We start from the raw sequence: 57671 nt of genomic DNA on the forward strand, positions 1-57671 counted from the left end.
ACTGGGAGCCCAGAAGTACAAATCGCTGTACTTACCGCTGAAATCAATGCGCTGAACGCCCATGCCCAAACTCATAAGAAAGACCATCATTCTTACCGTGGTTTGATGAAGAAGATTGGTCACCGTCGTAACTTATTAGCTTATTTACGTAACAAGGACGTTACTCGTTACCGTAACTTGATCCAAAGCTTAGGTTTACGTCGCTAATTCGATGTCAAAAAAGCGAGATTCGAGCAATTGGATCTCGCCTTTTTATTAAGGAAAATGAGCTTTTGTGGGGAATTGTGCTATGAGCATACGTTCCGTCTTGAAAGTGATCGTTAGATATTTAGAGGGTCGAGCACGGCTGGTGCCGTCTCGTACTTTATCCGTACGTCGCTTTGCTCCTACGGCTAAAGCAGCACCGGTTCGGGTCAAGGTCCCTCACCTAGCAAGTCTCAAACGGTGCGTACGGCTAGCGCCTACGCTCCGTAATTCGCTTTAGTTGGGTTCCAGCCTAGCAGAAATAGCTCCTCTTCACAAAGAGTCGTCGAAGACTTTCAGTCTTCTCTGCCTCTTTGTTCCAGAGGTCTATTTCTCCCGCTAGCCTTCACACCCTGAAGCTTGTTCATGGCTAAGGCCCAACTTCAACGCTGCACTCCTGCTCATGAGTGTATTCCAAGCTGATTTTGCTTTGGGGATTGGTTAGGGGTTGTGCAGGGAGCTGTGCTGTAAGTATACCTGCTGCTTTAATCCTGGGTAGTGTTAAAAGTTATTTTTTATGAAATGTTAAGTTAGTGAAAGGGGCGTCTGTAATTCCTACTAACCAAAGAAGTGGGGCCTGGTCTTGGATGGGGCTTTAGTTCTTTGTTTAGTAGTTTACGACGCCATGCAAAAAATAGAAAAAGGAGCATGACATGTCTGAAGAAAAGAAAGTCTACAAAATGAATTGGGCGGGCCGTCCTCTCCAAGTTGAGATTGGCCAGCTGGCTAAGCAAGCTTCGGCGGCAGTTCTCGTGCGTTACGGGGAGACCGTGGTTTTAACGGCTGTGGTTGGGGCTAAGGAGCCTAAGGAAGGGCAAGATTTCTTCCCCCTCCAAGTTCTTTATGAAGAGAAGATGTACGCTTCCGGGAAGATTCCTGGCGGCTATATCAAGCGTGAAGGTCGGCCAAGTGAGCACGCGACTTTGACGGCGCGTTTGATTGACCGGCCCATCCGTCCGCTCTTCCCAGAAGGTTATAAGAATGATGTCCAAGTGATCAATACCGTGATGTCTGTGGATCCGGATTGCAGCCCTGAGATGGCAGCCATGTTCGGCTCTTCCCTGGCGCTTGGTATCTCCAGCATTCCTTTTGAAGGACCGATTGCGGGCGTGAATGTGGGCCGGGTGAATGGCGACTTGATGATCAACCCAACCGCCGACCAAGCGGCCCAGTCAGACCTGGAATTGACCGTGGCAGGGACCTCCAAGGCCATCAACATGGTGGAATCTTCAGCCGCTGAACTGAGCGAAGACGAGATGTTGGTTGCCCTCATGTTCGGCCACGCCAATATCAAGGAAATGACTTATTTCCAACAACAAATCATTGATGAAATCGGCCAGGAAAAGGTTGACTATGTGCCGGAAGCCTTGGATCCTGAGCTGGAAGCGGAAATCGTGACCAACTACCACCAACGCATGGTCGAAGCTATCCAAACCTTCGACAAGCTGGAACGGGAAGAAAATATCCAAGCCGTTAAGGATGATATTCTGGCGGTCTACGATGCCCGCTTCATAGAGGACGAAGACTTTATCCAGATCCACCAACAAGTGGCGGACCTGGCGGATAAGTTGGAATACAATGAAGTCCGCCGCCTGATTACGGATGACAAGGTCCGTCCTGATGGCCGTCAAATCGACGAAATCCGGCCTTTATCTTCTGAAGTGGGCCTCCTGCCTCGGGCGCACGGGTCCGGTCTCTTTACCCGGGGCCAAACCCAGGTTCTATCGGCTTGTACCCTGGCGCCCCTGTCTGAAGCCCAACACATTGACGGCTTAGGGCCAGAGCATGACCAACGCTTTATCCACCATTACAACTTCCCGCAATTCTCTGTGGGCTCTAACGGCCGCTACGGCTCACCAGGTCGTCGGGAAATCGGCCACGGGGCGTTGGGCCATCGCGCTTTGAGCCAGGTGATTCCGGAAGAAGAAGACTTCCCTTACACCATCCGCTTGGTGGCTGAAGTCCTCGAATCTAACGGGTCTTCTTCCCAAGCTTCCATTTGTGCGTCAACCCTGGCCATGATGGACGCAGGGGTTCCGATTAAGGCACCAGTTGCTGGGATCGCCATGGGCCTTGTCATGAACGAAACGGATGAAAGCAAGTACACCATTTTGACTGACATCCAAGGCCTGGAAGACCACCTAGGCGACATGGACTTCAAGGTGGCAGGGACCGCTGAAGGGATTACTGCCCTCCAGATGGATATCAAGATCAAGGGGATTACCGAAGAGATCCTGCGTGAATCCCTGGCCCAAGCCAAGCAAGCGCGGATGCAGATCCTGGACCAAATCACTTCAACCATCGCTGAACCGCGCGCTGAATTGAGCAAGTATGCGCCTAAGATCGGCAAGATCCGTATCGATGAAGACCAAATCAAGGTGGTTATCGGTAAGGGCGGCGACACCATCAACGGCATCATCGACGAAACCGGCACCAAGATCGACATCGCGGATGACGGCCTGGTGACCATCTACTCCGACGACCAAGCCATGATCGACCGCGCCATCGAAATCATCGAGCAGCTGACCCTGAAGATTGAAGTCGGCCAAATCTACGAAGGCAAGGTCTTCCGTATCGAAAAATTCGGTGCCTTTGTCGATCTGGCTCCCGGCCAAAACGGCATGATCCATATCTCCGAACTCCAACACAAGCGCACCAACAAGGTCGAAGATGTGGTCAACATCGGCGACATTGTCCGCGTTAAGGTGATCGAAGTTGACGACCGCGGCCGGATCAACCTCTCTTTGAAGGCGCTGACCGATGAGGATGCGGAATAAGATCGGATGGGATGCTTGAGCATGCGGATTGCTTTTGAAACCATTGAATAAGAAAACAAGCAGCTAGTGACCTGGATCAGGAAACTAGCTGCTTTTTTGTATCTTTTGATGGGTTCGTGTTAGCCATGGGGGAGGGACAGGAGCAACCGACATAAGTGAGACGATCTGTCGCTAACAGGTGAAGAAAGGGGAGGGGGCACCGGCATATTCAAGTGAGAAGATGCCGAATCAGGGGTCGCACCGGCATATTCAGAGAGGAAGATGCTGGATCGGACATTGAAACTGCCAAATTGCGGTTGAAGAGACGAGAACGCCTGTCTTAGCACAGTGCTTTTCAACAAAAAATCCTCCAGCATCAGGCTGGAGGATGGATAGGTAGAGGACAAAAGCGTAAAGCTTTTGTCACAGCTTATAGTTGGGTTCAACTTGGCAAACTCGGAGTGATTTCACAAGTCTGAAACGAGCGACTACTTCGCTCTTATTCTGATTTGCTCCAATCATCCGAGTCTAAACGCCCAGTCTCACACCCTTTGTAGTCGGGTTCGGTCGCGCAGAAGTGGCTCCTCTTCACAAAATCCCTCCGAAGTCTTTCAGACTTCCTCGGTCTTTTGCTCCAGAGGTCCACTTCTACCCGCGCGCCCTCACACCCTAGTTGGGTTCGCAGTTGCAGGCTTGAAGTGACTTCACCCAATCGGAACGACCGGCTTTCAGCCGTTCTTTTCCGTTTGGGCTCCAGTCATTCTAGCCTGAACGCAACTGCTCACACCCTTTAGTAGTCGGATTCGCAAAGGCAGAAAGGGAGTGACTTCGGCAAAGTGGAACGATCGGCTTACAGCCGCTCTTTTCCTCTTTGCTTCCAGTCATCCCTTTCTAAGCGCCTTTTCTCACACCCTTAGTCGGGTTCAGACTAGCAGAAATAGCTCCTCTTCGCAAAAGATCCGCCGAAGACTTTCTGTCTTCTCTGGCTCTTTGCTCCAGAGGTCTATTTCTCCCGCTAGTCTTCACACCCTTACAGAATCGTAATGGCTTGACCGTTATATTCAAGGTTGAACTTGCTGATTGGTAGCCAGTGTCTTGCGCCGAGGTCGTAGGCGGGGTTCTTACCACCGGTCATGGCTCCCTTGTTGGCGTTGGAGTAGAGGGGGTCATAGACGCGGAAGGCGTTGTTCTTGTAACCGGTGATGACCTTGCAGTGGTTACGGACGTTGTCGCCTGGTTTTTGGTAAGAGGAGTAGCCGTAGTAGAGGACAGGGTTGCCGGCTAGGACGGTGTCGATAATCTTCTGGGTGCTGGCGCCTGTGATGTTGGTGACGCCAGAGTGGTAGGTCTTGAGGTAGTTGGTCAGACCTTTTGGATTGATGACCCAGCCGAAGCCTTGGCCGGTGAAGACGTCGCCTTTTTGGCCGTTGGGGTCGCTTGGGTACATTGGGGTGTTGCGGATGAGGGTATCGAGGTTGAAGTCGACATCCTTAGAGCCTAAAAGCATGGCAGATGCAGCGCCGGCACAGCCCCATGGTGCGAAGACGGGTTTGTATTGGCTGACATAAGGCACATGGTTGAGGACGCGTTCAGGGGCGATGGCCTTGGCGTCGATCCAACCGCGCGTTCCGTCGGCTAGGGTGATGTTAACCCAGTCGGCCCGGTTAGTGGAGGCTTCTTGGTTGACGGTCACGGTTTGTCCGGTGTATGCCTTCATTTGGCCCCGTGACTTGATGGTTTCAAAGCCTGGGATGCCCCAAGGTTTGGAGTCTAAGGTATGGTTGCCGTGGGTGAGGCGGGCGGAGTAGTTGACATTCTTAGGTTGAGCAGTGTAAACATCCACTTGGCCCTTGGTTAAGCCGGCCCGGTCGAACCAGCCGCTGGTCCCGTCAGCTAGGGTAATGTAGGCCCAGTCGGCACGGTTGGTGGAGACTTCGCTACTTACCTTGACTTGGTCGCCGGTATGGCGTTTCATGTCTGAGCGGCTAGCGATGGTTTTGTAGCCTGGAATTCCCCAAGGTAGGGTATCGAGGGTATGGTTGCCGTTCGAGATGGTAGCGGTGTAGTTGACTGATTTTTCAGGACTGGTGTAGCTATCGACCTTGCCCCGGGTCAAGCCCTTGATGTCGAACCAGCCGCTGGTCCCGTTAGCCAGGGTGATCAGTGCCCAGTTGGCCCGGTTGGTGGAGACTTCTTGTTTAACTTGGACACGTTCACCTTGGTGAGCTTTCATGTCTGAGCGGCTAGCAATGGTCGTGTAGCCAGGAATGCCCCATGGGAGGGTGTCTAAGGTGTGGTTACCGTCAACGATGGTCGCCACATATTTAACGTCCTTGTGGGCAGAGGTGTAGTCATCGATCCCGTTGCGGCGCTTAGGACCATGGCCTGCTTTGAGGCCGGCACGGTCGATCCAACCTTCTAGCCCATCCTGGAAGGTCACATAGGCCCAATTTGCCCGTGTGGTGGACACTTCTTTAGAGACTTGGACGTTTTGGCCGCGACGGGTCTTCATTTGGGCCCGGCTGCGGAGGGTTTGGTAACCTGGGATCCCCCAAGGCTTGCTGTCTAAAGTATTGTCGCCGTCAGTGAGGTGGGCGGTATAATTCACATCCTTAACCGCGCTGGTGTAAGCATCGCCTACGCGTTGGACGCCCTTGACATCGATCCAGCCGGTCACTTTGCCGTCGAGGCTATCGATGTAGACCCAGTTCGCGCGTTCGGTCGAGACCCCTTGGCTGACCTTGACAGAGGTCCCCACTAAGTTCTTGTAAGCGTTACGGCTGACCAGGTTTTGGTAGTCCTTGGTTCCCCATGGCTTGGAGTCGATGGTGTGGTTGCCCACCAAGCGGCCATAGTAGTTCAAGCTCTCCACATCGGAGGTATAGCGGTCGAAAGGCAATTTCTTGCTTAAGGCTTTGCGGTCTACCCAACCTGCCAGGCTATCTTGGAAGTTGATATAGGCCCAGTCGGCGCGCTCGGTTGAGATGTAGTAGGAGACCTTGACCAAGTCGCCTTGGCGGTCCTTCAAGTTGGCGCGGATGGTTTCATAGCCTGCGGTACCGTAAGGACGGGTATCCAGGGTATGGTTGCCGGATTGGAGGGTCATCCATTCATCGGTCGCTTGGAGCTGGCTGGTATATTTTTCACCACTTTGGTTCTGGGTATCTAGCTTGGGTTGGCTGACCTTGGTTTTTTCCTTGCCAACTACAATTTCGGGCTGCTTGTCGAGGTCGCCCGCATAGTAGCCTGCTTGGCCGCTTGCCTTTTCCGTCTTTTCAACAGGAGCAGGGGCTTCCACAGTTTCCCTTGCGCTAGCTTCGTCCACGGCTGGTGCTTGGTCTTGGCCAGTTAGGCTCGTGTCTTCAGCTTGGGGCTGGAGGCTTTCTTCGTTTTGGGCATCGGTCGCCAGTTCATCTGCCGCTACAGCTTCAGGGCTATAGAGGAAGGCGGCTAAGGCGAGGTTAGACGCCAAAAGTAGGTGTGTTTTCTTCATAGGTCTCTCCTTCGATTAATATCTGATTAAGTTTACACAATCGCATTTATTATAGGCAATCCCCGCCACAAAAACAAGGCCCAAAGCCCGGCCTGACGGAATTTTATAAGCTCCTAATAATGTCGTTTAGGAGTAAAAATGATAAAATGATGAGAATGCCACACATTTCTTAAACAAGGGCCCGGCTTTTTTCCAGGAGAAAGGAGAGGGACTGGGACAAGCCAGCGCTTAAAAATTCATAAAAAGCCCGTCTTTGTCTGACAAATATGATACAATAAGGCTATTAATAAAAAAATCATGAGAGGGCTATGAGACGGCCTTCGGATAGAAAAGTGAGGAAGAGCTATGACTAAAGAATATACTGTTGCGATCGTGGGTGCTACTGGGGCTGTTGGGGAACAATTGTGTGACTTACTGCCCCAAGCCCAAATCCCTGTGAAAGATGTGAAACTTCTCGCCTCTGCCCGGTCAGCTGGTAAGACTCTGGCTGTGGGCGACAAGACCTATGAAGTGGAAGAATTAACGGAAGACTCCTTCGATGGGGTAGACATCGCCATCTTCTCTGCTGGCGGGGCCCTCTCGGAAAAATTCGTCCCAGCGGCGATTAAGGCAGGTGCGGTGGCTATCGACAACACCTCAGCCTTCCGTATGGACCCTGATACGCCATTGGTAGTCCCAGAAGTCAACCCAGAAGCCTTGAAGGACCACAACGGCTTGATTGCCAACCCGAACTGCTCCACCATCCAAATGGTAGCGGCCCTCAAGCCAATCCACGATGCTTACGGGCTCAAACGCGTGATTGCATCGACCTACCAAGCGGTATCCGGTGCGGGTGCGGAAGCCATTGAAGAAACCTTGGCCCAATCCAAGGCAGTGGTGGAAGGGAAGGAAGTCCCTCAAGCTGAAGTCCTACCTTGTGCAGGGGATGAAAAGCACTATCAAATGGCCTTCAATGTCCTGCCACAGATCGACAAGTTCCAAGACAACCATTACACCTTCGAAGAGATGAAGATGACCAATGAAACCAAGAAGATTATGGGGCTCAAGGACCTGCCTGTTTCCACCACTTGCGTCCGCGTGCCTGTACTTCGTGCACATTCTGAGAGTGTTTATATTGAAATTGGCGAAAATAATGTTACAATTGAAGCGATACAAGATTTATTGCGCCAAGCCCCTGGCATTGTGGTCGAAGACGATATCCAAAACCAAGTCTACCCACAAGCCATCAATGCAGAAGGGAAGAAGGAAACATTTGTCGGCCGGATCCGTAAAGATTTGGATGTTCCCAATGGCTTCCACCTCTGGATTGTTTCCGATAACTTATGGAAGGGTGCGGCCTTGAACTCTGTGCAAATTGCTGAAGAGATGATCAAGCAAGACTTGATTTAGATCACTTGAATTAAAATCTTTTATCGCCTTAGTGCTAGTCAATTGATCAGTCAAGGACCAAGTTCAAAAGCGAAAGGAATGCTCATCAGCACCCTATAAAAAAGTAAAATAAGATTTTAAAATAAAGACTAGTTTCAGAAGCAAGCACTCATGCCGGATTAGAGGGTTGGAGTGCTCTGTTTCTGTCTAGGGATAATTCATTTAAGGAGGTTTCTATGAGCGAAATAAAATTTATTTCCTTGGGAGGCGTCCGTGAGAATGGGAAGGACATGTACATTGTTGAGATCGATGACATGATCTATATCCTGGACTGCGGACTTGTCTACCCACCCAATGAAATGTTAGGGATCGATGTGATGATTCCTGACTTTACATACCTAAAAGAGAATGAGGACCGGATTGCCGGGGTCTTCTTAACCCACGGCCATCCCGATGCCATCGGGGGTCTGCCTTATCTCTTAAAAGAAGTCCAAGTCCCTGTTTTTGGGACGGAGTTGACGATTGAACTCTTGAAGGTGATGAGCCGGTCCGTCGGCGTGAAGAATTTCAAGGACTTCCATACCATTGATGACGATAATGAGATTGATTTTGGCGATGTGGTAGTCAGCTTCTTCAAGACCACCCATTCCCTGCCAGACTCAGTCGCCATTGTCCTGAAAACATCCGAAGGCAACATTGTCTATACCGGCGACTTCAAGATGGACGCCTCAGTGTCCAAAGACTACGCCACAGACTTTGCCCGGATTACCCAGGTGGCTGAAGAAGGGGTCTTGGCCCTGCTCAGTGAATCCAGCAAGGCTGCTTCCTACTTCGAGAATGCCTCTGAAGTAGTGGTTAAGGAGTCTCTCCAGGATGAAGTCCTGAAGGCAGAAGGCCGGGTCATTGTGTCTGCCGTGGCCTCCAATCTGATGCGCCTCCAGCAGATCATTGACGTGGCCCAGTCAACCGGCCGCCATATCTTCCTCTCAGGCGAGGCCCTGGAACAAATTATCGATGTGGCCATCCGCCTGGACAAGCTCAAGCTGCCAAGCAAGGACCTGATCCAACGCACGGAACAATTGGGCAACTACAAGGATGAAGAGATTATTATCCTTGAGACCGGTAAGTCCGGCGAGCCCCTCTATGCCCTCCAACGCATGGCCAAGGCCCGGGGCAATAAGCAGCTCAAGATCAAGGAAGGCGACCTGGTTATCCTAGCCACCACCCCGAATACCGACATGGAAAAGGTGGTTCCAGAAACCAAGGACATGGTTTACCGGGCAGGAGGCCATACCCTGGAACTCTCTTCCAAGTACCATACCTCCGGCCACGCTTCGCCTAAGGACCTGCAGTTCATGCTGTCGATCCTGAAGCCCAAGTACCTGCTCCCTGTATCGGGGGAATACCAACTCATGCATGCCCACAAGCAATTGGCTGAGCAGATTGGTTTTACGGACGACCAAATCTTCCTCTTGGACAAGGGCGATGTCCTGACCTACAAGGACGGCAAGATGACCCTTGGCCAGCAGGTTCCCGCCAGCAATGTCCTCATCGATGGATCTGGTATTGGCGATGTCGGTAACATCGTGCTCCGCGACCGGACCATGCTGGGTGAAGACGGGATCTTCGTGGTTGTCCTGACCATTTCCCGCCGTGAAGGCAAGATTTTGGCTGGACCAGAGATCATTTCCCGGGGCTTTATCTTCATGAAGGAAAGTGAAGACCTGCTCCAAGAATCGAGCGAGCGTGTCCGCCGGGTCGTCCTTGAGAACCTGGAAGACAAGAACTTCCAATGGTCCAAGCTCAAATCCGGTATCCGGGACGAATTAGGTAAATTCCTCTTCAAGCAAACCAACCGCCGCCCCATGATCCTCCCTGTGATTATGGAAGCTTCCAATTACCGCAAGGGACGCAAGAAGAAGGGCGGAAAGAAAGGATAGATTATGCAAGCATCACAGCGATTCATGACAATCATTGAAGGCTTCTTACTGGCGTTACTGGCTGGGCTCTTGCAGCTGGTCTTCCCCGCTGAACTGGGGGAGACGGGACTGAGCCTGGAGATGGGACTCGTCTTGATTCTCTTCTACGCCTTCCGCCGGGGCCCCTTGCCAGCCTGCCTGGCAGGTGCTTTGGTGGGCTTAATCCAGCTCTACCAGGTGCCTGACGCACTGACCAACTGGCCCCATAGCCTAGCCTTGGTCCTTGCCTCAGCCGCTGTCGGTTTAGCCGGACTCTTCGCCCGCAACCTCCAGCGAACCTTGCATAATCGACGGATGTCTTCAGTCTATCTCAACCTAGTCACCGGTTCCTTCATTGGTGTCCTCTGCTACTTTATCTGTCGCTTCATCGACCAGGCCCTCGTCCAAGGCGCCGCCCTAGCCGAAGCCTTCCGCAGCAACGGACTCAGCTTCCTCCTCAACCTAGGCATCGCCCTCGCCATCCTGGTCGTCACCCTCAACGTCTCAGCCAAATACTTCATCCCCCGCTACACCAAATACATCTCCCGCAAAGAACGCTCAAGACTCTTGAATGACTAAAGGGTGTGAGACTTGGCGCTTAGGCTCGGATGATTGGAGCAAGTCAGAATAAGAGCGAAGCATTCGCTCGTTTCAGACTTGTGAAATCACTCCGAGCCTGCCAAGTCGAACCCGACTACAAAGGGTGTGAGCAAAGGCGTTTAGAAAGGGATGACTGGAGGCAAAGCGGATAAGAGCGGCTGCAAGCCGGTCGTTCCACTTTGCTGAAGTCACTCCCTTTCTGCCTTTGCGAACCCGACTAGGGTGAGAGGGCACGCGTTGCCTCTGAGAGCAGATAAGAGCTCGTCAATTGACATTCGCATAGCTTGAACGCCAATTGATCCTTAAGCCTTCACTTTTTCCAAGCGTATTCCAAAACAATCTGACCAATCCAACCAAAATACTTCATAATCCAAAAAGAGGCCGAAGCTTTGTGGTTCTTTATTTTTTAGTATTGGTGATCGACGGCTCCTTAAAAATGGACCAGAAAATTATTTTTGAGCAGTAATGAAGCGTTGAATTAGGCCCTTAGCCATGATTAGCAAGCGAAGCGAATTACGGTTCGTAGGCTTTAGCCGTACGAACCGTTTGAGTCTCGCTAGGTGAGGGACCTTGGCCCGAACCGATGCCATGGCTTTTTAAGGGCCAAATTCAAAAGCGGAATGGATGCTCACCAATACGATTTAAGTTTGAGCCATCTTTGTCTCGGCCTCTTTTTTAAGAGGTGACTGCATGTTAGAAACAACCCGAACGGTTTTAGCCAATTTATTTTCGCTCTTCATTATTGCCAATACCATCCTGGCCATCTTCACGGTCTTCCGGCAGCGTCGGCCCGTGACTTCCATCTGGGCCTGGCTCTTGGTTCTGATCCTCCTGCCAGGTTTTGGCTTTATCCTCTATTTCTTCGTGGGACGCCGCTTGTCCGACGATAAGATTTTTTCCCTGTCCCAGCAACAGGTCATGGGGATGAGCAGCCTGGTTGATAAATATATGGATGACGATGGGGTGCACCGGGACTTGAAGGCCTATCCCTCCAGCCAGCAGAGTCTGATCAAGCTCTTCTACCAGACGGATGATGCCCTCCTGACCAATAGTAATGACGTGGACCTCTATGTGGATGGTAAGGCTAAGATGGCCCAACTTCTGGAAGATATCCGCCAGGCTAAGGACCATATCCACATCCAGTACTATATCTTCAGCTCTGACGAGATGGGCTCGCAAGTGGTCGAAGCCTTGGCCGAACGAGCAGAAGCGGGGATCAAAGTCCGCCTGCTCTATGACCCCCTAGGCAGTCGGAAGCTCAGCCGCAAGGACCTGAACCGGCTCCAAGAGGCGGGGGCGGAAACCTCGGCCTTCTTTAGCCGGGGCTTTTGGCTGATTGACCTGCGCCTCAACTTCCGCAACCACCGCAAGTTGGTGATTATTGATGGGAAGCTCGGCTATATCGGTGGCTTCAATGTGGCCAAGGAATATATTGGCTTGGGGCCGCTAGGTTATTGGCGGGACACCCATCTCCGGGTCCGGGGCGAGGCAGTCCAAGCCCTGCAGACCCGCTTTATCCGCGACTGGTGTGCTTCCATGGATTATAGCTACGATGACTTCCTTGAAATCTCCGACGATGCCCGGCTCTATTTTCCTGTGGTGGACGAGGCAGACCATGGCCATGTGCCTATGCAGATTGTCTCTAGTGGGCCGGAAGACGATACGGACCAGATCAAACTCGGCTACATCCAGTTGATCAATTCAGCCGAACACTCCCTCTACATCCAGACCCCTTATTTTATTCCGGATGAGAGTGTCTATGAAGCCTTAGAAATTGCGGCACTCTCAGGGGTCGAGGTCCATCTGATGATCCCTTGCAAGCCCGACCACCCCTTCGTCTACCGGGCGACGGAGTACTACTGCCGGGAGATTATCGATAAGGGCGTCCATGTTCACCGCTATGACAAGGGCTTCCTCCATTCCAAGGTCGTGATTGCGGATGATGATGTGGCTAGTGTGGGGACCGCGAACTTCGATATCCGGTCTTTCAGCCTGAACTTTGAGGTCAACGCCTTCGTCTACGACAAGGACCTGGTCGCCAAATTAAAAGCGGCCTACCAGGATGACTTAAAGGTATCGACGGACTTGGATGCGGCCTACTTCGACCAGCAATCCTGGTTTAAGAAACTCCGCCAGAACCTCTCCCGCCTCCTATCGCCCATTCTATAGTACAAGAAAAAAGCTGCCCTCAAACGGAGAGGACAGCTTTTTTTTAATGATTTAGATGGTGCAGGTGAGCATACGTTGCGCTTTTGAATTTGCCCTTAAATGGTCAGAGCTTCAAGAATGGCTGGATAGGCCCGTGCTAACTTTCAACTAGCAGCTCGGTTTGTAAGTAGAGAGTGGTCAACTTGCGAATGGCGCTCTTGTTAGCAAGTAGGATCGCGGCAACTTTCGAATGTAGGCCTCGTTAGCAAGTAGGGTCGCACCAAGTCGCAAACGGAGCTCTGATTAGCAAGTAGGATCGCGCCAAGTCGCAAACGGAGCTCTGATTAGAAAGTAGGATCGCACCAAGTAGCAAACAGAGCTCTGATTAGCAAGTAGGATCGCACCAAGTAGCAAACAGGTTCTCGATTAGCAAGCAGCCTACTCCCTCACCATAATGAAAACAAGCTAGCAAGGGCCTTGCTAGCTTGTTAATCTTTACTTGATATGTTAATCATTGTGCTTGCCCCTGTATGGGACTCATTTATCAGATAGGGAGTGATTTCGTGAGTTGGGAACGTGCAAGCAGAGCTTGTCCTTATCCCGACTGACTCCAAGAATCAAAGCTGAACGCTTTTGCGGTCACCCTCCTTATGCCTTTTCAACTATTTCAATACCATTAACAGCCTGGATCCGGTCCAAGGCGATGAGATGGGTGACGGGGTTGAGGGCTTCAGCGAAGATGATGCGTTCTTTCTGGCTGTCGATTTCTTTGACGCTGCCAAAGAGGATGTCCTTGGTCAGAAGAGGGCCGTTTTGCCGGCTGACGGTCAGGTAGATGGGTTGCCCCTGCTTCAAGGCCTGGTCTAAGCCTTGGGCGATGGCCAGGGCAGGCATGGTCTGGGTCAGCTGGCTCGCTTGGGCGGCCGAACGGGGCTTGGCTACCTGGGGCGCTTGAACTTCAGCCAGCTGGTTCACAGGGGTGAAGAGGGCTTTTAGACGTTGGTAATGGGATACTTTTTGCATACTGAGGCTCCTTTTCTCTAAGATAATGGGTAAATGATGGCAATCACCGGAACAAACGTTCTGTAACCCTAGTATAGCGAACGCTTGTTCCCTTGTCAATAGCCAAACAAAAGATTTGATTCATGGTATAATAGAGCTATTAGGACGGTGAGCAGGCAATCGGATAAAAAAATTGTAATCTTACTGTCAAAGGCTGAGATTTATGTTACTATAGTTCTTATACAAATTCAGAGGGTGAAAGGTGTTCTATGAAATCAAAAGGATTATTAGTTGTTTTATCAGGCCCTTCTGGGGTGGGCAAAGGCACCGTGCGGAAGGCCTTGTTTGATACAGACCATGATCGTAACCAATTCTTCTATTCTGTCTCAGCGACGACACGTGAAGCGCGCCAGGGCGAAGTGAATGGCCAGGACTATTTCTTCGTCAGCCGCAGCAAGTTCGAACAAATGATTGAAGAAGAGCAATTATTGGAGTATGCCGAATATGTGGGCAACTATTATGGGACCCCCCTGGCTTATATTGAAGACATGACCATGCAGGGTAAGGACGTCTTCTTGGAGATTGAAGTCCAAGGGGCCCTCCAGGTGAAGCGCCGGATGCCAGACGGGGTCTTCATCTTCCTCGCGCCACCAAACCTCGGGGAACTAGAAACCCGGATCGTCAACCGCGGCACAGACGCCCCTGACGTTATTGCCAAGCGGATGGAACAAGCCCGGGCCGAACTACAATTAATGACCCAGTATGACTATGTCGTTGAGAATGACGACGTATCCAAAGCTGTTGAGAATATCCAAACCATCATCCAAGCGGAACACTTGAAGGTAGACCGCTTTATCGATGATGTCGTTGAAAATTACTTAGATGAAGGAGAGACTGACTAATGATTATTTACCCATCCATTGACCGTTTACTCGAAAAAGTGAACTCCAAATACTCACTCTGCAGCGTATCTGCCAAGCGGGCCCACGACCTACAAGTCAACCACAATCCTATGCTTAACGAATACCGCTCACCCAAATACGTCGGCCAAGCCTTAGAAGAAATCACTTCCAACGACCTCGTTATCGACCCCGAATCGCTAAGATAGGGTGTGAGACTTGGCGGTTAGAAAGGGTTGACTGGAGGCAAAAGGGATAAGAGCGGCTGTAAGCCGGTCGTTCCCTTTTGCTGAAGTCACACACCCTTTCTGCCAAGACGAACCCGACTATAGGGTGTGAGGGTGCGCGGTTAGCTTCCTTTCACTGGAGCAAGTCACCAGAGCAGTCTGGAGGACTGCGGCGGAGACTTGTGAAGTGACAAGGAAGCTGCGCAACCGAACCCGACTGGATAGGGTGTGAAGGCTAGCGGGAGAAATAGACCTCTGGAGCAAAGAGCCAGAGAAGACTGAAAGTCTTCGGCGGCTCTTTGCGAAGAGGAGCTATTTCTGCTAGCCTGAACCCGACTATAGGGTGTGAAGGCGCGCGTTTAGGCTCGTATGATTGCATTCAACAGTCCTGAGCGCAAATCGCCTGAACCCCCAAACAGAAGCGCCAAGTGTGGATAGACGAGCTTTAATCCACAAATAGCCCCTTCAAGTGTGGCTTCACAGGATTCAATCCACAAAGAAGCTCCGAGTGTGGCTTGCCAGCCGCCAATGACTAAAGAGGGGTGGCCAAGCTGATCTGCGCACGCTCATTCTGCTCTTTTGGCGGAAGCATACAAGTTTAGAAGCTGGAATTATTGTCCGGCTTTTTTCTTTTATCCAGGAAACATTTTTCCAGGGAAAAAATTTGTTTCTGGTCCTGAATCGTTTACAATGGAAGAGAAGAATTTTTTAGGGAGGGGGATTTTGTGACTCAGGCGATTGCACGTGTGATTGTGGATGTGCCGACCCGGCAGACAGACCAATCCTATGACTATGCCATACCTGACGACTTGCTGGGATTTGTCCAACCTGGCATGCGGGTGGAGGTGCCCTTTGGTGTGCGGGAGGTCCAGGCCTATGTCTTAGAGCTGGTGTCAGAAACGGCGTACGAGGGTGAGCTCCGCCCCCTGACGGCGCTCTTAGATGATGTTCCCGTCCTCAACCAGGAGCTCTTGGACTTGGGCCGTTATATGGCGGACCATTATTTTTCCTTCCTGGTGACGTGTTACCATGCTATGCTGCCGCGCTTGCTCAAGGTCAAGTATGAGAAATACTTCCGGCCCACGGAGCAGCTCTCCTATATGGACCACCAGTATTACTTCGCGGACAAGACGGCCTATGCTTGGAGCCGGGCCGACCAGGAGGGCCAGCTCAAAAATTTGCTCAAGCTCAAGGACCAGGGCAAGCTGACCCTGGAATACCGGGTGGAGGACCAGAAGCAGGTCAAGACGGAAAATTGGATCCAACCCTTGCTGGACCGAGAAGACCTGGAAGTTGAGCATGCCAAGCTGTCTAAGTCTGCCCATAAGCAGGTCCTCCTCTGTGAATTGCTGATGGAGCTCGAGGGCAAAGCCCTGCCTACCCGGACCCTGCGCGAAGACTATGATCTCACCATGCAGACGGTCCGGGCGGGGGAGCGCAAGGGCTGGCTCAAGGTCTATGAGCAGGAGGTCCGCCGCGATCCCCTAGCTGACAGCGACTTTGAGCCGACCCAGGCCCTGCCCCTCTTGCCCGAACAGGCGGCGGCCTATGACCAGGTGAGCCAGGCCATGGATGACCAGTCCGACCAGGTCTTCCTCCTCCAAGGGGTGACAGGGAGCGGGAAGACCGAGGTCTACCTGCAGCTTATCCAGAAGGCCCTCAGCGCTGGGCAAAAGGCCCTGCTCCTGGTGCCAGAGATTGCCCTGACCCCGCAGATGGTCCGCCATCTCAAGGGACGCTTTGCCGACCAGGTAGCTGTCCTCCACAGCCAACTCTCGGTGGGGGAACAGTTCGATGAATGGCGGCGGATCCGCCGCCAAGAAGCCCAGGTGGTGGTGGGGGCCCGGTCCTCGATCTTTGCCCCCTTGGATAACTTGGGCCTCATTATTATCGATGAGGAGCATGAGACCTCCTACAAGCAGGCTGACCAGCCCCACTACCATGCCCGGGACCTGGCCAAGTGGCGGGCGACTTACCACCACTGCCCCTTGGTCCTGGGCTCGGCGACCCCATCCCTGGAATCGCGCGCCCGGGCCCAGAACGGGGTCTACCAGCTCTTGACCATCCGCCAGCGGGCCAACAAGAAGCCCCTGCCCCAGGTAGAGATTGTGGATATGCGCGAGGAATTCCGCCATAAGAACTACTACCAATTCTCCCGCAAGCTCCGGGATGCCATCCAGGCCACCATCGACCAGGGCCAACAAGTAGCCTTGATGCTCAACCGCCGGGGCTTTGCGTCCTATATGATGTGCCGGGACTGCGGCTATGTCTTCAAGTGCGAGCACTGCGATGTGAGCCTGACCTACCACTATCACGCCAAGTCGCTGGACTGCCATTATTGTGGCTACTCCATCCCCTTGCCCCAGCGCTGTCCGCTCTGCCTCAACCGGCACTTGCGCGACTTTGGGACCGGGACGGAGCGGGTCCAGCAGGAGATTGAAGAGCTCTTCCCCCGGGCGAACTTGGTGCGGCTAGATAACGACACCACCCGGCGCAAGGGGAGTACGGCCCGGCTCCTCAAGCAGGTCGAGACGGGGGAGGCTGATATTTTGCTGGGTACTCAGATGATTGCTAAGGGTTTGGACTTCCCCAATATCACCCTGGTCGGCGTGATCAATGCGGATACGGCCCTCAACCTGCCGGACTTCCGCTCCAGCGAGAAGACCTTTCAGCTCCTGACCCAGGTCAGCGGTCGGGCGGGCCGGGGCGACTTGCCGGGCCGGGTCTTTATCCAGACCTATAACCCCGACCACTATGCCATCCAGCTGGCCCAGAGCCAGGACTATGACCGCTTTTATCAAAAAGAAATGAGCTTTCGCAAGCTCAACCACTATTCACCCTATTACTACACCATCCGCTTGACCGTCTCCCACTTTGACCAGAGGGAGGCCCAGTTGGCAATGACCCGGCTGGCCCGCTTGCTCAGGGACTATGACCAGGGGCAAGATACCCGGATTCTAGGGCCCAGCCAAGCGCCCATTGCTCGGATGAAGAACCGCTATTATTTCCAGCTCCTCTTCCAATACCGCAAGCGCCAAGGCCTCGACCAAGTCTTCAAGGAGATCCAGGCCATCGCCCAGGAGTGGAGCAAGAAGCAAGTCTATGTTGCTATTGATGTTGAACCCATGTCATTTATCTAGGAGGTACTATGAAAAAAATTGTCTTTATGGGCACGCCCGATTTTGCTGTGAAAAGTCTGCAAGCCCTCTTGGACCAAGCTGATTACCAGCTGGTTGCCGTGGTGACCCAGCCGGACCGTCCAGTGGGGCGGAAGCGGCGGCTGACGCCAAGCCCTGTTAAAGAACTGGCCCAAGCCCACGACTTAAAGATCTTCCAACCTGAAAACATTGGCCAGGACCAAGAAGTGGCCGACTTCTTTGCCCAAGAGGAAGTGGACCTCTTGGTAACGGCGGCTTACGGGCAATTCCTGCCCCAGTCCCTGCTCCAAGCGCCCAAGTATGGGGCGGTCAATGTCCATGCCAGCCTCTTGCCCAAGTACCGGGGTGGGGCGCCTATCCACTATGCCATCTGGAAGGGGGACAAGGAGACGGGGGTCAGCCTGATGCGGATGGTGCCTGCCATGGACGCTGGCCCTATCCTAGCCCAGGCCAAGGCCCCCATTGACGACCAGGTGACCGTCGCCGAAATGTTTGACCGTTTGGGAGATCTTGGTGCTGAGCTCTTAGTCGCTAAGCTGCCGGAACTTTTTGCGGGGACCCTCGAAGCAGTTGACCAAGACGAGAGCCAGGCCAGCTACGCCCCTAATATTAAGAAGGCGGAGGAGCGGATCGATTGGAAGGAGCCGGCTCAGGCCATCCACAATAAGATTCGGGCCTTCAATTCTTGGCCGGGTGCCTATGCCCTCTATGAGGACCAGCGCTGGAAGTTTTGGCGGACCGAGGTCTTGGCGGGCGAAACGACGGACAAGGCCCCGGGAACCGTGGTCCGCATCCAGAAGAAACCTGCCCAGTTCGTCATTGCGGCGGGTGACGGCCAGCTCCTCAATGTCTTAGAGATCCAACCTAACGGCAAGAAGGCGATGGCTATCGCAAGTTTCATTAATGGGGGGGCTGGGCAAATTGACGTCAACGACCGCTTCGAATAAGCCCAGCCTCAAGCAGACGGCTCGCTACCAGGCCATGGAGACCCTGACTGCCGTCTTCCAGGAGGGGGCCTATGTCAACCATGTGTTGAGCCAGACCATCCAGGACCAGGCGGTGGCTTCAAGGGACCAGGCCCTCTACACCCAGCTAGTCTACGGGACCATCCAGTATCAGATCCCCTTGGAGGCCCTCTTTGAGCACATGGTCAAGCGCCCTAAGCGCGTCAAAAAATGGCTCAAACAGCTCCTGCTTTTAAGCTATTATCAGTATTATTACCTGGATGCCATCCCTGAACACGCCATTGTTAATGAGGCGGTCCGGATCGCCAAGAAGCGGGGCAATGTCAGCCTGGGCCGCTTTGCCAATGGCGTCCTCCGCAATAGCTTCCGGACCTATCCGGACCTGGAAAGCTTCATTGAAGCCAAGGCGGCAAAGGAAGAAGAAGCGTCTAGCCTCCGTTACAGCCTGCCCCCATACTGGGTGGCCTACTTCAAGGACCGTTTCGGGGAGGAGGCCGAGGCACTCATGGCCTCCCTCAACCAGGCCCCGGCGACGGCTATCCGTATCTTGGACGCAGACCGGGCAGAAGCTATCGTCCAAGGTCTAAAAGAAGCGGGCTATCATTTGCAAGCTAGTCCCATTAATCCGGCGAGCTACCGGGTGACCAAGGGCAATCCGGCCAATAGCCAGGCCTTCCAGGAGGGTTTAATTACTATCCAGGATGAGTCGGCCAGTCTAGCGGCCCAGGCCCTCCAAGTCCAAGCGGGCGACCAGGTCCTCGATGCCTGTGCTGCGCCGGGAGGGAAGACGGTCCAGCTGGCCCAGGCAGTGGGGAGTGGAGGCCAGGTCTATGCCTATGATATCCAGGAGAAGAAGCTCCCGCTGATTGAGGAGAATCTCCAGCGGACGGGGCTCAGGGATCGGGTCCAAGTCGCCAGCCGGGATGCCAGGAACTTGGGCCAGGACTTTGCCCCTGAGAGCTTGGACCGGATCTTAGTGGACGCCCCTTGCTCTGGGGTGGGCCTCTTCCGCCGCAAGCCCGACACCCGCTACCACAAGCAGGCAGCTGATTTGACCGCCCTCCAGTCCATCCAGCTAGCCATCCTGGAAGAAGTGACCCCACTTTTGAAAAAGTCTGGCCTTTTGACCTATAGTACCTGTACAATAACAGAAGAAGAGAACCAAGCCGTGGTGACTGCCTACCTGGACCGCCACCCTGAGATGGTGGTTGAAGCTGTCCCACTTGCAAGGGAGGCTTTAGAGCGGGCTCAGACAGCGACCGGGTGTTTGGAAATTCTACCTCATTATTATTCCAGTGATGGCTTTTTTATTGCCAACTTTAGAAAGAAGACAGAGGGAAGTGATTAGATGGAAGTAGCGAAGCTAACAGATATCGGGATCCAGCGCAAGGAGAACCAGGACCAGCTGGGGGATTTCTATAACCAGTCCGGCCAGGCCCTCCTGATCCTGTGCGATGGTATGGGGGGACAGAATGCCGGCGATGTGGCCAGTGAGATGGCTCTCTACCAGGTGGGTAAGGCCTGGGAGGAGACGGTGGAGATGACCCACCAGCGGGCCAGAGACTGGTTCCAGCTGATCTTGCAGGATGCCAATGACCGCTTGATTGAGAAGTCCCAACAATTCCAAGACTTAGAGGGGATGGGGACGACGGTGGTGGCCATTGCGGTGATGGGCCGGGAAGCGACCATTGCCCATATTGGCGATAGCCGGGCCTATCAGATCCGGGATGGGGCCATTAAGCAGATTACCAAGGACCATTCCTATGTCCAAGAGCTCTTGGACCTCAATATGATTTCCGAAGAAGAGGCCCGGTCCCATCCACAGAAGAATATTATCACCCAGTCCCTGGGCGTTAGTCCGGACTTCTATGTGGATATCGACCGCCTCCATCTCTACCCGGACGATGTCTTTGTCCTCTGTTCGGATGGCTTGAGCGATATGTTGGCGGATGAGGATATCTTGGCCATTATTGGCCACTACCCCCACTTGGATGAATCCATCCAGCGTTTGATTGAGGCGGCCAACCAGGCGGGCGGCAAGGATAATATTTCAGTGATTTTGGCACGGATTGAGGGGAGCGACTAGTATGCGAATTGGGCAGCTCATTGATGAGCGCTATGAGCTCTTAAGTCATATCGGTTCTGGTGGGATGGCCAATGTTTACCTGGCCTTCGACCACATCCTCGAGCGACAAGTTGCCATTAAATTTTTACGTTTAGACTTAGATGATGAAACGGATTCTATCCGCCGCTTCCGGCGCGAGGCCATGTCCATCACGGAACTCGACCATCCCAATATTGTGGATGTCTATGATATCGGGGACAAGGAGCGGGAGAATTATATTGTCATGGAATATGTGGACGGCAAGGACCTGAAGACCTATATCCGAGACAACCACCCCCTCTCGCCCCAGACCTACCAGGCCATCATGTTGCAGATTCTCGACGGGGTCCAGTGTGCCCATGACCACGGCATTGTCCACCGCGACCTGAAACCACAAAACATTATGGTCAAGGCGGACGGGACAGTTAAGATCATGGACTTTGGGATTGCGATTATTTCAACGGAAACCTCCATTACCCAGACCTCGACCATTATCGGCTCGGTCCATTATTTGTCGCCGGAACAGGCCCGGGGAAGCTTGGCGACGGCCCAGTCGGACATCTATTCGCTTGGGATTGTTTCCTTCGAGATGCTGACGGGCCATGTGCCCTTCGATGGGGAGTCGGCGGTCTCTATCGCCCTCAAGCACTTCCAAGAAGACCTGCCCGCCCTGGATGCGGAGCGGTCCCATATCCCCAACAGCATCCAAAATATTATCTATAAAGCGACTGCTAAGGAGCCCAAGGACCGCTACCAGACCTGCCGTGACATGGCTCAGGACCTGGCGACGGCCTTAGATGCTGAGAATTTGGAAGTACCCCTGGTCAACAGCCCGGGACTGGCGGATGAGACCATTATCCTGGCCAAGCCAGACCTAGAGGCAGACCAAAGCGCCGACCAGCTGGACCAGACCCTGGTCTTAGCCCGTCCCGAAAGCGCCACAACGGCGGCCCAGACTGAAGCGTCTATGGAAGAGGAAGCAACCCCGATTCCAGTAGGCGACCGGCCCCATCGCGACCAGAACCAGGGAGTCTGGGCCAAGTTCCAGGACCTGCCCCGCTGGCTCCTGGCGGCTGGCCTGGTCGTCCTCTTACTCCTATCGGTAACGGTCTATTCGGCCATGACCCGGGTCAAAGTCCCGGATGTGGCTAAGATGAGCCCTGACCAAGCCGTCCAGCTCATCCAAGAAGCGGGCCTCCAGCTAGGCCAGCAAGAAGAGGAGTCTTCAGAAGAAATCCAGGATGGCCAGGTGACGCGGACAGATCCTGAAGCCAGCAGCCGGGTCAAGGAGGGGTCGGCGGTTGACCTCTATGTGTCCACTGGGCCCAAGAAGGTCACCTTGAAGGACTACCGCGACCAGCCTTTTGACGAGGCCAAGCGCGAGCTGGAAGAAGAAGGCTTCAAGGTCAAGAAAGAAGAGGTCTACGATAACCAGATCAAGGCCGGCCATGTGGTCAGCCAGAAGCCCGGCTCCGGCCAGGAAGTCCAGGTTAAAGACACCACGGTGACCTTGAAGGTAAGCAAGGGCAAGGAGACCTTTGAGCTCCAGGACCTATCCGGGAAGACCCAGTCTGAAGTCCAAGCCTATGCGGATTCAATCGGCCTCCAGCTGACGACGTCCAGTGAATATTCCAACCAAGTCACCGCTGGCCGGGTCATTCGCCAAAGCCCAGGCTCTGGGACCAAGGTCCAAGCCGGTGACAGCCTATCGGTCGTTCTCTCCCTCGGCCCTGAGAAACCAGCCACCGTCCAATTCTCCCATACCATCACCATTCCTTACAGCGACCCTGGTGAAAGTGAGGAAGAGGAAGAAGAAGAGAGCCGGTCCTCATCCAGTAATGCGTCCAGACACTCCCGGCAAGAGCGCCGGAACGAGACGACGCTCGGCCGTCGCAGCCTGACAGAACCGACCGCTGTGTTTAAGTCTTGGCGGTCCTGGCCAATCTGGACCCAGGTTCAAGCCAGCGAATGGCTGACTGACCGGCCCCTCCTAAGCCGTGGCGAGAACCAGATTGAGATTTATATCGATGACTACAACCATTCCTATGCCAGCCCCGTGGACAGCTTCACCATTACGCGAGACACCTCCTACACCCTAGACTTTGAGACGGTGGAAGGGGATGTGGCCTCCTTCAAGGTGGTCCGGGATGGCAAGACCATTATAGAAAACCGGGTGAAAGCCAGTGACTAAGACAGATTATGAGGGACAGATTGTCCACGCCCTGAGCGGCTTCTACTATGTGGAAGAAGCCCAGTCCCATAAACGCTATGAGACCAGGGCGCGCGGCCAATTCCGCAAGACCAAGACCAGTCCCTTGGTCGGCGACTATGTGCGTTTTATTGCCGACCAGGAAAGAGAAGGGCTGATTACGGACATCCTGCCCCGCAAGAACCAACTCCAGCGGCCGCCAGTGGCCAATATCGACCTGGCCTTCCTGGTGGTCTCGGTCAAAGACCCCAGCATTTCGCCCAAGCTCCTAGACCGTTTCTTGGCCTACTTGGCTTATGAAGGGATTGACGTCGTCCTCTACTTCAGCAAGATGGACCTCTTGGATGAAGCGGAAAGCGCAGAAGTCCAGAACTTCCTAGCCATCTATGAAGATATCGGCTATCAGGTCTTCGTCAGTGATGCCCTGGACCTAGCCGACCTGGAAGATCTTAGCCAGGGCCAGACCATGGTCGTCGTCGGCCAGTCTGGGGTAGGCAAGTCCACCCTGCTGAACCGTTTGCTGCCCGAGCTGAACTTGGAAACCGCAGAAGTTTCCAAGTCGCTCGGCCGCGGCCGGCACACCACCCGGGATGTCCAATTGCATGACCTCCTAGGCGGCAAGTTCCTGGACACCCCCGGCTTCTCCTCCATCGATTTGCCAAATATGGAAGCGATCGAATTAACGGCTTGTTTTCCCGAGATCCAGGCCTTCGCGGCAGGCTGCAAGTTCCGCGGCTGCCTCCACCGCCAAGAACCCAAGTGTGCGGTCAAGGAAGCGGTGGCGGCGGGTGAGATTGCAGACTCCCGCTATGCCTCCTATTGCCAGCTCCTCGATGAACTGGCCCAGCGTAAACCCAAGTATTAGAATCTATAGGAAAGAAGGAATCCCAATGAAAATTGCCCCATCCATTCTGAGTGCGGATATGTCCGCCTTTGCGAGTGAAGTGAAACGGATTGAAGACGCCGGTGCCGACTGGGTCCATATTGACATCATGGACGGCCACTATGTCCCGAATTTGACCTTTGGGGCCCCGATTGTTGCTGCCCTCCGCCCCAAGTCCAAGCTCTTCTTTGACTGCCATCTGATGGTGGCCCGGCCCGAAGACTTTGTGGATAGCCTGGCCGAAGCGGGGGCGGACCAAATGACTGTCCACGCCAATGCCAGCCAGCACCTCCATGCCCTGATCCAAAAGATCCACAAGCAGGACATGAAGGCTGCAGTGGCCCTGAACCCAGCGGACCCTGTCAGCTTGGTCGAACCTGTCTTAGGCCAAGTGGATATGGTCCTCGTGATGACCGTTAACCCTGGCTTCGGTGGCCAGGCCTTCCTGCCTGAAGTGACCGATAAGATCAGCCAGCTGGTCCGTTTGCGCCAAGAGCGGGAATTGGACTTCCTGATCCAAGTTGACGGGGGGATCACCGACCAGACCATCAAGACCTGCTATGACAAGGGAGCGGATGTCTTTGTCGCTGGGTCCTATGTCTATGGCCAGGATGACGTCGAACAAGCCATCCTCTCCCTGAGAGAAGCGGTGATTTAATGGGCGAAAAACAAGCCCTCTTGGTGGGGAGCGGGGACCTGGAGGACAAGTGGCTAGACCGCCTGGATCTGGGCCCCGACGACTTCTGCCTGGGCGTGGACAAGGGGGCGCTCCGTCTCCTGCAAGCGGGCCTGCCCTTGGACCTGGCCCTGGGTGACTTCGACTCGGTGTCTGCCCAAGAGAAGGCCTGGATCCAGTCTGAGGCCAAGCAAGTCGTGGAATTACCTGCTATGAAGGATGCGACCGACTTGGAGGAAGCCTTGGACTATCTCTTAGCTATCAACTGGCAGGGGCAGGTCCGCTGCCTGGGCTTTCTCGGGGGGCGCTTGGACCACACCTTGAGCGTGGTTTGGCTGGGTTATGAGGACCGCTACCAGGACTTACTGGAGCGGCTGACCTTTGAAGACCCTTATAACAGCCTAGGCTTCCTCTTGCCCGGTGACCACCAAGTCGACCGCCAGCCCGATAAGGTCTACCTGTCCTTTATTGGCTTGGGCCCGGTTGCGGATCTGAGCCTGGACCAGGTGCTTTATCCTCTGGACCACTACCAGATGACGGTGCCGCGCGCCTTTATCTCCAATGAATTTCTGCCGGATGCGGACCAGATGAACTTGTGCTTTACTTCTGGCCGGCTCTTGGTTATCCAGAGTCGGGACGCCTGGCGCTAAAAAAATTCCTTGCGGGGTGAAGGACTTTATGCTATCATTATTTGGTACATGATTTTTGAACGAAGGGAGTATGATGACATAATGGCTAAAGAATGCTACTTCACAGGTCGTAAAGCAAAAACAGGAAATAACCGTTCTCACGCTTTAAACGCTTCAAAACGTTCATTTAAAGCAAACTTACAAAAAGTTCGTATTATTGAAGACGGTAAACCTAAACGTGTATGGGCGTCAGCTCGTGCTATTAAATCAGGCCTGGTTAAACGTGCTTAAGGCAATTAAATAAGAAAAACGAAGCGGAGATGTGGATCTCGGCTTCTTTTTTTGTGCTAGGGGGACGGTGCTAATGAGCATGCGTTGCGCTTTTGAATTTGGGCCTTGAAGAGCCATGGCACCGGCTCGAGCAGCTTCAGCTCTTGGAGCGAAGCGACTTAGAGATGAAGTTCAAGGCTGCGACAGCAGCGTTGCTACATCCTTCTCGCCTAGCAAGTCTCAAACGGTGCGTACGGCTAACGCCTACGCACCGTAATTCGCTTTAGTCGGGTTCAGGCTAGCAGAAATAGCTCCTCTTCACAAAGAGTCGTCGAAGACTTTCAGTCTTCTTTGCCTCTTTGTTCCAGAGGTCTATTTCTCCCGCTAGCCCTCGCACCCTGAAGCTTGCTTGTTCATGGCTAAGGCCCAACTTCAACGCTCCACTCCTGCTCACAACACGAATAGCAAAAAAGTATTTTAATTCGAGTTTTATCAAAAAAGCTTGAAATCAGGTCTGCTTTGATTTTATGTGTGGTGGGGGATGAGATGGTGCTGGTGAGCATATGTTGCGCTTTTGAATTTGGGCCTTGAATGGCTAGAGGTTCGAGGACGGCTGGTGCCGTCTCGTGCTTTATCCGTAAGTCGCTAAAGCTCCAACGGCTAAACACCACCGGCATGTTCAGCGAAGAAGATGCCGGATAGGGGGCAATGTGCTCGTCTCAACCTAGTTTTTTCTTTTATCTAGACTTTTCCCCTTAAAAGGGTTGACATATGAAAAGTTGTTCAAGTATAATAAAGGTACGAATGAACGGAACTTCATGTAAGCCCTTGACAAATAAATGAACAGTTATTCATGTGTAACTAATCCGATCTAAGGAGGAAAATCAAATGTCTGAGAAAAGTTTAGAGGTCCAAGGACGCAAGGTCCGGGCGGCCGCTGAAGACCAACACGACCACGATGGCAAGTTGCCTGTGATGATGTATTTTGTCGGTTTAGCTGCTTTCTTCGTTGGCCTTTACCTGGAGGCGCGAGGTTTGGCCTATGCCAGTCTGGCCTTTACCCTGGCCATCGTGACAGCAGGCTACCATATTATTCTCGAAGGTTTTGGCGATACCATTCGTCGGAGCCTAGAAGCGAAGAAGTTTTTACCTAATATCCACTTCCTCATGGCCCTGGCTACGGCAGGGGCGATGGCGATTGGGAACTTCGAGGAGGGTGCGCTCTTGATTGTGATTTTTGCCGGGGCCCACTTCCTTGAAGACTATGTGGATGGCAAGAGTAAGCGCGAAATTACCAATCTATTACAAATGAATCCGACCGAGGCACGCTTGATCCTAGCTAATGGAGATACCCAAGTGGTGCCGGTTGACCAGGTTAAGCTGGGCGACCATTTGAAGGTGCTCAACGGCGACCAGATTCCTACCGATGGGGTGATTTTAACCGGCTTGACCACAGTGGACGAGTCCTCTATCAATGGCGAGAGCATGCCTAAGGAGAAGGGAGAAGGGGATGAAGTCTTCGGGTCGACCATCAATGGGACCGGGACCTTCACCATGCTTGTCACTAAGGACAGTTCGGAGACCGTTTTTGCCCAGATCTTAGACATGGTTAACCAATCCCAGTCCAGCCTGACCAAGACGGCCAGCCTGATCCAACGTTTAGAACCCAAGTATGTGACCTTTGTCCTCCTGCTCTTCCCCCTCGTTCTCTTAGCCGGCCCTTACATCTTCGGTTGGACCTGGGAGATGAGCCTCTACCGGAGCATGGTCTACCTGATTGCTGTTTCTCCCTGCGCCCTGGCTGCCAGTGCGGTGCCCGCTACCCTAGCGACCATCTCCAACCTGTCCAAAAAAGGTGTCCTGGTCAAGGGTGGGGCCTATCTCTCCCAAGTCGCGGACCTTCAAGCAATCTCCTTCGACAAGACCGGGACCCTGACCTACGGCAAACCGAGCGTGACCGATGTCTACTTCGATGAGAGCGTGGATGAAGCGGAGATGGTCGACATCCTAGTTGCCATGGAAAAGGAATCCAACCACCCCCTAGCGAGTGCCATCCTCAAGCACTTCACGCCCCAGACAACACCGGCCCTCAGTGTGCAAAACGAACTCGGCCGGGGCTTGTCCGCCGACTACCAAGGCCAGACCTACCGTATCGGCAAACCGACTTCCTTCGCCCAAGTCCATCCCGACATGGCGGCCAAGCAAGTGGCCCTGGCCCAAGAAGGGAAGACAGTGGTCTACCTGGCAGTGAATGAGCAAGTGGTCGGCTTGATCGCCCTCATGGACCTGCCTAACCCCGCAGCCCAAGCGGCGATCGACTACTTCAACCAGGCGGGCATCCACACCACCATGATTACGGGTGATGCGGAACTGACCGGCCAAGCCGTGGGGCGGATGATCGGCATCCAAGAGGTGGTGGCCAATGTCATGCCAGAAGACAAGGCCAGTATCGTCGCTGACCAGAAAACCCGCTTCGGCACGACGGCGATGTTGGGAGACGGTGTCAACGATGCGCCAGCCCTAGTCACCGCTGATGTCGGCGTAGCCATGGGGGATGGGACCGACGTGGCCATGGATGTGGCAGACTTGGTCCTCATGCAGAACGACCTCTCCAAGATGGTCTACGCCCACCAGCTGGCTAAGAAGATGGACCGGATCACCTGGCAAAACATTGCCTTCTCCATGCTGGTTGTCCTGACCCTAGTAACCCTCAACTTCCTGGGTAAGATGGATATCGCCATCGGGGTAATCATGCACGAAGGCTCAACCATCCTGGTCATCCTCAATGCCCTCCGCCTTCTGATGACCCCGCGTGACTTTAAGTCATAGCTTGAATAAAAGGGTCTTGGGGGAGCCTTCGTCCCAGCCTCTTGAATATCAAACGAATGAATAGCGAACGCTCGAAAAAATCCTCGGCGTTCGCTTTTTTTGTGGCAGGAGTTCAAGGACCCAATTCAACAGCGTAAGGCATGGTCACTTGCGATTACCATTAAGCCATCTTTTTATGATTAGATAGCTTTTTAAATAATAAATCGCTTAATTTACATAATTTACTAGAAGAATATAGTATAATGGGAGAGAATGTGTAGAAATTGTGCTTTGAATCCGTTACACTATTCATAAGGATTTTTTAGATTAATAGCTTCATATACCTATAAGGAGGCTTTTTAGATGACAGTAAAAATGGAAGCAAAACATGGTGAAATTGAAATTAGTGATGAAGCCATTGCCATGGTAGTTGGTAAGGCCACGACCCAGAATTACGGGGTGGTCGGTATGGCCTCGAAGAATCAAATTCGTGACGGCATCCAAGAGATCCTCAACCGGGAAAACTATGCGCGCGGCGTGGTGGTCCACAGCGAGGATGAGCGTGTAGTGGTTGACGTCTATATTATCGTGAACTATGGAACAAAGATCTCCGAGATTTGCCGCAATGTTCAAAGTTCGGTGAAGTTTGAGCTCGAAAAAGTCTTAGGACTTTCTGCCAATGTGGTGAATGTCTTTGTCCAAGGCATCCGAACAGATGTCGACTAGGATAGCTTGAGGAGGTTTAATGTGAATTCGATTGATGCAAAAGAGTTAATAAATATGATTTCAGTCGGGGCCAAGCGCCTCGAAGACCAGGCGGAATTTGTCAATTCCTTGAATGTCTTCCCCGTGCCAGATGGGGATACAGGGACCAATATGAGCCTGTCCTTCTCATCCGGTTATGAGCTCGTGAAGACGAACAGTGCCCCAGCTGTGGGAGAGGTCGCCCAAGACCTGGCCAAGGGACTCTTGATGGGGGCCCGGGGCAACTCCGGCGTCATCCTGTCGCAATTGTTCCGCGGTTTCGCTAAGGGCTGTGAGGCCAAGGAAGTGCTCTCCGGCCAGGACCTAGCGGAAGCCTTTAACCATGGGGTAGAAACGGCTTATCAGGCCGTGATGAAGCCAGTGGAAGGGACCATCTTAACGGTGGCTCGGGAAGCAGCCGAAGCGGGGATGGCAGCGGCCAAACAGCAGGATGACCCCATCTATGTTATGGAAGAAGTCCACAAGGGGGCCGAAGAAGCTCTGATCAAGACCCCTGAACTCCTGCCTGTCCTCAAAGAAGTGGGCGTTGTCGATAGTGGGGGCCAAGGCCTCTTCATCATCTATACCGGCTTCCTGGAAGCCCTCAAAGGGGAGAAGATTGAGCTGGACGACAAGCTCGGCATGTCCCAGGCGGATGTGACCGAACTGGCCCACCAGGAGAACTACTTCAAGACCTCCCATGCCGTGTCCAATGAAGACATCACTTATGGCTATTGTACGGAAATCATGGTCAAACTGGGCGAAGGGGAGACCGTGACCGACAGCTTCGACTATGAGACCTTCCGTAACTTCCTCAATGACCTGGGGGATTCCCTCCTCGTGGTCAATGATGAAGAAGTGGTCAAGGTCCATGTCCACACCGAACACCCGGGCCAAGTCCTCGAATACGGGCAAAAATTTGGGTCGCTGATTAAGATCAAGGTGGACAATATGCGCCTCCAACACGACACCATCCTTGAAGGCAAGGCCCAAGCCCAAGCGCCGGCCAAGCCCAAGGAAAAGATTGCCGTGATTGCGGTGGCAGCTGGCCAAGGGATCCAAGACATGTTCCAGAGTCTTGGCGTTTCTAAGGTCATCAACGGCGGTCAGACCATGAACCCGTCGACCGAAGACATTGTGAAGGCAGCCCAAGAAGTTAATGCTGAAAGCTATTTGATCTTGCCAAACAATAAGAATATCTTCATGTCCTCCAAGCAGGCAGCGGATATCCTGGACCAAGAGACCCGCGTGGTGGAATCCAAGTCCATCTCCCAAGGTTTGACGGCGATGCTGGGCTACAACCCAGAAGCCAGCTTGGACGACAATGCGGACGCCATGACCAGCGAATTGGCCTATGTCAAGTCCGGTCAGGTGACAACCTCCGTCCGCGATACCAAGATTGGCGACCTGGAGATCAAGGAAGGCGACTACATGGGCATTGTCGATGGCGACATTATCGGCAGCCAAGCGGACCGTCAGGCGCAAACCCTAGCGACGGTTGAGGCCATGTTAGACGAAGATTCTGAAATTGTGACCCTCTTCTTTGGTGAAGGGGTGGACCAAGCGGAAGCGGACGCTTTAGCCGAAGACCTGGAAGCTAAGCACCCTGACCTTGAGTTCGAGGTCCACGAAGGCAAGCAGCCGGTCTATGCTTATTTGATTTCGGTGGAATAGGGCCTGGCTTAATTGAAACCTGCAGTGAGCATACGTTTCGCTTTGATTTTGCCCGTTAAAGAGCCACGGCACCGGCTCGAGCCAAGGTCTCTCGCCTAGCGAGACTCAAAGGGGCCGTACGGCTATCGCCTACGTCCCCTAATTCGCTTCGCTTGCTTCTACGTGGCTAACGAGCAAAATCAAGCTTCACTTCTGCTCAAAAGGGCAAGGTTAAATGGACTTGAAAAACTAGCGCTCTAAACCCGAATGGTGCAATGAGTATACGATAAAAAGTAAACTATTATTTTCGGTCAAATGATTGAAAGAACAAAAGGGCTTCTGCTGTTTCAGGCGGAGGCCTTTTGTTTTGGGCATGGTATTATGAGCATGCGCTCCGCTTTGAAAGTGATCGTTATATGATTAGAGGGTCGAGGACGGCTAGTGCCGTCTCGTACTTTATCCGTACGTCGCTGTGCTCCTACGGCTAAAGCAGCACCGGCTCGAGCAGCTTCAGCTCTTGGAGTGAAGCGACTTAGAGATGAAGTTCAAGGCTGCGCCAGCAGCGTTGCTACACCCTTCTCGCCTAGCGAGACTCAAAGGGGCCGTACGGCTATCGCCTACGTCCCCTAATTCGCTTCTAGTCGGGTTCGAGGATGCAGAAAGGGCTCCTCTTCGCAAAATCCCATCGAAGGCCTTCAGCCTTCTCTGGTCTTTTACTCCAGAGGTCCCTTTCTCCCGCATCCTCTCACACCCTGAAACTTGCTTGTTCATGGCTAACGATCACTTTCAAGCTCCACTCCTGCTCATAAAGGTATAGCTAAGCTAACAGATAATTCATACCATCAAAAAGAAGAATAATATCTTCAATGATTGAAGAGTGTAAGGGCAGTGTCAATGTAAATTGTTGTGGTAAAAGGGCTTCTGCTATTTTAGGCGGAGGCCTTTTTGTTTTGGAAATCGCATGATGAAGCTGCCTTTCGCTTTTGAATTTACCCCGAGTAAAGTCATGCGCCCTGGCATGAGGTACCCGTTTTGTATCTTTTACTCGAGCTGCTGGGGGTCTTCTGTATTTTCAGGGGAATTGCTTGTGGGCGGATCATCATTTAGTGTTATAATACGCTTAATGAGGAAATTGCTAAGCCCAGTGCTGGTGGGCAGTGGGCGTGGGAGGAATGTTGGAATGAACGGTAAGCAGACAAATATTGGGATTTTGGACTTTATTCCCCGGGATAAGGATACAACGGCGGTGGATGCTTTTGATAGCTCGGCCCAGCTGATCCAGTATGCGGACCAGCGCCAGTTAAAGCGCTATTGGTTTGCGGAACACCACAGCACACCGTCGATTTTTAGCTCGAGTCCATTCTTATTGACCGCGCACTTTGCCGCGAAGACGGATCAGATCCGTGTGGGGGTAGGCGGCGCTATGGTCAACAACCAATCGACCTATCAGATGGCGGAGAAGATCCGCACCCTGCAAGCTATGTACCCCAACCGGGTAGATGCGGGCTTGGGCAAGAGTCGGTCAGGGGATGCCATGAATGATATCCTGGACCGGGAAAGTTTCCAGTCGGATTTGACCTATGAGGAGAAATTACTGGCGACGGGGGCCTTCCTGACCAGTTCTTTTCCGGAGGGCCACCCCTATGCCAACCGGCTCTTGATTCCCCACCGGGTGGGGGACCAGCCTGAGCTCTTCATCCTCGCAGGGAGCGCGAATAATGTCCAAGCAGCTGCTGAGATGGGCTTTGGCCTAAACTACGGGCTCTTTATCAATAGCGACCTGGAGGAGGCCCAGCGCGCGATTGCGACCTACCGGGAACATTTCCGGGCTTCGGCCTTTTTCAGCCAGCCCCATGTGATTGTCTCCCTCTATGTGGTGACCGCTTATGATGCCAGCCTGCTTCCGGCCTTGGAGACAGCGGTCGATTATTGGAGCCTGGCCTTTAAGTTCGATAAGCGGTCCGTCTACCAGCTCCTCTCGGTCGAGGACGCGGCAGACTTCCCCTTTGACCAGGAGGAGGCGGCCACTTTAGCCGCCATGAAGGACCAGAAAGTGGTCGGCACACCCAAGCAGGTGGCCAGCCAGCTCCAGGCCTTGAAGAAGCGACTGGACTGCGATGAATTCATGGTGCTCAACCAATTGCCCGCCCATATCTACCGTAAGCAGCTCATCGAAATCATGAGCGAGATAGTGATTTAAGGGCATTTATGTTAGAATTAAAGATGAATACTTAGAAGGGAAGTGAAGCACGATGTCAAGTCTTTCCGATCCGGTGACTAAGATCCCAGGGGTAGGCCCCAAGACGGCCGAACGCCTGGAAAAAATTGGAATTATCACGGTGAAGGACTTGCTCTACCACTTCCCTTTTCGCTATGAGGACTTGTCGGTCAAGGATGTGGCTGAATTAGAGGATGGGCAGAAGGCAACGGTCATGGGCCGGGTGACCACCCCCGCTGTCGTCGATTATTTCCGCGGTAAGAAGGGGAGCCGGCTGACCTTCACCCTGGCTGTCCAGCACGAGGTCTTGCGGGTGGTCTTCTTCTACCAGCCCTATCTCAAGGACAAGGTCAAGCCCGGTGAGGACATGATCATCTATGGGAAGTTCGATGCCAAGCGCCAACAGATGATCGGCCAGCGGATCATTGACCTGGCCCAGTCAGAGGACCTGAGCGAACAAGCCTCGGTCTACCGGCTGACCTCTGGACTCTCCCAGAAGCAATTGGTCAGCTATATCCGCCAGGCTTGGGAGCTCTATGGCGACCAGGTTCAGGAAGTTCTGCCGGATGAATTGCGCGAGAAGTATGGCCTGGTGACCCACCGCCAGGCCTTGGAGTGGATGCACTTTCCAGCGGATGGGGCGGCCTCCCGCCAGGCCCGCTACCAGATCAAGTACCAGGAGTTCTTTCTCTATATCCTGCGCATCCAATGGCGGAAGTTAGTCAAGCGGCGGACCGACCGGGGGATTGCCATCGCTTATGACAACCAGGACCTGGTCCACTTTATCCAGTCCATCCCCTTTGAGCTGACCCAGGGGCAAAAGCAGGTGGTCAATGAGATCTGTGCAGACCTCCGCCAGCCCTATCAGATGAACCGGCTCCTCCAGGGGGATGTGGGGAGCGGGAAAACGGTGGTGGCCTTCATTGCCCTCATGGCAGCGGTCTACGGGGGCTACCAGGGGGCCTTCATGGTGCCCACCGAGATCCTGGCCGACCAACACTTCCAATCTGCCCAAAGCCTCCTGCCTGCTGATGTCAAGCTAGCCTGCCTGACCGGGTCGACCAAGGCCGCCGACCGCCGGCAGATCCTGGATGACTTGGCTAATGAGGACCTGGACCTGGTGGTTGGGACCCATGCCTTGATCCAAGACGATGTCGACTTCGCCCAGCTTGGCTTCATTATTATTGATGAGCAGCACCGCTTTGGCGTCAAGCAGCGGGCCCGGTTGATCGAGAAGGGCAAGTGGGCCCTGCCCAATGTCCTCTATATGACGGCGACCCCCATTCCACGGACCCTGGAGATTACGACCATGGGGGATATGGACGTTTCCAAGCTCAAGGAACTCCCCAGCGGCCGCCAGCCCATCACCACGACTTGGTTGCGGCCCAGCCAGGAAGACACTGCCCTCGACCAGCTCGAAGCTGAGCTCAGGCGGGGGCACCAGGCTTATATCATCTGCCCCCTGATCGCTGAATCAGAGACCCAGGAAGCCCAGAATGCTGAGGAAATCTACCAGCGCTTTTGTACTTACTTTGCTGGGCGCTTCCAGGTGGGCCTCCTCCATGGTAAAATGTCTAACGAGGACAAGGACCAGGCCATGGCCGACTTCCAGAGCCAGGCCAGCCAGGTTCTGGTCGCAACGACGGTGGTGGAAGTGGGGGTCAATGTCCCCAATGCGACCTTTATGATGATCCTGGATGCTGACCGCTTCGGCCTCGCCCAGCTCCACCAACTGCGCGGACGGGTCGGCCGGGGGGATGCCCCGTCCTATTGTGTCTTGATTGCCGACCCCCACACCGAGAACGGCCGGGAGCGGATGGCCATTATGACCCAGTCGACGGATGGCTTCTACTTGAGCCAGGCCGACCTGGAACTCAGGGGTGCGGGGGATTACTTTGGCACCAAGCAGAGCGGCCTCCCTCATTTCAAGCTGGCTGATCCCCTGGCGGATGCGACCATCCTCGAAGCAGCCCGCCAGGATGTGGGCTATTTTATCCCCCATCTGGAGACCCATGCTGGCGACTATCCTCAGCTGCTGGCCTATCTCAAGGCCCAGGACCAGGACGTCCAGGCCTAACTTACCAAGCGAATCGTGATGAAAAAATCTTAAAACGAAGGATAAAAGGAGACAAAAATGAGAATTGCAATTGATGCCATGGGCGGCGACCACGCCCCAGAAGTACCCCTCAGAGGAGCTCTCAAGGCAGCCCAGGAATACCCGGACTTAGAGCTCCGAGTTTACGGCCGGCCAGACGACCTGGCCCCCTACCTGCCTGAGAATCTGCCGACCAATATCCAAGTCCTTGCGACCGAGGAAGTCATCGGGACGGCGGAAGAACCCGTCAAGGCCCTCCGTCAGAAGAAGCAATCGTCCTTAGTCCTTGGCTTAAAGGCCGTGCGTAAGGACCAGGCCGATGCCTTTATTTCGGCGGGGAATTCCGGTGCCCTAATGGCTGGTGCCTTGATGCAAGTGGGGCGGATGAAGGGCATTAGCCGGCCCGCCTTCCTGGTCAACATGCCCTGCTTCACGGACTTCAACAAGTCCTGGGTCCTGATCGATGGGGGAGCCAATGTGGACAACAAGCCGGCCCACCTCCACCAGTATGCGCTCATGGGGTCAGCCTATATGCGGGCGGTCAAAGGGATTGACCAGCCCCGGATTGGCCTCTTGAACAATGGCAAGGAAGCCGGCAAGGGCAACCAATTGACCCAGGCTGCCTATGAGCTCCTCAGCCAGGAAGAGAACATTCATTTCATTGGGAATGTGGAACCCAGCGAAGTCCTCAACGATGCCTGCGATGTGGTTGTTGCGGATGGTTTTGCGGCCAACATGGTCCTCAAGAGCCTGGAAGGGGCCAGTAAAGCCTTTGTGACCCTCTTATCCGACACCTTGAAGACAACCTCCTGGAAGAGCAAGCTGGCTGGTCTCCTGGTGAAAGAAGACCTCAAGCAGACTTTTGCAGGGCTGAACTCAGACAATATCGGAGCTGGGGTCGTCTTTGGCGTCAAGCAGCCTGTTCTCAAATGCCACGGCTCAGCCAAGGACGATGCCTTCTACTACGCCATCCTACAGGCCCGGCAGATGGTCCAAAGCCAGCTCTATGACCAACTCGCCCAAGATTTTGAAGCCCTGGCCCAAGCCGACCAAGCGAAGAAAGAGGACGATTAAGATGGAAGTCGAATTGAAAGTCTTTCAGATGATTATTGACCGCTACGGGGTGGAAGCAGAGCGGGTCAGTCGGGACCTGTCCTTTGCTGACGACCTCGGCGCGGATTCCCTGGATGTGGTGGAACTGATTATGGAGCTGGAGGATATCTTCAGTATCCAGATTCCTGATAGGGAGGTGGAGGCCATTGAGACAGTTGGCGATGTCCTGGACTATATCCGCGAAAACGTCCCCGCCAAGGAGGCCAAACACTGACCGATAGATAGCGATGGAATGTCCGAGCCCAGCTGGATATTCCATCGCTTAGTCTATTTTATTTGTAAGAAATTTAACTGTGCTAGTGAGCATCCGCTCCATCTTGAAAGTGATCGTTAAATATTTAGAGGGTCGAGCACGGCTGGTGCCGTCTCGTACTTTATCCGTACGTCGCTTTGCTCCTACGGCTAAAACAGCACCGGTTCGGGCAGCTTCAGCTCTTGGAGCGAAGCAACTTAGAGATGAAGTTCAAGGCTGCGCCAGCAGCGTTGCTACATCCTCCTCGCCTAACGAGCTTCAAAGTTAGAGTGTGACAGAAGTCGTTAAGCTCTGAACCACTGGAGCAAAGGGTGGAAGAACCTTGTTAAAGATTCGGCTAAGCTTTGTGAAGTGGAGTCAGAGCTGACTTCTGGAGCAGATTTGGGCTCGTAACGGCTTACGCCGACGATCCCTAATTCACATCTAGTCGGGTTCGGTCTGGCAGCTTTCCTGTCACTTCACAAGTCTCCGCCGCAGTCTGTGAGACTGCTCTGGTGACTTGCTCCAGTGAAGGAAAGCTAAGCGCCAGCCCTCACACCCTTTTCCTTGCTTGTTCATGGCTAACGATCACTTTCAAGTTCCGCTCCTGCTCACAAGTAAATGGCAAAAATACATAAATATTAGTGCTAGAATAAAAATATAAATCAGACTAGCAAACGCTGGTTTTGTCTTAGAAGCAGCAATTTTTGAATATAAGAAAAGCGATAATGACCAAAACAACATCAGTTCGACTAGCTTCTGTCTTATAATATATTTGGTTTATTAATTAAATGAAATACGACCAATTTAGCTTTTTTAAAAGCAAAGGCATATTTATTAGTTGAATTCATAAATTCTTTATTTTATTAGATTTTGAAATTGCTGATAGGATTTTATGAATTTAACAATTTATTTTATGAGCAGGAGTGGAGCGTTGAAGTTGGTCCTTAGCCACGTCTAAGCAAGCAAAGCGAATTACGGCTAGTAGGCTAATTCCTTAGCCGTACTAGCCGTTTGAGTCTTGCTAGGCGAGAGACTAAGGCTCGAGCCGGTGCCGTGGCTTTATAAGGACCAAATTCAACAGCGCAACGGATGCTCATTAGCACAGCTATTATCATAAAAATTCACCCATTACAAAAATAGAAAGCGAGCGATTGCTATGAATTTTGATGCGATTAAGGATTTATTTGCTAGCCAGTTTGGTTTAAAAATCCAAAACCTGGCTTATTATGAGACAGCCTTCACCCATTCCAGCTATGTGAATGAGAAGAAGCGCGAAGATTTGACGGACAACGAACGAATCGAGTTTTTAGGGGATGCGGTGATTGAGCTCTTGGTGTCCAACTACCTCTATGCCCACTATCCTGAACTCAAGGAAGGGGACCTCTCCCGCTTCCGGGCCCGGATTGTCTGTGAAGAGAGCCTGTCCAAGCGCTGCGTGGAAGTCGGCTTTGACCACTTGATCCGCCTGGGCAAGGGGGAAGAAGCCAACGGGGGCCGTAAACGTCCCGGCCTCCTCTGCGATCTCTACGAAGCCGCCTGTGGAGCCGTCTACAAGGACCTGGGACTCGAAGCAGTGGAAGTGATCCTGGCTGATAACATCTACCCTAAGATTGAAGCCGGACGTTTTGACCGCCAAGTGGACCCTAAGACCGCTCTCCAGGAAGAACTCCAAAAGAACGGCGAAATTCAGCTTTCCTATGACTTGATCGAAGCCAGCGGACCAGCCCACAACCGGGTCTTCCGCATGGCGGTCTCCCTCGACGGGCAAGTCATCGGAGAAGGCCAGGGCCAGTCTAAGAAGGCCGCCCAACAAGCGGCAGCCCAAGAAGCCTTAGACCGCCTAGCCCAAGACAAGCACTAGAAGGGGGCTTTCAGTGTATTTAAAGTTAATTGAATTAACCAGCTTTAAATCCTTTGCCGATAAGACACGGATTGAATTGGACCGGGGCTTTACGGCCATTGTCGGCCCCAACGGTTCGGGTAAGTCCAATATTACCGAAGCTATCAAGTGGGTTTTGGGCGAGCAGTCAGCTAAGTCCCTTCGCGGCAAGCGGATGGATGACGTGATCTTTGCGGGCTCAGAGGCCAAGCGCAAGGCCCAGTATGCCGAAGTGACCCTGACCTTCAACAATGAAGACCGGGTCCTCGATATTGACCAGGACGAGGTGTCCATCAGCCGGCGCTATACCCGGTCTGGAGAAGCCACTTACATGATCAACCGCCGCCAGTGCCGGCTCAAGGACATCACGGAATTAATGCTCGATACAGGGGTAGGCCGGGATTCCTTCTCCATTATCTCCCAAGGCCGGGTGGAGGCGATTTTCACCCAGAAGGCGGAAGAGCGGCGGGGGATCTTCGAAGAGGCAGCCGGCGTGATGAAATACAAGAGTCGCAAGGTCGAAGCCGAGCGCAAATTGGCCCGGGCCGAAGACAATCTCAACCGGATCGAAGATATCCTGGCTGAAGTGGCTGGCCGCCTGGGTCCCCTGGAAGACCAGCGCAATGTGGCCTTGACCTATAAGCGGACCAAGCAGGAACTCTCTGAGATTGAGATTGCTCTGACCTCGGTCCAGGTGGAGACCCTGTCTGAGCAGTGGCAGGTGGCCCAGCGCGACCTGGAAGCCTGCAAGGACCAGGTGAACCAGCTCAAGGCCGACTTGGCAGCGGACCAAACCCAAGCCGACCAGGTCCAGGCCCAGGAAGAAGCTAAGGAAGACCAGGTCAACCAGCTGCAAGCAGACTATGTGGATACCGTCCAAAAGGCGGAGAAACTCCAAGGGAAGATCCGCCTCTACCAAGAGAAGCAAGACTTCCACCAGCGCGACCAGACCAGCCAGCAGAGCTTCTTAGCTGAGCTCGACCAGGGCATCCAGGCGGCCAAGCAGGAAGTCCAAGACCTGAGCATGCACCTGGACCGGGTGCGCCAGGATTATGCCAACCAAGAAGCTGAGCACAAACGCCTCAACCAGGCCCTGACTGAACTGACGTCGGGCCAAGAGGAGGTCTTGGAGGAGAAGCGCAATGCCTATATCGATGCCCTCCAAGGCCAGGCCCGCTACGCCAATGAACACAAGGAAGTCACTAAGGAAGGCGACCGGCTCAAGGACCAATTGACCCGCTACCAGACTAAGCAGACCCAAAAGCAGGCCCAATACGATGACTTGTCCAAGCAGCGGGAGGCAAAGGCCCAAGCCTACCAGGACCGGCAAGGCCAGACCCAAGACTTACTCAGCGACTACCAGGACCTCGCCGACCAGGCCAAGGCCTACCAAGCGGACCTGGAGGCCGCTGACCAAGCCTACCGCCAGGCTCATGAGCGGATGATCCAGGTCCAGGCCCGGCTGACCAGCCTGGAGGATTTGGAAGAGAGCCATGCTGGTTTCTTCTACGGGGTTAAGAATGCCCTGGGGATGAAGGAACAAATTCCTGGCATCCACGGGGCGGTAGCCGACCTGATCCAGGTTGATCCGACCTACACCGCAGCCGTCGAAACGGCACTCGGCGGGGGCCTGCAAAATATCGTCACCTCAGATGCCAAGGTGGCCAGCCAGGTCATCCAAGCCCTGAAGAAAAGACGCGGTGGCCGGGCAACCTTCCTCCCCCTAGCCGTTATCCGGCCCCGCCAGCTCAATGCCCAGGTCCTCAAGCAAGCCCAGGCCTGTCCGGGCTATGTGGGGGTCCTGGCTGACCTGGTCAGCTATGAAGCGACCTATCGGGATGTTATGATGAACCTGATGGGGACGACCCTGGTCGCTGACCACTTGGACCATGCCCGGCAGATGGCTGCCCAACTCGGCCAGCGCCAGCGGATTGTGACGCTGGTAGGGGATATCATCCATGCCGGTGGGTCAATGACCGGGGGCCAGCAGAAGCAGGATAAGAACGGCTTACTCTCGCGCAAGCAGGAGATCGACCGCCTGACAGCAGAAGTCCAAGAACTGAGCCAAGCCCAGTCGCAGAGCCAGGCCGCCCGCGAAAGCGTCCAAGCTAAGGGCCAGGCCATCCTAGAACAGATGGAAAGGGTCAAAGAAGCAGGCAGTGATAGCCGCTTGAAGGAGCAAGAGCTCAAGCAATCTCTGGACCAAATGGACCGGGACCTGGAAGCCCTTGCCCAAGACCTGGAACTATTAAGCCTAGACCAGGCCAGCGCCAGCGACCAAGTCCAGGACTTGGACCAGCGGGCAGCGGATTTAGAGCTGAAGTCCAAGGACCAAAGCCAGGTCGTCCAAGAACTTAAGGCCAGTATTGAACGGATGAACTTATCGGAATCCGACCGGGCCCAACGCCTCCAGGACTTCCAAGCCGAACTCCGCCAGTTCGAGAGCCAGTTCGCGGTGCTTGCGGAACAGAAGAAGCAGGCGGAGAAGGACTACCAGGCGGCCCAGGCTAGCCTCAAACAGAAGGAAGCAGACCAGGCCCAAACCCGCCAAGCCCTGGCCGAGCTCGACCAAGAACTCCAGGAACAAAGCGGCCAGGCAGAACGCTACCAGGCCGACTACCAAGAGGCCAAGGCCAAGCTCAAGGAAGTGGACCAGGCCCTCAAAGCCGCCCGGCAAGCCCGCAAAGACCTGCAGAAAGAAAGCCAAGCTCTGAGTCAAAAGCAAAAAGCCCTCAACGACCAGCTCCAGGAAGCCCTGGGCCAGCAAGCCAAGCTCGGCGCCACGGTCTCCCGCTATGAGGTCTCCATCGACAACCACTTGGACCACCTGCGGGAGGAATACGGCCTGACCTATGAGCGGGCCCGGGAGATCAGCCAGCTGGACATGTCCATGGAGGCGGCCTCCACTAAGGTCCGCCAGCTCAAGCAGGCCATTGAAGACCTGGGGCCCGTTAACCTAGCGGCCATCCAGGACTATGATGAGGTCAAGGAACGCCACGACTTTATGACCAAGCAGTGGGAGGATGCGGACCAGGCCAAGACCAATCTCTACCAGACCATTCAAGGGATCGACCAGGAGGTAAGTGCCCGCTTCAAGGCGAGTTTTGAAGCCATCCGTGATGCCTTTGAGACCGTCTTTCCCAAGCTTTTCGGCGGGGGCAAGGCGACCCTGGTTTTGACCGAGCCCAATGACCTCTTGCACACAGGGGTGGAAATCATGGCCCAACCCCCTGGCAAGCACCTCCAGCTCCTCAGCCTCCTATCCGGTGGGGAGCGGGCCCTGACCGCCATCGCCCTGCTCTTTGCCATCCTCCATGTCAAGACCATCCCCTTCACCATCTTAGATGAGGTGGAGGCTGCCTTGGACGATGCCAATGTCCGCCGCTATGGCCAGTATTTGCAGAATTTTTCTAAAGAAAACCAATTCATTGTGATCACCCACCGCAAGGGCACCATGGAAGCTGCCAATGTCCTCTATGGGGTGACCATGCAGCAATCAGGAATCTCCAAGCTGGCTTCGGTCAGCCTGGCAGACTTTGACCCAGACAAGATTGACGAAGGAAAGGAGTCATCTAATGAAAGCACTCGTCGCCATTGATCTAGACGGTACCTTATTGAATGATGAGAAAGCGGTGAGCCCAGGCAACCGCCAGGCCATCCAAGAGGCGCTCGCAGCAGGGGTTGACGTGGTGATTTGTACCGGCCGACCCCTGGCAGCCATTGAAGCCATCCTGGAAGAAATCGGCTTGGATTCAGCCGACCACTACAGCGTGACCTATAACGGGGCCTTAGTCCTAGCCAACCAGGGACAGGAGGTCCTCTTCGAAGAAAGTCTGACACGGGCTGACCTGGATCGGATCTATCCTGTCCTCTATGACTTGGCCCTCCCTCTAGAAGCTGTGGGTCGGGACCGGGTCTACCAGCTGCCCTATCCGGCCGGCTATCCCGGTCAGTACGGGGACCAGCGCGACTTCCTGCCGACTGAGCAAGTCCGTCTGGCAGACTTAGCCAGCGACCTGACCTTCCCCAAACTGGTGGTTGCCACAGTGCCGGACCACTTGGACGCCCAGATTCCTCAGCTGCCCCAGGCCTTCTACCAGGACTATTCCCTCATCCATTCCGTACCGGAAGAGCTGGAATTTATGGCCCAGGGCATTGACAAGGGCAAGGCCTTAGGGATCCTCGCTGAGCGTTTGGGTTACCGCCAAGACCAGGTCTATGCCCTAGGTGACGAGCGCAATGATGCCGCCATGTTCGCCTATGCCGGGACCAGTATCGCCATGGCCAATAGCCAGCCCGACATCCTGGAAGCGGCCGATTACGTCAGCAAGTCCAATAATGATGATGGGGTGGCCTATGCCCTTAGAGAATTTATTTTAAAAAAAGACGAAGACTTGATACAATAAGACCAGAAGCGACCAGCTGTCGCAGGAAAAAAGAAAGGTGGCCCAAGCATGGGATTATTTGATCGCATTAAAAAAGCCTTCACGGGGGAAGACCCCATTGTAACAGACAAGCCAGATACAGCCGAAGAGAAGGAAGAGCAGATTGTCTTTGAGAAATATGACAAGGGTGTCGAAAAAACACGTAAGACCTTCTCTGAACGCATTAATGAACTCTTTGCGGGCTTCCGCGAGGTGGACGAAGACTTCTTCGATGACCTGGAAGAGACCCTGATCTCCAGTGATGTGGGCTTCGACATGACCATTGCCCTGTCGGATGCTGTCCGCGAAGAAATTCAATTGAAGAATGCCCGGTCCGGCGAAGAAGTCAAGAATACCGTTGTCGAAAAGATGATCGAAATCTATGACAAGGGTGAAGACAGTGACGTGGCCCTCAATGTCAGCCAGACCGACGACCCTACTGTTATGCTCTTTGTCGGCGTCAACGGGGTAGGGAAGACGACCACTATCGGTAAGATCGCCTATCAATTGAAGGCCCAGGGCAAGAAGGTCCTCCTCGTTGCCGGGGATACCTTCCGGGCCGGCGCCGTGGAACAATTAGAAGAATGGGCCCAGCGCGTGGACGTGCCCATTGTTTTAGGCCGCGACCAGGGAGACCCCGCCTCCGTTGTATTCGACGGGGTCAAGCGGGCCAAGGCAGAGGGCTTCGACTACCTCTTAGTCGATACGGCCGGCCGGCTCCAGAACAAGGCCAATCTGATGGCGGAATTGGACAAGATGAACCGGGTGATCCAGCGGGAAATCCCTGATGGCCCCCACGAAACCCTGCTCGTGCTCGACGCCACAACCGGTCAAAATGCCCTCCAACAGGCCAAAGAATTCGCCAAAGTGGTGAATATTACCGGCATCATCCTGACCAAGATGGACGGGACTGGCAAGGGGGGCGTCATCTTCGCTATCCGCTATGAGCTGGACATTCCAGTCAAGTTTATCGGCCTAGGGGAGCAATTAGACGACCTGCAGAAATTTGATCCCGAACAATTTATCTACCAGATGGTCCGGGATGTCGTGGAAGTGCAATAGGCTGAGAAACGAAAAGCAAGATGGCTTTCATTTTGGAATGGTGCTGATGAGCATGCGTTTCGCTTTTGAATTTAGGCCTTGAATGATTAGGGGTCGAGGACGGCTAGTGCCGTCTCGTACTTTATCCGTACGTCGCTGTGCTCCTACGGCTAAAGCAGCACCGGCTCGAGCCAAGGTCTCTCGCCTAACGAGCTTCAAAGTTAGAGTGTGACAGAAGTCGTTAAGCTCTGAACCACTGGAGCAAAGGGTGGAAGAACCTTGTCAAAGGTTCAGCCAACCTTTGTGAAGTGGTGTCAGAGCTGACTTCTGGAGCAGGTTTGGGCTAGTACGGCTAGCGCCTACTATCCCTAATTCACATCGTTTGCTTTTTCATGGCTAAGGCCCAACTTCAACGCTCCACTTCTGCTCATGATATGCATTGTAACGACAATATCAGCCTATAAAAGAGTAATTAATTGGTGCTAGTAAGCATGCGTTCCGTCTTGAAAGTGATCGTTATAGAGCCATGGCCCGAACCGGTGCCATGGCTTTTTAACGACCAAGTTCAAAAGCGGAACGGATGCTCACTAACAGTGTTTACTATTGATGGCTTTGTCTAATTCTAGGGGCTATTTAGCTCTTGCTGGTTTTTAGCTAACTAGGGGGGTAATCGCGAGCATTTAAGGGAAGATTTGAATTGACTTTCCCTTGGCGCTTCGTTATCCTTAAGTATTGTGAGGAGGAAGCTTCTGGCTTCCCAGATTAGTTAAGGGGCGAAGGCAGGATGGAATTAGAAAAGACGAATGAAATGAACCGCCTCTATGATTTTTATGGCGACTTATTGACGGCCAAGCAGCAGGCTTACATGGCCCTCTACTACCGGGATGATTATTCGCTGGGAGAGATTGCGGAGGCTTACCAAGTCAGTCGCCAGGCGGTCTATGACAATATTCGGCGGACGGAGAAGATTCTCAAACACTATGAATCTGTCCTCCATAATGTCAAGGCCTACCGCCAGCGCAAAGTCCTCGGCCAGAAGATCCAGGCTTATATTGCGAGCCAGTATCCAGAAGACCAGGAACTCCAGGACTTGCTGGACCAGCTTATCTTATTAAACGATGAAATTGATGACTAAAGTGTGAGGTGTAAATATGGCATTTGAAAATTTATCTGACCGCTTGCAGGGGGCTATCCAAGGCGTCGGCAAGAAGGGCAAGATTACGGAAGCAGACCTAAAGGAAATGATGCGGGAAGTCCGCCTAGCGCTTTTGGAAGCGGACGTTAACTTCAAGGTCGTGAAGACCTTTGTCAAGCGGGTCAATGAACGGGCTCTGGACAGCGAAGTTCTGGCCTCCTTGTCACCTGCCCAACAGGTTGTGAAGATTGTGAATGAGGAATTGACTGAACTCTTAGGGGGTGACCAGGTAGGTATCCAGTATGCGCCTGCTGGTCAACCAACCGTCCTCATGATGGTCGGCCTCCAAGGGGCAGGGAAGACCACGACAGCTGGGAAGTTGGCCAACTACCTGCGCAAGGAAAAGGGCCGCAAGCCCCTCCTCGTGGCTGCCGATATCTACCGGCCAGCTGCCATCAACCAGCTCCAAACCATCGGCCAGCAGCTGGACCTACCTGTCTTTGAACTGGGTAACCAGGTTGACCCGGTCGAAATCGCTGAGAAGGGGATTCAGTATGCCCAGGAGAAGGGCTACGATACCGTCTTCATCGATACCGCCGGCCGTCTGCAAATTGACGAGAAATTAATGGCCGAACTCCAAAATATCAAGGCAGCGGTTGAGCCAAATGAAATCCTCTTGACCGTGGACGCTATGACGGGGCAGGAAGCCGCTAATGTGGCCAAGGCCTTCGATGATGAACTAGCCATCACCGGGGTCATGCTGACCAAGCTGGACGGGGACTCCCGCGGCGGGGCAGCCCTCTCTATCGCCAGCATCACCGGCAAGCCCATCAAGTTCGCCGGGACCGGGGAGAAGCTGGAAGATATTGAGATCTTCTACCCTGACCGGATGGCCAACCGTATCCTGGGTATGGGGGACATGCTGACCCTGATTGAACGTGCCCAGAAGGAATTCGATGAGGCGGAAGCCGAAGCCATGGCCGCTAAAATGCGGGAGAACACCTTCGACTTCAACGACTTCATGAAGCAGATGGAACAGATGAACAAGATGGGGCCCCTGGAAGACATTATCAAAATGATCCCAGGCCTCAACCAAATGGCCGGCTTGGACCAGCTCAAGATTGATCCAAAAGAAATGACCCGGACCAAGGCCATCATCCAATCCATGACTAACTTTGAGCGGGAGAATCCCGATGAAATTTCTCAGAGCCGGCGCAAGCGGATTGCCAAGGGATCTGCAACGACGGTAGCTGAGGTCAACCGCCTAATCAAGCAATTCAACCAGTCCCGGGACATGATGAGTAAGATCTCCAATGGTAACCTGGGTGGCTTGGAGAATCTTATGGGCGGCCTCGGCCAAGCAGGCGGTGGCAAGCGCAATAAGATGCAAGAAGTCGCCAGCCGTCGCATGATGCGCAAGCTCAATAAGAAGCTGGGCAAGAAGAAACGGCGTTAAGGAATGGTTAAAGAATTTTTTTGGAAGCGATGCTGGTGAGCATACGTTCCGTCTTGAAAGTGATCGTTAAAGAGCCATGGAACCGGTGAGAGCCAAGGTCTCTCACCTAGCGAGCTTCAAAGTTAGAGTGTGACAGAAGTCGTTAAGCTCTGAACCACTGGAGCAAAGGGTGGAAGAACCTTGTCAAAGGTTCGGCCAACCTTTGTGAAGTGGAGTCAGAGCTGACTTCTGGAGCAGGTTTGGGCTAGTACGGCTAGTGCCTACTAGCCCTAATTCACATCGCTTTCTCTTTCATGGCTAACGATCACTTTCAAGCTCCACTCCTGCTCACTGAATGGATTGCAATAAATGCCTTAATAGCAGTTGTGATTAAAAGCTTGAAATCAAAATCCGTAAGTCACTGACCTTCCCATATAAATTGCTAAATATAAACGCTTTAAGCAATGGACAGGGTAGAGGAAGATAAAAGATATTTTTTAATCAAGGGCAGATGGCAGCGTCTTGCCCTTTTCTTGATTTTAGGGGAAGCAACATCGTCTTATCGGATAAGTCAGGGTGTTCAGGCCTGATTTTGGCAAAAAAATTGCCCTGTAAAGAAAAAATACTTTACAAGGTCAGGAAAAGCTGATATAGTATACAAATGTGATTAAAGAAAAATATTAAGAAAAGAAACAAGGAGGAAATTAACTCATGGCAGTTAAAATTCGTTTAAAACGTATGGGTGCGAAACGTAACCCATTCTACCGTATTGTTGCAGCAGACGCACGCGCACCACGTGATGGTCGTATCATCGAAAAGATCGGGACTTACAACCCAACAACTGAACCAGAAGAAGTTGTACTCGATGAAGAATTAGCGCTTAAATGGTTAGCTAACGGTGCACAACCAACAGATACCGTTCGTAACATCCTTTCACGCCAAGGGATCATGAAGAAACACCACGAAGCAAAAAACAACAAATAAGACTAGGATGACCCAGCATGCCAGATATTGAAAATTTACTGCTAACGATTGTTACACCGTTAGTAAAATATCCAGAAGATATCCAGCTGGAAATTGTCGATGGTGACGAATACTTAGAATACCACCTGCAATTAAACCCAGAGGATGTAGGGCGTGTGATCGGTAAAGGTGGCCGTGTAGCAAATGCCATTCGCACCATACTCTATAGCGTCCGCGTCGAAAACCACCGCCGCGTCCGCTTACTCATCGACCGCGATGAAAAATAAAGGGTGTGAAGGCTAGCGGGAGAAATAGACCTCTGGAGCAAAGAGCCAGAGAAGACTGCAAGTCTTCGGCGGATCTTTGCGAAGAGGAGCTATTTCTGCTAGCCTGAACCCGACTAAAGGGTGTGAGACTTGGCGCTTAGGCTTGGATGATTGGAGCAAGTCAGAAAAAGAGCGAAGCATTCGCTCGTTTCTGACTTGTGAAATCACGCCAAGCCTGCCAAGTCGAACCCGACTATAAAGGGTGTGAAGGCTAGCGCTTAGGCTCGGCTAATTGCGCTCGCTAGCTCTGAGCGCAAACCACCAGGCAGCAATTTGCACTCGGCAGTCCCGAGTACAAATCGCCGCCTGAGCCCAAGGACTTTGCGAGGAGCTAATTAAACAGGCTGCGGCCTAACCAACACGTCACAATTATGCTAGAATAAGCTAGGGCGACTCTGCCCTAGCTTTTTTAACCATTAAAGGGAGGTCATGCAGATGACAGAGACTTATTATCAGGTGGGCAAACTGGTCAATACCCACGGCATCCGGGGCGATGTCCGGGTAATTTCGTCCACCGATTTTCCCGACCAGCGTTACCAGCCAGGGAGTCGCTTGACCCTCTTCGACAAGGGCCAGGCGGTTGAGGAAGTGGAAGTGGACAAGCACTACCTCCACAAGAATTTCCACATTCTCCACTTCAAGGGGTATCCCTCCATCAACGATGTGGAGCGCTTCAAGGGGATGGTGCTCATGGTTGCAGCGGAAGACCGCGAGGACGACCTGGAAGAGGGGGCCTATTACTATGAAGACATTATCGGCCTGGAAGTCCGGACGACGGATGGCAAGCGTCTGGGCCGGATCCGTGAAATTACCGCGCTGGGCCCCAATGATGTCTGGCATGTCCAACGCTTTGCCAAGGGGGCCGATATCCTCTTGCCCTATATCGAAGACGTCGTGAAGACCGTCGACCTGGACGAAGGCTATGTCTTAATTGAGCCCATGGAAGGATTGATCGACTAATGCAGATAGACGTTCTCAGTTTATTTCCCGAAATGTTTGCGCCCTTGACCCAATCCATCATCGGCAAGGCTCAGGAAAAAGGCCTGGTCGACATCCGCATCACGGACTTCCGCCAATACGCCGAAAATAAGCACGGCCACGTGGATGACTATCCTTTCGGCGGTGGGGCGGGCATGCTGCTCCAGGTGGGTCCCATCTACCGGGCCCTTGAAGCTATCAAGGCCAGCCATCCGGAGACCGACAAGCGGGTGATTCTCTTGGACCCAGCCGGGAAGACCTTCGACCAGGATCAGGCGGAATCCCTAGCCCAAGCGGACCATCTCATCTTTATCTGTGGCCACTATGAGGGCTATGACGAGCGCATCCGCCACTATGTCACGGATGAAATTTCTCTGGGTGACTTTGTCCTAACCGGTGGCGAGCTCGGGGCCATGGCTGTGATCGATGCCACTGTCCGCCTCTTGGACGAAGCAGTGGGAAATGCCGAGTCAGTGGTGGAAGATTCCTTCTCTACCGGTCTCCTGGAACACCCCCAATACACCAGGCCGCGCGAATTCAATGGCATGACCGTGCCAGACATCCTGCTCAGCGGCGACCACGCCAAGATTGCCCAATGGAAGCAGAAAGAATCTCTGCGCCGGACCTTGGAACGTCGGCCAGACCTCCTAGAAGACTACGACCTGACCGACCAAGAAAAAATTTGGCTAGCGGATATCCAGGCAGACCAGGAAGAGAGTGAAGAATAAATCCTTAAGAACCGGGTAAATGTGCCCGGTTTTTTTATTTGCCGTGCTTCTCACTAAGGGTGCAAGCGCCACAAGTCCTTCCTTATGTCGGTAACTAGTGGAGAAAGCGACACAAGTCTTTCGATATGTCGGTAACTAGTGGAGAAACCGACATAAGTCCTTCCTTTAAGTCGGTAAGTCGTGGAATATTCAGCACCAATTCTCTTTTGCATTTCCCACCCACTCTCTATATAATAGGAAGAAAGTCGATCCTAGGGGAGGGAATATGATGCGTATTGTTATTATTGGCGGCTCTTTTGCTGGCCTTGCGGCGGCCTTGGCCTGCCGGGAAAATTATCCGGAAGCGACGGTTTCGCTTTTTGAAGCGGGGAAAGTCCTGGCCTATAGTCCTAATAGCTTGAAGGATGTCTTAGCAGGGAACTTGGTAGACTTAGACCAGGGAGCGACAGTTGACCCTGAGCTGCTGGCGGCCCAGGGGATTTGCTGCTATTTGGAGAGTCCTGTCCAGGCCATCCAGCTTGAGGACCAGACCATCACTTACCGAAGCGCTGACCAGGTCCAGCAGGCAGCTTATGATTATTTAATCCTAGCCATGGGGAGCCAGACCTATCCGCGCCAACTACCCGCTGACCAGACCCGAGGCCTGATTCAGACCCGTGATGCGAGGTCGAGCAGGCAGAGTCATGCTCTTTTGGACCAAGCAGACCAGGTCCTGGTGGTTGGAGCAGGGGCGATCGGTATTGAGATGAGTGCTCGTTACCGCCAACTTGGCAAGGACGTGACCTTGTTGGAAGCGGGCCCCCATCCGGCCTACAAGCTCTTCGATGCCTGGCTCGGGCGGCGGCTCCAGGATCACTTGACCCAGTTAGGCGTTAGGGTCCACTGCCAGGAGACCTACCAGGACTTTAAAACGGGGGAGGCGGGGGTCCAGGTTAAGACCCAGCGGGAAACTTATGCTGCCGATGCGGTCCACTTCGCCATCAGCCTTGCCCCGCAAACGGATCTGATCCCAGACCAAATCGCCCGCAATCCGGATGGGACGGTCTGGGTGGATGACTACCTGCAAACGTCCCAGCCGGGGATCTTTGCCTGCGGGGACCTGATCCGCCTGCCATTCGGTCCTGAGGAAAAGGCGACCTACCTGCCTCTAATTGGCCATGCCCAGCAGACGGGCCGGCTGGCAGCCCTCAACCTCAATAAGGCCCGCTACCCCCTACCGGTCAGCCAGCGGACGGAAGCTCTGACCCTGGGCCAAGTGGTCTACTTTAGCGGCGGGATCAGCCAGGTGGAGGCCGATTATCTGGACCTGGCCTACTGCCTGACCCAGTTCGACCAGGGCGACTTGGCTATCCAGATTCTCTCTGACCAAGGGACAGGCCGCTTATGGGGCGTCCAAGCTGCCTTGCCTGACCAGGCCGAAAGCCAGTCTCTGGTCGCAGTCCTGACCACGGCCCTCCAGGCTGGTTTGACCGACCAGTTCTTGAGCCTTCAAGCCAACCTCTACCAGGGCCGCCAAGCCTTGGTCGCTCCTGACTGGTTCCAAGCCATCAACCAACACTGGCGCAGCCGGTGCCAAGACTTAGGCGAAGGAGGGACCAAGCATGCAGATTAGCCAGCTCATGGAACGCAGTCAGGCCGCGGCCTACCAGGTCCTGACCCAGCTCATGCAGGCAGCCGGCCCCCTAAGGACCAAGACTCTCAAAGACCAGGTGGGCCTCTCCCAAGCCACCCTGGACAAGTACCTCAAGGCCATCCAGGAAGCAGGGCAGGAGGGCGCCATCGCCTGGCACTTGGACTGGCAGGGGGACCAGGTGGATTTGTTCTTGGCTAAAGACCTCAGCCTAGAAGCCGTCCTTGCCTTCTTCCTCCAAGACAGTATCAAGTACCAGATCCTCGATTATTTATTCCACCATGACGAATTTGCTATCAACCACTTGGCGGACCAACTGGCAGTCTCTGAAGCCACCCTCAACCGGCATTTGGCCCAGCTCAACCAAGACCTCCAGGAATTTGACCTGCAGATTCGCAATGGCCGGCTCAAGGGTCCCCACCAACAAATTCTTTACTTCTACTACCAGCTCTACCAGCTCAGCCTCGACCGCGACGTCCGGAACCAGGTCTTTGCCCGCTACCGGATCAAGGACAGCCTGTCCTATTTTGAACGGATCAATAAGGGCCCCTTCCTGCCGGCGGGGGAAGACCGTCTGGCTCTCTGGCTCTATGTGTGCCAAGTCCTGGGCAAGCGGCGGGACCGGGACTATGCGACCCTCTACCAAGTGACCGCTGACCTCCAGGACCGCCCCTTCTATCAGCGGGCCCGCCAGCACCTCCTCCGCTACCAGGCCCAACTGGCTCGGGACTTCCAGGAGGGCGACCTGATCGTCCAGCTCCTCTTCCTCATGTCCAACTACCTGCTCTCAGCTAGCGTGAACGAACAGTTCCTAGGCTACGGGGGACCGATCATGGCCGCTACGACCCGGACCGTCCGCCAGCTCAGCCACACGCACGAGCTAGACAAGCAGGAAAAGGCCCGCATCCTCTATGAAGCTGGGCAGAGCTTCTCTGCTCTCAGCTACTTCAAGGGAATCCTCCTCAGAGCCCCTCTAGCGGAAAGCCAGCCCTCCTATGCAAAGGAAGCCAGGACCCTCTTGAAAGCAGTCAGCCAAGAGACCCTCAAGATCCAAGCGGAAGACCGGGGCGAGCTCAGCAGTTGGGCCCAGTGGAAGTGGAGCCAGACCCTGGAGAGCCTAGAGCTTAGAGAAGAAAGGGTCTACCAAGTCGCCGTCCGCCTCGACCCCTTGACCAACCTGGACCGGAAGACCTTACTTAGCCTGCGCCAAGCACTCGAAGTCCACCGCCGCCTGAGCCTGGACAGCTACCAAGAGGGCATGGCCTACGACTTCCTGATCAGCGACTACCGCCAAGCCGGCGATGACCCCGACCGGACCTACTACCTCAAGGCCAACTTATCCCCCTACGATATCAAATACCTCAAACAGGTCTTCAGCCAGCACGTCGCCCCTTAAAAGGAGAGACCTGGCGAGGAAAATAAGAAAAAAAGGATGAGGCCTGAAATCGGGGCCTCATCCTTTTGACTGATCAAAAGCTTATTTTGATTATTTATTATTCTTGTATGGGAATAACCAAACAAGCAAGATAATAAATAATAGGGTAATGATAATTTTTAAGACTAGGGGGAGGGAACTTGTGACATCTCGGATCGCTTGTCCCCAGTTCGGGTTAATGAATAATCGAATAAAATGATCGATTGTAAAAAGACTTACAATTATCCAAAACGAAATTTTTTTGTGTTTTTCCATAGACAAATCATTCCTCAAAGCAATTATTCTCTGGGCTTAGCTACATCCCCACCGTAACAAAAATAGAAAAAGACTACAAGAATTATATTCTCACCCCTTTAGACTAAGGCTATGCGAAAAGGATTAATCCCAGACTCCAAAGTTCAAGTACATCTCAAAAATTCACTGTCTAATTTTTTAATATTTATTGACTATTTTAAAACAAACAGAAATTATATTTTTGCCATCTATTTGTGAGCAGGAGTGGAGCTTGAAAGTGATCGTTAGCCATGACTAAGCAAGCGAAGCGAATTATGGAGAGTTGGCGTAAGCCTTACTCTCCGTTTGAGTCTCGCTAGGTGAGGAGAAGGTAGCAACGCTGCTGGCGCAGCCTTGAACTTCATCTCTAAGTCGCTTCGCTCCAAGAGCTGAAGCTGCCTGAACCGGTGCCATGCTTTAGTCTTGTTGATCCGCTAATCATTTAACGAACAGACTCAAGACGGAACGTATGCTCACCAACAGTTAAAATCTCAAACCCTTATCAATTAAAAGCAGAACTAATTGAAGCTTTTAATAAGAACTACTACTAAGCGAAATTTTTGCAATTCGTTTAGTGAGCAGGAGTGAAGCGTTGAAGTTGGTCCTTAGCCATGAGTAAACAAGCGTTGCGAATTACGGAGCGTAGGCGCCAGCCGTACGCACCGTTTGAGGCTCGCTAGGCGAGAGACCAAGGCTCGAGCCGGTGTCATGGCTTTTCAAGGACCAAATTCAAAAGCGAAACGCATGCTCACCAGCACAATCCCCATCTGAAGGAACTATCAGCTTTTTTCGAAATCCAAAAAAAGTTAAGACCATTGATGTAAGCGCTACCGGTATAATAAGGTCAGAAGTTAGAAAGCAACGTTTAATCCAAGTGAGATACAGGAGGCTAAGATGGAAAAATATATTATGGCCATTGACCAGGGCACCACGTCCACCCGGGCGATTATCTACAACCACCAGGGGGAGAACGTGGGCTCTTATCAAAAGGAATTCGACCAGATCTTCCCCCACGCGGGCTGGGTGGAGCACAATGCCAACCAGATCTGGAATTCGGTTCAATCCGTGATTGCAGGGGCCTTTATCGAATCAGGGCTCAAGCCCGAACAAATTGAAGGGATTGGGATCACCAACCAGCGGGAAACGACCGTCATCTGGGACAAGGAGACCGGGCTCCCAATCTACAATGCCATTGTCTGGCAGTCCCGGCAGACCGCAGCCATCGCCAACCAGCTCAAGGCAGCGGGGCATACGGAGATGATCCGTCAGAAGACCGGTCTAGTGATCGATGCTTACTTCTCCGCGACCAAGATTCGCTGGATCCTCGACCATGTCGACGGGGCCCAGGAACGGGCGGAGAAGGGGGAATTGCTCTTTGGGACCATTGATTCCTGGATTGTCTGGAAGCTCACCGATGGCAAGTGCCATGTGACCGATTATTCCAATGCCGCTCGGACCATGCTCTTTAACCTCAGAGACTTGGAGTGGGACCAAGAGATCTTGGACCTGCTCAACATTCCGCGTGCTATGTTGCCAGAAGTTAAGTCCAATTCGGAAGTCTACGGCCACACCATTCCCTTCCACTTCTATGGGGCAGAGGTTCCTATCGCCGGGATGGCTGGGGACCAGCAGGCAGCCCTCTTTGGCCAGCTCGCCTTTGAACCGGGCATGGTCAAGAACACTTATGGGACCGGGGCCTTCATTATTATGAATACCGGTGAAGACTTCCAGCTCTCGGACAACCGCCTGATCACGACCATTGCCTATGGGATTAACGGCGAGATCCACTATGCCTTGGAAGGGTCTATCTTCGTGGCCGGGTCTGCCATCCAGTGGCTGCGGGACGGTATGCGGCTGATCCAGTCCTCACCCGAATCCGAAGACCTGGCCCGTGCTTCCACGAGTGAAGACGAGGTCTATGTGGTGCCAGCCTTCACTGGCCTAGGCGCGCCCTACTGGAATTCCGATGCTCGGGGTTCGGTCTTCGGCCTGACCCGGGGGACCAGCCGGGAGGACTTTGTCAAGGCGACCCTCCAATCCCTGGCCTATCAGACCCGGGATATCATCGACACCATGGAGAAGGACACAGGTATGCCTATCAATGTCCTCAAGGTGGACGGTGGGGCCGCCATGAACAATTACCTCATGCAGTTCCAAGCCGATATCTTAGGCATTGAGATTGCCCGGGCCCAGAACTTAGAGACGACAGCCCTGGGTGCGGCCTTCCTGGCAGGTCTGGCAGTGGGCTACTGGGAAGATATGGAAGAATTGAAGACCCTCACTGCGGTCGACCAAGCCTTCAACCCGTCCATGAACAATGCCCGCAAGGAACAACTCTACAAGGGCTGGACTAGGGCCGTTAAGGCGACCCAGGTCTTCGCCAATCAGACAGATGAAGAAGCTAAGGATTAGAGGAGGATTACCATGAAATTTTCATACCAAAGTCGTCAACAAGCCATTCAAAAGATGCAGGACCGGGAACTCGACCTGCTTGTCATCGGTGGCGGGATCACCGGAGCTGGCGTCGCCCTTCAAGCCGCTGCTTCAGGCCTAGAGACGGGTCTGATTGAGATGCAGGACTTCGCTGAAGGGACCTCCAGCCGGTCGACCAAGCTCGTCCACGGGGGGATCCGCTACCTCAAGCACTTCGACGTGGAAGTCGTGTCCGATACGGTTAAGGAAAGGGCGGTGGTCCAACAGATTGCCCCCCATATTCCCAAGCCCGACCCTATGATTTTACCGGTCTATGATGAAGAAGGGGCGACCTTCAACCTCTTCCGGCTTAAAGTCGCCATGGACCTCTACGACCTCCTGGCAGGCATCCAAACCTCGCCCTATGCCAACAAGGTCCTCTCTAAGGAAGAAGTCCTGGCTGAAGAACCGGCGCTCAAGGAAGAAGGCCTACTAGGTGGGGGCCGCTATCTCGACTTCAATAATAGCGACATCCGCCTCGTCATTGAAAACATCAAGCGGGCCCAAGATGATGGCGCCCTCGTTGCTAGCCGGGTCCAAGCAGTGGGCTACACCTATAATGAAGCTGGGGACATTACCGGCGTTCGCGCCCTGGACCGCTTGACCGATGAGGAATTCGAGATCAAGGCCCGGGTCGTGATCAATACCACTGGTCCTTGGTCCGATAAGACCCGGAACTTGGACCGTTCTGACCAAGAAGCCATCCACCAGATGCGGCCGACAAAAGGGGTCCACTTGGTGATCGATTCCGCCAAGCTCAAGGTCAACCATCCAGTCTACTTCGACAGTGGCCACCAGGACGGCCGGATGATCTTTGTCATCCCAAGAGAGAACAAGACCTACTTCGGGACCACGGACACCGACTACCAAGGTGACCTCAAGCACCCCCAAGTGACCCAAGACGATGTGGACTACCTCCTGGCTGCTGTCAACGGGCGCTTTCCAGAGGCTAAGATCACGCTCGATGACGTGGAATCTTCCTGGGCTGGTCTCCGTCCTCTCCTGGCAGGCAACTCATCCTCTGACTACAATGGGGGCGACAGCGGCAAGCTGACGGATGAGAGCTTCGACCAATTGATTCATTCCGTCCAAGCCTATCTCAATGAGGAAGAGACCCGGGAAGAGGTCGAAGGAGTCGTGGCTAACCTGGAAGGCAGCCTGTCCGAACAACAATTGAAGCCTTCAGAAGTGTCGCGTGGTTCCGACCTCTCCATCGATGACAATGGCCTGATTACTTTAGCCGGGGGCAAGATCACTGACTACCGCAAGATGGCTGCAGGTGCCCTGGAGAAAATTATCGGCATCCTCGCCGACAAGTTCGACCGCCACTTCCGGGCCATCAATTCCAGAACCTATCCTGTTTCAGGCGGGGAGATCAACCCGGACAATATCGAACGCGACTTCGAAGCCTATGCCCAAATTGGTGTCAGCCGGGGCTTGACCAATGAGGAAGCCTACGAGATTGCTGCCCTCTACGGGTCCAACGCTCCCCAAGTCTTCCAACTCGTTGACCAAATTGAGCTGGATGACCGCCTAACCCTCAAGGAAAATATCATGCTGGCCTATGCCATGGCCTATGAACTGACCCTGACCCCAGTGGACTACTTCCTCCGCCGGACCAACTACCTGCTCTTCAAGCGGGATGAAGTGGACCACATGATCGAACCAGTCTTGGACATCATGGCAGCAGCCTATGATTGGACAGCAGATGAAAAACAAGCCCAGCTGGACCAATTACAAGCCACCATTGAAGAAAACGACCTGGCCCAGCTCAAGGCCCATTAAGGAGGGACCACCATGCCCACAGATGTCATTGGAGAATTCCTCGGAACGGCCTTCCTCGTCCTCCTAGGGGACGGGGTGGTGGCCAATGTCAGCCTGGACCGGACCAAGGGCAAGGATGCCGGCTGGCTTGCCATTACTATCGGTTGGGGGCTAGCCGTGGCAATCGCCGCCTATGCCACCGGCCACATGGGACCGGCCCATCTCAACCCAGCGGTCAGCTTGGCCTTCGCCCTCAGAGGGGCCATCAGCTGGGGGACCTTCCTGGCCTATACCGCCGCCCAGGTTCTGGGAGCCATCCTTGGCGCTTGCGGCGTCTGGCTCCTCTACCGGCCCCACTATGCCCAGACCGAAGATCCAGATACTATCCTGGGGACCTTCGCCACGGCACCGGCCATCGATTCGCCGCTTGATAATGTGATTGCCGAGGTCATTGGGACCTTTGTCCTGGCTTACGGTATTCTAGCCTTCGCATATACCGACATGGCGCCAGGGATTGGTACTGCAGTAGTCTCTGCCTTGATTGTCAGCATCGGCGTTTCTCTGGGTGGGCCCACCGGCTATGCCATCAACCCCGCCCGTGACCTGGGCCCCCGCCTGGCCCATAGCTTCCTGCCCATCCCTCATAAGGGATCCAGCCAGTGGTCCTATGCCTGGGTGCCGATTCTTGGCCCCATGCTAGGGAGCTTACTTGCAGCAGGTCTGGATTTATTGTT

41 protein-coding genes (2 of these 41 cut by a window edge) are annotated in these 57671 nt (G+C 53.6%); 39 read left to right on the top strand and 2 right to left on the bottom strand.

Annotated elements, in window-relative coordinates; all coding sequences use genetic code 11:
- On the top strand, positions 1–207 hold the 3' portion of the coding sequence (gene rpsO / locus F6I03_RS05605; RefSeq protein WP_067972344.1) for a 30S ribosomal protein S15. 63 nt of this gene lie to the left of the window's left edge; only the last 207 of its 270 coding nucleotides appear in the window; its start codon lies beyond the left edge, outside the window; its stop codon occupies positions 205–207.
- A 689-nt stretch (positions 208–896) separates the two neighbouring features.
- Positions 897–3020, top strand: coding sequence for a polyribonucleotide nucleotidyltransferase (gene pnp, locus F6I03_RS05610; RefSeq protein ID WP_070430533.1), 2124 nt, complete (start codon positions 897–899; stop codon positions 3018–3020).
- A gap of 1009 nt (positions 3021–4029) precedes the next feature.
- Here pnp and F6I03_RS05615 read toward each other — a convergent pair.
- The gene (locus F6I03_RS05615; RefSeq protein WP_070430528.1) at positions 4030–6492 is read right to left on the bottom strand and encodes a GW dipeptide domain-containing protein; all 2463 of its coding nucleotides are present in this window, start codon (positions 6490–6492) and stop codon (positions 4030–4032) included.
- Positions 6493–6837: 345 nt separating this feature from the next.
- Here F6I03_RS05615 and F6I03_RS05620 point away from each other — a divergent pair, with 345 nt between their 5' ends.
- From F6I03_RS05620 to cls, 4 genes are all read left to right on the top strand, one after another.
- Entirely contained in the window at positions 6838–7881 is a 1044-nt protein-coding gene (locus F6I03_RS05620) for an aspartate-semialdehyde dehydrogenase (RefSeq protein ID WP_070430527.1), read from the top strand.
- Positions 7882–8096: 215 nt separating this feature from the next.
- Positions 8097–9800, top strand: coding sequence for a ribonuclease J (locus tag F6I03_RS05625; RefSeq protein WP_070430526.1), 1704 nt, complete (start codon positions 8097–8099; stop codon positions 9798–9800).
- Positions 9801–9803: 3 nt separating this feature from the next.
- Positions 9804–10397, top strand: coding sequence for an energy-coupled thiamine transporter ThiT (locus tag F6I03_RS05630; protein WP_070430525.1), 594 nt, complete (start codon positions 9804–9806; stop codon positions 10395–10397).
- A 711-nt stretch (positions 10398–11108) separates the two neighbouring features.
- Positions 11109–12587, top strand: a complete 1479-nt coding sequence (gene cls, locus F6I03_RS05635) for a cardiolipin synthase (protein WP_070430524.1) — start codon at positions 11109–11111, stop codon at positions 12585–12587.
- Between the two features lie 627 nt (positions 12588–13214).
- Here cls and F6I03_RS05640 read toward each other — a convergent pair.
- Complete coding sequence (locus F6I03_RS05640) at positions 13215–13589, bottom strand: hypothetical protein (protein WP_070430523.1); 375 nt, start codon at positions 13587–13589, stop codon at positions 13215–13217.
- Positions 13590–13837: 248 nt separating this feature from the next.
- Between F6I03_RS05640 and gmk the strand changes: the two genes are divergently transcribed.
- From gmk to F6I03_RS05805, 33 genes are all read left to right on the top strand, one after another.
- Positions 13838–14470 carry a guanylate kinase gene (gene gmk / locus F6I03_RS05645; RefSeq protein WP_070430522.1) on the top strand — a complete coding sequence of 211 codons (633 nt, stop codon included), beginning with the start codon at positions 13838–13840 and terminating at the stop codon, positions 14468–14470.
- Positions 14470–14676 carry a DNA-directed RNA polymerase subunit omega gene (rpoZ, locus tag F6I03_RS05650; RefSeq protein ID WP_070430521.1) on the top strand — a complete coding sequence of 69 codons (207 nt, stop codon included), beginning with the start codon at positions 14470–14472 and terminating at the stop codon, positions 14674–14676. Before gmk ends, rpoZ begins: the two co-directional genes overlap by 1 nt.
- Before the next feature lie 743 nt (positions 14677–15419).
- Positions 15420–17834 carry a primosomal protein N' gene (gene priA, locus F6I03_RS05655; protein WP_070431504.1) on the top strand — a complete coding sequence of 805 codons (2415 nt, stop codon included), beginning with the start codon at positions 15420–15422 and terminating at the stop codon, positions 17832–17834.
- Positions 17835–17842: 8 nt separating this feature from the next.
- Positions 17843–18799 (top strand): methionyl-tRNA formyltransferase, encoded by a 957-nt coding sequence (gene fmt, locus F6I03_RS05660; RefSeq protein WP_070431503.1) that lies wholly within the window; start codon positions 17843–17845, stop codon positions 18797–18799.
- Positions 18774–20165: a 16S rRNA (cytosine(967)-C(5))-methyltransferase RsmB gene (rsmB, locus tag F6I03_RS05665; RefSeq protein ID WP_168160484.1), complete on the top strand. Its 1392-nt coding sequence runs from the start codon at positions 18774–18776 to the stop codon at positions 20163–20165. The genes fmt and rsmB overlap by 26 nt, the downstream gene beginning before the upstream one ends.
- Positions 20166–20903: a Stp1/IreP family PP2C-type Ser/Thr phosphatase gene (locus F6I03_RS05670; RefSeq protein ID WP_070431501.1), complete on the top strand. Its 738-nt coding sequence runs from the start codon at positions 20166–20168 to the stop codon at positions 20901–20903.
- Between the two features lies 1 nt (position 20904).
- The gene (gene pknB / locus F6I03_RS05675; protein ID WP_070431500.1) at positions 20905–23112 is read left to right on the top strand and encodes a Stk1 family PASTA domain-containing Ser/Thr kinase; all 2208 of its coding nucleotides are present in this window, start codon (positions 20905–20907) and stop codon (positions 23110–23112) included.
- The gene (gene rsgA, locus F6I03_RS05680) at positions 23105–23995 is read left to right on the top strand and encodes a ribosome small subunit-dependent GTPase A (protein WP_070431499.1); all 891 of its coding nucleotides are present in this window, start codon (positions 23105–23107) and stop codon (positions 23993–23995) included. The genes pknB and rsgA overlap by 8 nt, the downstream gene beginning before the upstream one ends.
- 19 nt (positions 23996–24014) lie before the next feature.
- On the top strand, positions 24015–24671 hold the full coding sequence (gene rpe / locus F6I03_RS05685; RefSeq protein WP_141737881.1) for a ribulose-phosphate 3-epimerase: 657 nt from the start codon (positions 24015–24017) through the stop codon (positions 24669–24671).
- Positions 24671–25339, top strand: a complete 669-nt coding sequence (locus F6I03_RS05690) for a thiamine diphosphokinase (RefSeq protein ID WP_070431497.1) — start codon at positions 24671–24673, stop codon at positions 25337–25339. Before rpe ends, F6I03_RS05690 begins: the two co-directional genes overlap by 1 nt.
- A gap of 81 nt (positions 25340–25420) precedes the next feature.
- A complete protein-coding gene (gene rpmB / locus F6I03_RS05695; protein WP_067976505.1) occupies positions 25421–25609 on the top strand; it encodes a 50S ribosomal protein L28 in 189 nt (62 codons plus the stop codon).
- 867 nt (positions 25610–26476) lie between these two features.
- A complete protein-coding gene (locus F6I03_RS05700; RefSeq protein WP_070431496.1) occupies positions 26477–28417 on the top strand; it encodes a heavy metal translocating P-type ATPase in 1941 nt (646 codons plus the stop codon).
- Positions 28418–28759: 342 nt separating this feature from the next.
- Entirely contained in the window at positions 28760–29122 is a 363-nt protein-coding gene (locus tag F6I03_RS05705) for an Asp23/Gls24 family envelope stress response protein (RefSeq protein WP_070431495.1), read from the top strand.
- Between the two features lie 54 nt (positions 29123–29176).
- Positions 29177–30814, top strand: a complete 1638-nt coding sequence (locus F6I03_RS05710) for a DAK2 domain-containing protein (protein ID WP_070626289.1) — start codon at positions 29177–29179, stop codon at positions 30812–30814.
- A 1159-nt stretch (positions 30815–31973) separates the two neighbouring features.
- Positions 31974–32993 carry an MsnO8 family LLM class oxidoreductase gene (locus F6I03_RS05715; RefSeq protein ID WP_070430006.1) on the top strand — a complete coding sequence of 340 codons (1020 nt, stop codon included), beginning with the start codon at positions 31974–31976 and terminating at the stop codon, positions 32991–32993.
- A gap of 52 nt (positions 32994–33045) precedes the next feature.
- Positions 33046–35088, top strand: a complete 2043-nt coding sequence (gene recG, locus F6I03_RS05720) for an ATP-dependent DNA helicase RecG (protein ID WP_070430005.1) — start codon at positions 33046–33048, stop codon at positions 35086–35088.
- 57 nt (positions 35089–35145) lie between these two features.
- Positions 35146–36180, top strand: coding sequence for a phosphate acyltransferase PlsX (plsX, locus tag F6I03_RS05725; protein WP_070430004.1), 1035 nt, complete (start codon positions 35146–35148; stop codon positions 36178–36180).
- Position 36181: 1 nt separating this feature from the next.
- Positions 36182–36433 (top strand): acyl carrier protein, encoded by a 252-nt coding sequence (gene acpP / locus F6I03_RS05730; protein ID WP_070430003.1) that lies wholly within the window; start codon positions 36182–36184, stop codon positions 36431–36433.
- Positions 36434–37610: 1177 nt separating this feature from the next.
- Positions 37611–38315, top strand: a complete 705-nt coding sequence (gene rnc / locus F6I03_RS05735) for a ribonuclease III (protein ID WP_070430033.1) — start codon at positions 37611–37613, stop codon at positions 38313–38315.
- A 13-nt stretch (positions 38316–38328) separates the two neighbouring features.
- Positions 38329–41931, top strand: a complete 3603-nt coding sequence (gene smc / locus F6I03_RS05740) for a chromosome segregation protein SMC (protein ID WP_070430032.1) — start codon at positions 38329–38331, stop codon at positions 41929–41931.
- Positions 41909–42739 carry a Cof-type HAD-IIB family hydrolase gene (locus F6I03_RS05745; RefSeq protein WP_070430031.1) on the top strand — a complete coding sequence of 277 codons (831 nt, stop codon included), beginning with the start codon at positions 41909–41911 and terminating at the stop codon, positions 42737–42739. Before smc ends, F6I03_RS05745 begins: the two co-directional genes overlap by 23 nt.
- A gap of 48 nt (positions 42740–42787) precedes the next feature.
- Complete coding sequence (gene ftsY, locus F6I03_RS05750; protein WP_070430030.1) at positions 42788–43819, top strand: signal recognition particle-docking protein FtsY; 1032 nt, start codon at positions 42788–42790, stop codon at positions 43817–43819.
- Positions 43820–44582: 763 nt separating this feature from the next.
- Entirely contained in the window at positions 44583–44933 is a 351-nt protein-coding gene (locus tag F6I03_RS05755) for a putative DNA-binding protein (RefSeq protein ID WP_070430029.1), read from the top strand.
- A gap of 16 nt (positions 44934–44949) precedes the next feature.
- On the top strand, positions 44950–46389 hold the full coding sequence (ffh, locus tag F6I03_RS05760; RefSeq protein WP_070430028.1) for a signal recognition particle protein: 1440 nt from the start codon (positions 44950–44952) through the stop codon (positions 46387–46389).
- Between the two features lie 690 nt (positions 46390–47079).
- Complete coding sequence (gene rpsP, locus F6I03_RS05765; RefSeq protein WP_067972242.1) at positions 47080–47352, top strand: 30S ribosomal protein S16; 273 nt, start codon at positions 47080–47082, stop codon at positions 47350–47352.
- A 17-nt stretch (positions 47353–47369) separates the two neighbouring features.
- Complete coding sequence (locus F6I03_RS05770; protein WP_070430027.1) at positions 47370–47618, top strand: KH domain-containing protein; 249 nt, start codon at positions 47370–47372, stop codon at positions 47616–47618.
- Positions 47619–48092: 474 nt separating this feature from the next.
- On the top strand, positions 48093–48617 hold the full coding sequence (gene rimM / locus F6I03_RS05775) for a ribosome maturation factor RimM (RefSeq protein ID WP_070430061.1): 525 nt from the start codon (positions 48093–48095) through the stop codon (positions 48615–48617).
- On the top strand, positions 48617–49363 hold the full coding sequence (gene trmD / locus F6I03_RS05780; protein WP_070430060.1) for a tRNA (guanosine(37)-N1)-methyltransferase TrmD: 747 nt from the start codon (positions 48617–48619) through the stop codon (positions 49361–49363). The genes rimM and trmD overlap by 1 nt, the downstream gene beginning before the upstream one ends.
- Before the next feature lie 268 nt (positions 49364–49631).
- A complete protein-coding gene (locus F6I03_RS05785; protein ID WP_070430059.1) occupies positions 49632–50975 on the top strand; it encodes an FAD/NAD(P)-binding oxidoreductase in 1344 nt (447 codons plus the stop codon).
- Positions 50965–52389 carry a helix-turn-helix domain-containing protein gene (locus tag F6I03_RS05790; protein ID WP_070430058.1) on the top strand — a complete coding sequence of 475 codons (1425 nt, stop codon included), beginning with the start codon at positions 50965–50967 and terminating at the stop codon, positions 52387–52389. Before F6I03_RS05785 ends, F6I03_RS05790 begins: the two co-directional genes overlap by 11 nt.
- 1206 nt (positions 52390–53595) lie before the next feature.
- Positions 53596–55113, top strand: a complete 1518-nt coding sequence (glpK, locus tag F6I03_RS05795) for a glycerol kinase GlpK (RefSeq protein ID WP_150983085.1) — start codon at positions 53596–53598, stop codon at positions 55111–55113.
- 12 nt (positions 55114–55125) lie between these two features.
- Positions 55126–56958 (top strand): type 1 glycerol-3-phosphate oxidase, encoded by a 1833-nt coding sequence (gene glpO, locus F6I03_RS05800; RefSeq protein ID WP_070430055.1) that lies wholly within the window; start codon positions 55126–55128, stop codon positions 56956–56958.
- 12 nt (positions 56959–56970) lie between these two features.
- Positions 56971–57671, top strand: partial view of an MIP/aquaporin family protein gene (locus F6I03_RS05805; RefSeq protein WP_070626161.1) — the 5' portion only. It continues 10 nt past the right edge of the window; the window shows 701 of its 711 coding nt (coding positions 1–701); it begins with the start codon at positions 56971–56973; its stop codon lies beyond the right edge, outside the window.

Source organism: Aerococcus sanguinicola, assembly GCF_008726925.1.
Classification (GTDB): Bacteria; Bacillota; Bacilli; order Lactobacillales; family Aerococcaceae; genus Aerococcus.

What these genes read in the sequence shown, in the direction of transcription:
- pnp (WP_070430533.1), top strand. Translation starts at nt 897, where the DNA reads ATGTCTGAAGAAAAGAAAGTCTACAAAATGAATTGGGCGGGCCGTCCT.
- F6I03_RS05615 (WP_070430528.1), bottom strand. Translation starts at nt 6,492, where the DNA reads ATGAAGAAAACACACCTACTTTTGGCGTCTAACCTCGCCTTAGCCGCC.
- F6I03_RS05620 (WP_070430527.1), top strand. Translation starts at nt 6,838, where the DNA reads ATGACTAAAGAATATACTGTTGCGATCGTGGGTGCTACTGGGGCTGTT.
- F6I03_RS05625 (WP_070430526.1), top strand. Translation starts at nt 8,097, where the DNA reads ATGAGCGAAATAAAATTTATTTCCTTGGGAGGCGTCCGTGAGAATGGG.
- F6I03_RS05630 (WP_070430525.1), top strand. Translation starts at nt 9,804, where the DNA reads ATGCAAGCATCACAGCGATTCATGACAATCATTGAAGGCTTCTTACTG.
- cls (WP_070430524.1), top strand. Translation starts at nt 11,109, where the DNA reads ATGTTAGAAACAACCCGAACGGTTTTAGCCAATTTATTTTCGCTCTTC.
- F6I03_RS05640 (WP_070430523.1), bottom strand. Translation starts at nt 13,589, where the DNA reads ATGCAAAAAGTATCCCATTACCAACGTCTAAAAGCCCTCTTCACCCCT.
- gmk (WP_070430522.1), top strand. Translation starts at nt 13,838, where the DNA reads ATGAAATCAAAAGGATTATTAGTTGTTTTATCAGGCCCTTCTGGGGTG.
- rpoZ (WP_070430521.1), top strand. Translation starts at nt 14,470, where the DNA reads ATGATTATTTACCCATCCATTGACCGTTTACTCGAAAAAGTGAACTCC.
- fmt (WP_070431503.1), top strand. Translation starts at nt 17,843, where the DNA reads ATGAAAAAAATTGTCTTTATGGGCACGCCCGATTTTGCTGTGAAAAGT.
- F6I03_RS05670 (WP_070431501.1), top strand. Translation starts at nt 20,166, where the DNA reads ATGGAAGTAGCGAAGCTAACAGATATCGGGATCCAGCGCAAGGAGAAC.
- pknB (WP_070431500.1), top strand. Translation starts at nt 20,905, where the DNA reads ATGCGAATTGGGCAGCTCATTGATGAGCGCTATGAGCTCTTAAGTCAT.
- F6I03_RS05690 (WP_070431497.1), top strand. Translation starts at nt 24,671, where the DNA reads ATGGGCGAAAAACAAGCCCTCTTGGTGGGGAGCGGGGACCTGGAGGAC.
- rpmB (WP_067976505.1), top strand. Translation starts at nt 25,421, where the DNA reads ATGGCTAAAGAATGCTACTTCACAGGTCGTAAAGCAAAAACAGGAAAT.
- F6I03_RS05700 (WP_070431496.1), top strand. Translation starts at nt 26,477, where the DNA reads ATGTCTGAGAAAAGTTTAGAGGTCCAAGGACGCAAGGTCCGGGCGGCC.
- F6I03_RS05705 (WP_070431495.1), top strand. Translation starts at nt 28,760, where the DNA reads ATGACAGTAAAAATGGAAGCAAAACATGGTGAAATTGAAATTAGTGAT.
- F6I03_RS05710 (WP_070626289.1), top strand. Translation starts at nt 29,177, where the DNA reads ATGATTTCAGTCGGGGCCAAGCGCCTCGAAGACCAGGCGGAATTTGTC.
- F6I03_RS05715 (WP_070430006.1), top strand. Translation starts at nt 31,974, where the DNA reads ATGAACGGTAAGCAGACAAATATTGGGATTTTGGACTTTATTCCCCGG.
- recG (WP_070430005.1), top strand. Translation starts at nt 33,046, where the DNA reads ATGTCAAGTCTTTCCGATCCGGTGACTAAGATCCCAGGGGTAGGCCCC.
- plsX (WP_070430004.1), top strand. Translation starts at nt 35,146, where the DNA reads ATGAGAATTGCAATTGATGCCATGGGCGGCGACCACGCCCCAGAAGTA.
- acpP (WP_070430003.1), top strand. Translation starts at nt 36,182, where the DNA reads ATGGAAGTCGAATTGAAAGTCTTTCAGATGATTATTGACCGCTACGGG.
- rnc (WP_070430033.1), top strand. Translation starts at nt 37,611, where the DNA reads ATGAATTTTGATGCGATTAAGGATTTATTTGCTAGCCAGTTTGGTTTA.
- F6I03_RS05745 (WP_070430031.1), top strand. Translation starts at nt 41,909, where the DNA reads ATGAAAGCACTCGTCGCCATTGATCTAGACGGTACCTTATTGAATGAT.
- ftsY (WP_070430030.1), top strand. Translation starts at nt 42,788, where the DNA reads ATGGGATTATTTGATCGCATTAAAAAAGCCTTCACGGGGGAAGACCCC.
- F6I03_RS05755 (WP_070430029.1), top strand. Translation starts at nt 44,583, where the DNA reads ATGGAATTAGAAAAGACGAATGAAATGAACCGCCTCTATGATTTTTAT.
- ffh (WP_070430028.1), top strand. Translation starts at nt 44,950, where the DNA reads ATGGCATTTGAAAATTTATCTGACCGCTTGCAGGGGGCTATCCAAGGC.
- rpsP (WP_067972242.1), top strand. Translation starts at nt 47,080, where the DNA reads ATGGCAGTTAAAATTCGTTTAAAACGTATGGGTGCGAAACGTAACCCA.
- F6I03_RS05770 (WP_070430027.1), top strand. Translation starts at nt 47,370, where the DNA reads ATGCCAGATATTGAAAATTTACTGCTAACGATTGTTACACCGTTAGTA.
- rimM (WP_070430061.1), top strand. Translation starts at nt 48,093, where the DNA reads ATGACAGAGACTTATTATCAGGTGGGCAAACTGGTCAATACCCACGGC.
- trmD (WP_070430060.1), top strand. Translation starts at nt 48,617, where the DNA reads ATGCAGATAGACGTTCTCAGTTTATTTCCCGAAATGTTTGCGCCCTTG.
- F6I03_RS05785 (WP_070430059.1), top strand. Translation starts at nt 49,632, where the DNA reads ATGCGTATTGTTATTATTGGCGGCTCTTTTGCTGGCCTTGCGGCGGCC.
- F6I03_RS05790 (WP_070430058.1), top strand. Translation starts at nt 50,965, where the DNA reads ATGCAGATTAGCCAGCTCATGGAACGCAGTCAGGCCGCGGCCTACCAG.
- glpK (WP_150983085.1), top strand. Translation starts at nt 53,596, where the DNA reads ATGGAAAAATATATTATGGCCATTGACCAGGGCACCACGTCCACCCGG.
- glpO (WP_070430055.1), top strand. Translation starts at nt 55,126, where the DNA reads ATGAAATTTTCATACCAAAGTCGTCAACAAGCCATTCAAAAGATGCAG.